The organism is Streptomyces sp. NPDC002265 (assembly GCF_040296125.1).
Lineage (GTDB): Bacteria > Actinomycetota > Actinomycetes > Streptomycetales > Streptomycetaceae > Streptomyces.
The window spans coordinates 1-41,346 of sequence record NZ_JBEOWS010000044.1 but is presented as its reverse complement, the minus strand read 5'-3'; the positions used below and the strand labels follow the sequence as shown (position 1 = coordinate 41,346).

General features: G+C 68.3%; 24 protein-coding genes and 2 pseudogenes. 16 read left to right on the top strand and 10 right to left on the bottom strand.

Going from position 1 to position 41,346, the window contains the following annotated elements; translation table 11 throughout:
* Positions 1–3: 3 nt before the first annotated feature.
* Positions 4–1,110 (bottom strand): N-6 DNA methylase, encoded by a 1,107-nt coding sequence (locus ABT085_RS11025; protein ID WP_502982708.1) that lies wholly within the window; start codon positions 1,108–1,110, stop codon positions 4–6.
* 201 nt (positions 1,111–1,311) lie between these two features.
* Between ABT085_RS11025 and ABT085_RS11020 the strand changes: the two genes are divergently transcribed.
* The 5 genes from ABT085_RS11020 (at position 1,312) to ABT085_RS11000 (ending at position 13,987) form a co-directional block, all read left to right on the top strand.
* Positions 1,312–2,253, top strand: a complete 942-nt coding sequence (locus tag ABT085_RS11020) for a serine/threonine-protein kinase (protein ID WP_351604577.1) — start codon at positions 1,312–1,314, stop codon at positions 2,251–2,253.
* 86 nt (positions 2,254–2,339) lie between these two features.
* On the top strand, positions 2,340–3,794 hold the full coding sequence (locus ABT085_RS11015) for a serine/threonine-protein kinase (RefSeq protein WP_351604575.1): 1,455 nt from the start codon (positions 2,340–2,342) through the stop codon (positions 3,792–3,794).
* A 144-nt stretch (positions 3,795–3,938) separates the two neighbouring features.
* Complete coding sequence (gene drmD / locus ABT085_RS11010; protein WP_351604573.1) at positions 3,939–7,169, top strand: DISARM system SNF2-like helicase DrmD; 3,231 nt, start codon at positions 3,939–3,941, stop codon at positions 7,167–7,169.
* Positions 7,166–11,491 (top strand): Eco57I restriction-modification methylase domain-containing protein, encoded by a 4,326-nt coding sequence (locus ABT085_RS11005; protein WP_351604571.1) that lies wholly within the window; start codon positions 7,166–7,168, stop codon positions 11,489–11,491. The genes drmD and ABT085_RS11005 overlap by 4 nt, the downstream gene beginning before the upstream one ends.
* Positions 11,492–11,620: 129 nt before the next feature.
* On the top strand, positions 11,621–13,987 hold the full coding sequence (locus ABT085_RS11000; RefSeq protein WP_351604569.1) for a hypothetical protein: 2,367 nt from the start codon (positions 11,621–11,623) through the stop codon (positions 13,985–13,987).
* A 3-nt stretch (positions 13,988–13,990) separates the two neighbouring features.
* Here ABT085_RS11000 and ABT085_RS10995 read toward each other — a convergent pair.
* Positions 13,991–14,155, bottom strand: a pseudogene (locus tag ABT085_RS10995) (DUF397 domain-containing protein); the annotation flags it as partial.
* Between the two features lie 313 nt (positions 14,156–14,468).
* Here ABT085_RS10995 and ABT085_RS10990 point away from each other — a divergent pair.
* Complete coding sequence (locus ABT085_RS10990; RefSeq protein WP_351604567.1) at positions 14,469–14,882, top strand: restriction endonuclease fold toxin-2 domain-containing protein; 414 nt, start codon at positions 14,469–14,471, stop codon at positions 14,880–14,882.
* Between the two features lie 234 nt (positions 14,883–15,116).
* Here the strand turns inward: ABT085_RS10990 and ABT085_RS10985 are convergent, their stop codons facing one another.
* On the bottom strand, positions 15,117–15,995 hold the full coding sequence (locus tag ABT085_RS10985) for a hypothetical protein (RefSeq protein ID WP_351604566.1): 879 nt from the start codon (positions 15,993–15,995) through the stop codon (positions 15,117–15,119).
* A gap of 68 nt (positions 15,996–16,063) precedes the next feature.
* On the opposite strand from ABT085_RS10985, the gene ABT085_RS10980 reads away from it, so the two are divergent.
* From ABT085_RS10980 to drmC, 4 genes are all read left to right on the top strand, one after another.
* Positions 16,064–17,683, top strand: coding sequence for a hypothetical protein (locus tag ABT085_RS10980; RefSeq protein ID WP_351604564.1), 1,620 nt, complete (start codon positions 16,064–16,066; stop codon positions 17,681–17,683).
* Between the two features lie 118 nt (positions 17,684–17,801).
* Positions 17,802–21,632 (top strand): DISARM system helicase DrmA, encoded by a 3,831-nt coding sequence (drmA, locus tag ABT085_RS10975; protein WP_351604562.1) that lies wholly within the window; start codon positions 17,802–17,804, stop codon positions 21,630–21,632.
* Entirely contained in the window at positions 21,629–23,527 is a 1,899-nt protein-coding gene (gene drmB / locus ABT085_RS10970) for a DrmB family protein (RefSeq protein WP_351604560.1), read from the top strand. The genes drmA and drmB overlap by 4 nt, the downstream gene beginning before the upstream one ends.
* A complete protein-coding gene (gene drmC / locus ABT085_RS10965; protein WP_351604558.1) occupies positions 23,524–24,288 on the top strand; it encodes a DISARM system phospholipase D-like protein DrmC in 765 nt (254 codons plus the stop codon). Before drmB ends, drmC begins: the two co-directional genes overlap by 4 nt.
* 20 nt (positions 24,289–24,308) lie before the next feature.
* Here drmC and ABT085_RS10960 read toward each other — a convergent pair whose 3' ends face one another.
* On the bottom strand, positions 24,309–26,897 hold the full coding sequence (locus ABT085_RS10960; protein WP_351604556.1) for a GmrSD restriction endonuclease domain-containing protein: 2,589 nt from the start codon (positions 26,895–26,897) through the stop codon (positions 24,309–24,311).
* Between the two features lie 104 nt (positions 26,898–27,001).
* Here ABT085_RS10960 and ABT085_RS10955 point away from each other — a divergent pair, with 104 nt between their 5' ends.
* Positions 27,002–29,179: a UvrD-helicase domain-containing protein gene (locus ABT085_RS10955; RefSeq protein WP_351604554.1), complete on the top strand. Its 2,178-nt coding sequence runs from the start codon at positions 27,002–27,004 to the stop codon at positions 29,177–29,179.
* 254 nt (positions 29,180–29,433) lie between these two features.
* Here ABT085_RS10955 and ABT085_RS10950 read toward each other — a convergent pair whose 3' ends face one another.
* Positions 29,434–32,259, bottom strand: a complete 2,826-nt coding sequence (locus tag ABT085_RS10950) for a helix-turn-helix domain-containing protein (protein WP_351604552.1) — start codon at positions 32,257–32,259, stop codon at positions 29,434–29,436.
* Between the two features lie 122 nt (positions 32,260–32,381).
* Here ABT085_RS10950 and ABT085_RS10945 point away from each other — a divergent pair, with 122 nt between their 5' ends.
* Both ABT085_RS10945 and ABT085_RS10940 read left to right on the top strand, forming a co-directional pair.
* On the top strand, positions 32,382–32,579 hold the full coding sequence (locus tag ABT085_RS10945) for a hypothetical protein (RefSeq protein WP_351604550.1): 198 nt from the start codon (positions 32,382–32,384) through the stop codon (positions 32,577–32,579).
* 251 nt (positions 32,580–32,830) lie between these two features.
* Complete coding sequence (locus ABT085_RS10940) at positions 32,831–33,973, top strand: EcsC family protein (RefSeq protein WP_351604546.1); 1,143 nt, start codon at positions 32,831–32,833, stop codon at positions 33,971–33,973.
* 435 nt (positions 33,974–34,408) lie between these two features.
* Here ABT085_RS10940 and ABT085_RS10935 read toward each other — a convergent pair whose 3' ends face one another.
* Positions 34,409–35,185, bottom strand: a complete 777-nt coding sequence (locus ABT085_RS10935) for a hypothetical protein (protein WP_351604544.1) — start codon at positions 35,183–35,185, stop codon at positions 34,409–34,411.
* Positions 35,186–35,493: 308 nt separating this feature from the next.
* Here ABT085_RS10935 and ABT085_RS10930 point away from each other — a divergent pair, with 308 nt between their 5' ends.
* The 3 genes and pseudogenes from ABT085_RS10930 to ABT085_RS10920 all read left to right on the top strand — a co-directional run.
* Positions 35,494–36,117 (top strand): hypothetical protein, encoded by a 624-nt coding sequence (locus ABT085_RS10930; protein WP_351604542.1) that lies wholly within the window; start codon positions 35,494–35,496, stop codon positions 36,115–36,117.
* Positions 36,114–37,112, top strand: coding sequence for a nucleotidyl transferase AbiEii/AbiGii toxin family protein (locus ABT085_RS10925; protein ID WP_351604540.1), 999 nt, complete (start codon positions 36,114–36,116; stop codon positions 37,110–37,112). Before ABT085_RS10930 ends, ABT085_RS10925 begins: the two co-directional genes overlap by 4 nt.
* Positions 37,113–37,148: 36 nt before the next feature.
* Positions 37,149–37,300 (top strand): annotated as a pseudogene (locus tag ABT085_RS10920) (IS701 family transposase); the annotation flags it as partial.
* On the opposite strand, the gene ABT085_RS10915 reads toward ABT085_RS10920, so the two are convergent.
* The 4 genes from ABT085_RS10915 to ABT085_RS10900 all read right to left on the bottom strand — a co-directional run.
* The gene (locus ABT085_RS10915) at positions 37,291–37,461 is read right to left on the bottom strand and encodes a hypothetical protein (protein ID WP_351604579.1); all 171 of its coding nucleotides are present in this window, start codon (positions 37,459–37,461) and stop codon (positions 37,291–37,293) included. The pseudogene ABT085_RS10920 and the gene ABT085_RS10915 overlap by 10 nt on opposite strands.
* Positions 37,462–37,481: 20 nt before the next feature.
* Positions 37,482–37,760: a hypothetical protein gene (locus ABT085_RS10910; RefSeq protein WP_351604538.1), complete on the bottom strand. Its 279-nt coding sequence runs from the start codon at positions 37,758–37,760 to the stop codon at positions 37,482–37,484.
* 321 nt (positions 37,761–38,081) lie between these two features.
* Complete coding sequence (locus ABT085_RS10905; RefSeq protein ID WP_351604536.1) at positions 38,082–40,919, bottom strand: tetratricopeptide repeat protein; 2,838 nt, start codon at positions 40,917–40,919, stop codon at positions 38,082–38,084.
* 63 nt (positions 40,920–40,982) lie between these two features.
* Positions 40,983–41,346: transposase (locus tag ABT085_RS10900; protein WP_351604534.1), on the bottom strand; the 364-nt coding region annotated here is incomplete at its 5' end.

Genomic DNA, 41,346 nt, shown 5'->3' with positions numbered 1-41,346 from the left:
GCCCTAGGCGTTTTCGCACAATTGTGTGGCGGGCCGCCCCACCACCCCGCCCTGCCGCCCCCCCCGGGGGGGCGGCGCGCGCCCGGCCCCCCCCCCCACGACGGCCCTCAACAACCCTGTGCGCAGCAACGAACCCCGGATACGGCGCCCCGCCCTGCGCGTCGCCACTGCCGGTGGGAGCAGGACCACAGCGGTGCCGCCGGGGCGCAGCCGGGCGAGACAATGCTGGACCCAGGCCAGTTCCGGCTCGGTACGCGGCGGCATGCCATGCGCCCACCGGGCGTCCGTGGCGAGCTCTTCGTAGCCCCAATCACGTTCGTTGAAGGGCGGATTGCACAGCACGAGATCCGCCCGTATGGCGGCGAAGGGGTCGGCACGCAGTGAGTCTCCGACCTCTGCGTCCGCGGTCATGTCGGTTCCCGCCGCTCGCGGCAGCAGCGCCAGACGGGCGTCGGCGAGGGCGGCGAGTACTGGATCGCTGTCGCAACCCGTGAGCACGACCGGTGAGGCGATCGCGCCGGCTGCGGCCAGGAGATGACCTGTCCCGCAGGCAGGATCGAGGACGGCAAGGACGCGGCCGTCCTCGCTCTCGGGCCTGGCCCTGAAGCGGAGGGCGAGGTCGGCCATGAGCGCCGCCAGCGGTTCGGGAGTCGTGCTGATCTGGCGCACGTTGACGTCGAGCCAACGCCCCAGCAGGAACTCGAAGGTCTCCGCCGCGCCTTCACGCTGCCCGAGGTCCAACGCTTTCGCGACCAGTTCCCGCGCCCGCGCCGAGAGTCCGGAGAGGTCATCCGGCACCCCACCCTCTGCTCGCGGGCCGCTCATCAACCGCCCGGCGGCCGCGATCGCCAGGCCCGTCTCGTCCCGGCTGCCGAGCGCCTCGAACTGGGGCCACAGCCAGTCACGGCCCGCGGCGTTCCTGAGCTTCTTGTTGTCACGCAGCCACGCCTCGATCTCCGTCAAGGAGAACTGTGGGCTCACATCCGTGCCGCCGATCCGCTGCGGGAAGGACTCGTGCCGTCGGCGCCAGTTGCTCACGGCAGCTCGCCCCACCCCGGCGAGTCGCGCGATCTCGGCCAAGGTCACCGGCACGGCGCGTGACGACGTCATCAGATCTCCCAGGCGATACGGATCGAGAGTGGAATCCCAGCTCTACAGCTACACATGAACAAGCCACACCATCCCGCCCTGGAGGCCAGCCTACTACGGCCGTTGACTTTGTTCACAGACCCCATTTAAGGGAACCTGCCGTCGTTTGGGCCTACGATCACTTCCGCACGCTCCGGCTGACCGCGCTCGGGAGGAAAGGTCATGCACGCCGTCCGCGAAGGAACCGTTCTCGGAGACCGTTACGAGCTGGAGCAACCGCTGGGCCGGGGAAGTATGGGGCGCGTCTGGAAGGGCCGCGACCGGCGGCTGGGCCGACCGATCGCCGTCAAGACGGTGATCACTGACGCAGCCGTACTCGCGGACTCACGAGAGTACGACCGTCTCCAGCAGCGTTTCGCACGCGAGGCACGAGCCGCAGCCACCCTCGACAGCTCCAACGTGGCGATCGTCTACGACGCCGACATCACCGGTGACCTGCGCTGGCTCGTGATGCAACTGGTCGAGGGGGAGACCCTCGGCACCGTCCTGGGCGAGCGGGAACGGCTCGACGTGACCTCCGCGTGCGCCGTGGCGGCGCAGATCTGCTCGGGCCTTGCCGCCGCGCACACCGCGGGCCTCATTCACCGGGATCTCAAGCCGGAGAACGTGATGATCCGCCGCGACGGTGTGGTCAAGATCCTCGACTTCGGTCTCGTGAAGCTGGCAGCGGACGACGGTCCTGCCCTGACCACAACGGGCCAGCGTCTCGGCAACCTCGTCTACGCTTCCCCCGAGCTGCTCTCCGGGACTCCCGCCCCGGACGCCCGCAGTGACCTCTACAGCGTCGGTTGCCTGCTGCATCACCTCCTGGCGGGCACCCCGCCGTTCCCTTCGGAGAATCCCATGGCCTTGTTGAACGGCCATCTGAACGGACGGCCACCGACCCTCACCGAGCAGGGAGTGGATGTACCGGAAGGGCTTCAGGCACTGGTGTCCTCGTTGATGGCCAAGAGTCGCGAGGGCCGGCCGGACTCCGCGGCAGATGTCTACGGCGCGCTCGGTCCGTGGCTTCCTACCCCGTCCGCCGCTGCCGACCTGCGCGGATTCGCCTCCGAGGACCCCCGACGCCCCTTCATACTGCCTCAGGGGCCGTACCAGGTGTGATCAACCCGTCACGGCACGGGTGAGAATGGGTGAACAGAAAACTGGCCGGGCGCGTCGGGACGTCCGTGGGGACCCGGGGGTTGGGTGTGAGAGGCACGTTCGAGGAGCGTTACGAGCTGCTGCACCGTCTCGGCAGGGGCGGGATGGGTGAGGTCTGGGCCGCGAGGGATCTCCAGCTCAACAGGGTGGTGGCGGTCAAGTTCCTCAGCTCCCGCAGCCAGGGCGCGGACCTGCGTCACCTGGAGCGGCGTTTCGAACGGGAAGCCCGGCTCACGGCCCGGATCGACCACCCCAGTGTGCCGGCGGTCCATGAGACCGGGCGCCACGAGGGCGACAGCCTGTACATCGTCATGGAGCTGGTGAAAGGAAAAACGCTCTCCATGCTGCTCAGGGAACGCGGGCCGTTCCCCGTCCAGCTCGCGACGACGGTCGCCGCCCAGACCGCGGATGTCCTGGCGCACGCCCACCGCATCCATGTGATCCACCGTGACCTCAAGCCTTCGAACCTCATGCTCACCGACAACGGCACGGTGAAGGTGCTGGACTTCGGAGTCGCCGCAGCCCTGAAGACCGACGGGGACCCGTCCCGCCTCACCAAGGCGGACGAGATGCCGGGCACACCGGGATTCATCTCTCCGGAGCAGGGCGAGGGCGGCGACGTCACGGCACAGAGCGACCTCTACGCACTCGGCTGTGTGCTGTACGAGATCACGGCAGGCAGACCGCCGTTCGAGATCGCGCCAACCGCTTCGCCCATCTTCCTCATCTACCAGCACGTCCACGAGAAGCCGCCGCCGGTGACCGGTCACCGCGACGACCTGCCACCAGCGTTCGCCGAACTCGTCATGCGGCTGCTCGCAAAGGAGCCCACGGAACGCCCCTCGACCCAGGAGGTCCAGCACGTCGCCCAGACCTGCCTCCAGCAGCAGTCCCCCATCCCGGGACCGCGTTCGCCCCGGCCCGAGCCGAGGGCCAAGGCTGAGCAGCCTCCGCCTTCACTCACCCAGGAGGTCCGAGGGCTGGCCGATCGAGGCGAGCACGCGACTGCCGCAGCGCTCCTCGACAATCACCTGCGCGGTACACCTCGCCCCCTCAACGACCCCGACCTGATCCCGTTGCGCCTCACGCTCTGCGAGCTGTGGGTCGCCTCGGAGGACTTCACACGCGCCTACGACGGCTACTTCGCCCTCGGCGGTGCGCTGCGCAAGCATCGCCCGAAGACGGACCGCGACGTCCTCACGTGCCGCGCCGGGGTCGCCCACTGTCTGGCCGAGCTCGGCCCGACGCCGGAAGCGCTGCACGAGTTCGAGGCGCTGCTTCCCGTTCAGCAGCACGTGTTCGGGGCCGTGGACCGTACGGTCTTCGACACCAGGTACGAGATCGCCGCGCTGACCGCACGCGGGGGCCGCATCGAAGCAGCCCGTGATCAGCTCAGCGGCCTGGCGGCCGACCAAGGGCGCATCCTGCCTGCCGGAGACGAGCGGCACGCGCGAGCCGAGGCTCTCCTGGAGCGGCTCGACCGCTTGCTTGAATCCACCTAAGAAGCGACACCATGTGAACTATGTTCACAGTAGAACTTCTTTGTTAGTCTCCATGCACGGCACTCGGTCCCACCGCATGTCCTGAATTGCGTAGGGTCAATGCCGTATGCCACGCGCATACGAGCCACGAAGGAAGGCCACAGCATGACGACGCAGGCGGCTCGGCAGGACCACGGACGGGGCGCGGACGCATCCGACCGGATCCCCGAGGAGGGAGAGCTGGTCGAGGTACGCGGCCAAAGCTGGGTAGTTGCCCGCGTAGAGCCCGCTCCGGCCGCCAGTGCGCGTTCCGCGACGCTCGTCCACCTGCAGTCGGTCGCCGACGGCCGTTTCGGGGACACCCTTTCCGTCATATGGGAGGTCGAACCGGGGCGCAGGATCCTGGACCGTGGCTCCCTGCCGAACGCCGCCACCGGCCGCTTCGACCCGCCCTCGCGCCTCGCGGCCTTCCTCGACGCCGTCCGCTGGTCGGCTGTGGCCTCCGCCGACGTCAGGACCCTCCAGGCACCCTTCCGCTCCGGTGTCGCCGTCGAGCCGTACCAGCTCGAACCGGTCTCCCGCGCCGTCGGCGCCCCGCGCGTCAACCTTCTCCTCGCCGACGACGTCGGCCTCGGCAAGACCATCGAGGCCGGCCTGGTCGTCCAGGAGCTGCTGCTGCGCGCCCGCGCCCACCGGGTCATGATCGTCTGCCCGGCGGGCCTGACCCTCAAGTGGCGCGACGAGATGCACGAGAAGTTCGGCCTGGACTTCACCATCGTCGACTCCGAGCACTGCGCCCGGCTGCGCCGCACCCACGGCACGGCGGCCAATCCGTTCCGCGTGCACCCCCTCACCATCGTCTCGCTCCCCTGGCTGCGCGGCACCAAGGCCCAACGCCTCCTGGACGAGGTGATCCCGGCTCGGGAGGAGACCGGAGAGGACGGCGCCCGTCAGCGCCGCTTCTTCGACCTCCTCGTCCTCGACGAGGCCCACCACGTCGCACCCGCCGCTCCCAAGCAGGTGTACGCCGTCGACTCGCAACAGACCAAGCTGATCCGGCGCCTGGTACCGCACTTCGAGCACCGTCTCTTCCTCTCGGCCACTCCACACAACGGCTATCCCGAGTCGTACACGGCCCTGCTCGAGCTGATCGACAACCAGAAGTTCGCGCGTGGTCTCGACGTGGACAAGCAGTCCCGCGACGAGACGGTCGTACGGCGCCTGAAGGCCAACGTCACCAACCCGGACGGCACGCCCCGCTTCACCACCCGCAGGACCCGCGAACTCTCCGTCGAGTACACGGAGTTGGAACGCGAGGTGCACGGCCTGCTGGGCTGCTTCGCCGACCTGCGCAAGCAGCGCATGGCGCCGAAGGCACGCGGTGGCCGCCGAGCCGCCGACCTCGTCACCCTGCTGCTGAAGAAGCGACTCTTCTCCTCCCCCGCCGCCTTCCTGCACACCGTCAAGATCTATCTCTCCCACCTGGACGACACCCAGGGCCGCCCGCGCTCGGCCGCCGCCGAAGTCCCTGACTGGCTCGACGACTTCGCCGACCTCGCCGCCGAACTCGACGACCTGGGCCTAGCCGACGCAGAAGACGACGCGCTCACCCGCTCCACCAGCCTCACCCCTCAGGAGGACGGCGAGGAGCTGCAGCTGCTGCGGCAGATGGAACGCTGGGCTCTCACCCACGAGGCCGCGGCCGACTCCAAGGCGGACGCGCTGATCAACGCGGTCAAGGCGATCTGCCGCCCCGACAAGCACTGGACGAACGAACGCGTCGTGGTCTTCACCGAGTACCGCGACACCCAGAAGTGGCTGTTCAGCCTGCTCCAGCAGCACGAACTCACGGACGGCGGGCGCGTGGCCGTCCTGCACGGCGGGCTGAACGCCGAGCAGCGCGAGCAGATCCGCCTCGGCTTCCAGGCACACCCCTCCGCTGAGGAAGGCACGGTCCGTATCCTCCTGGCGACCGACGCGGCCAGCGAAGGCATCGACCTCCAGAACCACTGCCACCGCCTGTTCAACTACGACATCCCGTTCAACCCGAACAAGCTGGAGCAGCGCATCGGCCGTGTCGACCGCTGGGGCCAGAAGCACGACCCGGAGATCAGCCACTTCATCGGCGCTGGCTGGGAGAAGGCCAAGGCCGGCTCCTACGAGGCCGACCTGGAGTTCCTCTCCCGTGTCGCCCGCAAGGTCGCGCGGATGGAGGAAGACCTCGGCTCGGTCAATGCCGTCATCGCCGACGCCGTACAGCGGCGTATGACGGGTGACCACACGCCGGTCGACATCGAGAACGCCAAGGCCAAGCAGATCGCGGGGCGGAAGAACACCGGTGGCACGATCGCCGCTGAACAGAACGTCACGGCTCAGGCGAAGCGACTGGCCGACCAGTACCAGGAGACGGTCGACACGCTCGGCCTGAACCCGACCACGATCAAGCGCGTGGTGGACACGGCTCTCGAGCTGGACCACCAGCAGCCCCTCGCTCGCCACTACAGCGAGTTCTTCGAGGGCGGCCTGTACGACGTCCCGCCCTTGTCCGGCACCTGGGAGCGCGCCACGCGCGGCCTGGCTCACAAGCTCCGCCCGGCAGAGCAGCGCCCCGTCACCTTCGACCCGCAGATCGCCGCGCAAGGCAGGGACGACATCGTCCTCGCCCACCTGAAGCACCCGCTGGTCGCCCTCTCCACCCGGCTGCTCACCGCCGCCGTGTGGAACGCGGACAGCGTCGGCCTGCACCGGGTCGCGGCGGTCGTCAGCGACGACCCGAACATCCAGACCACCCTGGTCTCGGCATACGCCCGCTATGTCCTCGTGGGCGTGGACGGCACCCGCCTGCACGAGGAGATCCTCCACGCGGGTGGCTGGTTCGGCGACACGGGCCGCTTCCGCCGCTGGGAGTCCGTACGCACGCAAGGTGAGGCCCTCGCCAACGCCCTCACCGACGGCACCGCGGCGGCTCCCGCCCTCCGCCAGGAGCTGACCGACGCCTGGTCCAAGCTCAACGGGCCGTTGTACGACTCGCTGGCCGCCCGAGCCCGTGAGCGTCGCGCAAGTCTGGAAACCGCGCTCGCCACCCGGCAGACGCAGGAAGAGGACCGCATCAAGGCCACCCTCGACCGCTTCGAGGCAGGTCTGCGCGCCAAGCTCAAGGAGGAGGGCGACGAGGCCAACGAGCAGATCGCTCTCTTCGGCACCCGCGAGGTGACGACCGCAGAGCAGCGCCAGTACCGCGAGGACCGCGAGCGCTGGCAGGAGCGCATCAAGAGCCTCGGTGCCGAGCGTGAACGCGAACTCGCAACGATCGCCGCCCGCTACCGCGAGCCCCGCTCCCACCTCTTCCCCGTCGCCGTCGTCTTCGTGATCCCCGCAAAGGAAGCCCGCCGATGAGCCCCCGCCCCGCCGCCTCCCGAGGACTCGCCGCCGCCAAGGCCAAGGCGCTCGACGGACGCGCCCAGCACCAGGAGTGGCTCGACCTCACCGAGGTCTCCGGCCCCTTCCTCACGATGCCGGTCCTGCTCCAGGCATGGCCGCAGCTCGACGCCGTCGACAAGGACCAGCGGGCCCGCCTGCGCGCCCACCACGCCGACTGGCAGATCGACACCAAGGCCGGCCGCGGCGAGTGGGTGGCGCACGTCCTGCGCTCGCTCCTCGAGTGGGGCGACGCGCTGACCTTGCGGGCAGGAGCGGCCGAGGACGTCCCGGACCTGGCCCTGGACCGCTTCAGTCTTGAGGTGCCCGAGCACGGTGTCCACCTGCGTGCCGACTTCGCGTTGTCTGAGCCTGGTACGGACTTGGCGTCCGAGCCGGACGTGGAGTCGGCCGCGAAGCGGGTCCGCGTCCTGGGCATGACCGTGCCCAGCGGCACCTCCCCCACGGCCCGCCCGAACTGGGGCGACGACTGGTCGGCCCCTCCGGCCGACCGCCTGGCCCGCCTGCTGCGCCACCACGGCGTACCGCTGGGCCTCCTGACGGACGGCCGCTGGTGGTGCCTGGTGTGGGCGCCGGTCGGCGGTGTCACGACTACCGCCGTCTTCGATGCCATCGGCTGGAGCGAGGCGGCAGAGCGGAATGTCGTCCGCGCCTTCATCTCGCTGCTGCGCCGCCGTCGCTTCTTCGAGTACGAGGAGCCCGAGACTCTAGTCGGCCTGCTGAAGAAGAGCCTGGACGCTGGTGATGAGGTCACCGACGCGCTCGGCGTCCAGGTCCGCCAAGCGGTGGAACTGCTGGTGGACGCGATCGGCCGGGCGGACGCGCGGTCCATGGAGCAGGGCGCACCGGGTCTGCGCGCGTCGGGGGTCGAGGCGAGCGAGGTCTACCGGGGCGCGGTCGCGGTGATGATGCGCGTCGTCTTCCTCCTCTTCGCCGAGGAGCGAGGCCTGCTTCCCTCGGACAACGAGGTATACGCCACGTCGTACTCGGCCCGTTTCCTGCGCGCGGAACTCAAGTCCCGTGCTGACGCGGAGGGCGAGGCGTCCCTGGAACACACGACGGCCGCATGGCACCGCCTGATCGCCCTGTTCCACGCCGTGCACGGCGGCGTCCAGCACCCGGACCTGGAACTCCCGGCCTACGACGGCTCGATCTTCGACCCGGACAAGTACCCGTGGCTGGAGACGACGTCACCGCTGCTGCCGATCGACGACCGCACGGTCCTCCACATGCTCCAAGCTGTTCAGGAGGTCCACGTCGGCACCGGCAGGCAGCGCGAGACCCGCACACTGAGCTTCCGCGCCCTCGACGTCGAGCAGATCGGCTACGTGTACGAGGGTCTCCTCTCCTACGACGGTGAGCGCGCCGTCGAGACGATGGTCGGCCTCATCGGCCCGGCCGGCATGGAGCACGAGGTGCCGCTGGCCGAGCTGGAGTCGCTCGCGGCTTCGACGCGGGACGTCAAGACGCTGGCGAAGAAGATCCACGACACGTGGAAGGAACCGAAGCCGCCGGCGAGCGCGGCCCGACTGGAGAAGCTGCTCGCTCCGGCGAAGGGCGAGGTCGAGGCGGAGGCGCGGCGGCTGTTGCAGGCGGCCTGCCGGGATGCGGCGCTGACGGAGCGGCTCCTGCCGTTCTTCGGACTGCTGCGACCTGACCTGCGGGGCCTGCCTGTGGTGATTCCGGCGGGCTCGCTGTTCGTGACGGAGTCGTCCCTTCGGAAGAACACCGGTACCCATTACACGCCGCGAACTCTGGCGGAGGAGGTCGTACGGCACGCGCTGGAGCCGCTGGTGTACGAGCCGGGGCCGCTCCAGACAGCGGACGAGAAGGCGTGGGTTCCGAAGACCGCCGACCAGATCCTTGAGCTGAAGGTCGCGGACATTGCGATGGGGTCGGCGGCGTTCCTGGTGGCCGCCTGTCGTTACCTCGGTGACCGGCTGATCGAGGCCTGGGCCCGGGAGGAGCGGGCGGAGGCGGTCGCCTATCGGGCTGGGCGTGCCGTCGATGCAGTGACTGCAGTGGACGCGGAGTCCGACCCGGTGGTGATCGAGGCTCGGCGGCAGATCATCGAGCACTGCCTGTACGGGGTGGACATCAACCCGATAGCCGTGGAGATGGCCAAGCTGTCGCTGTGGCTGGTGTCGATGGATCCTGGGCGGCCGTTCACGTTCTTGGACGACCGGTTGGTGGCGGGGGATTCGCTGCTGGGGGTCACGTCGTTGGAGCAGTTGAAGGCGGTACACCTGGATGTGGAGAAGGGCGACCTGATCGGTGCGGCGGCGGATGCTGAGCGTCTGGTGGGCGAGGTTGTCGCTACGCGGCATGCCATCACCGAGATAGGGGGGGACGGGACGGAGGCTCTGGCTGAGAAGCGGGAGCTGCTGCGGGAGGTGCGGGAGAAGACGGCGAAACTGCGGCTGGTGGGGGCTCTGGTCGCGGGAGCTGCGCTGGCTACCTGCGCTTCGGGGCGGGTGCCCTGGTACGAGGAGGACGGCGGCGAGCGGGTTCGGGATCTGTTTCCGGTGGCGGCTCGGGTGGCTCGGGACGTTGTCGCCGTACCGGAGGCTGAGGTTGAGGGGTCGGTGGTGGTGGCTGCGGCTCTGGAACAGGCGCGGGAGTGGCTGGCGAGTGAGCTTCCGGAGGGGGGAATGCGACGGGTTCCTTTGCATTGGCCGTTGGAATTTCCGGAGGTTTTTGCAGAGCGGGGTGGGTTTGATGCGGTGGTGGGGAATCCGCCTTTTTTGGGCGGGCAGAAGCTGACGGGCGTAATGGGAGAGGCCTATCGCGAGTACATGGTGGATTACCTTGCAGGGAGCAAGCGGGGCAGCGCGGACTTGGTTGCTTACTTCGAACTGCGGGCGCACGGACTGCTGAACAATGATGGCCAAACCGGATTGGTTGCCACCAATACTTTGGCACAGGGCGACACCAGAGAAGTCGGACTGGATCAGTTGGACGCAGCAGGTGTGACTATTCGGCGGGCTATTAAAAGCGCCCCGTGGCCTTCTCGTTCCGCAGTATTGGAGTACTGCACAGTGTGGACAAGCAAGGCGACCGTCACGGAAGATGCTGATCGCATTCTGGGAGATACTGTTGCACCCAACGGGATCTCAACGTCTCTAAATCCAGCCACGCGGGAGACTTCGTGGGCGATGCCACTAGAAAGCAATAAGGGCGTCTCCTTCCAAGGCGTAATCGTTCTTGGCCTGGGATTTACCTTGCCCGGAAGAGATGCGCAGGCTTGGATCGCCGAGGACGCAGAATACGCGAAAGTATTGTTCCCTTATCTCAATGGACAGGACGTCAACAATAACCCCCAACATGGCACTGATCGCTGGGTAATCAATTTCCAAGACTGGCCCGAAGAGCAGGCCAGAAAGTACTTGAAAGCACACGAAAAGGTTCGCAACGAAGTGCGACCGGAACGCCTGAAGCAGACGTTCAGCAAGACAGCGCGGGAACAGTGGTGGTTGTATGAACGAAGCCGCCCGGAGCTGTATGCAGCAATTTCCCCACTGAAGCAGTGCATCGCCATGGCCCAGGTGAGTAAGGTAGTGATGCCAGTCACTGTACCAACTGGCCAGGTATTCGATCAGAAACTCGTTATCTTCGCCTCTGATGACCCTGCGCTGTTTGGCCTTTTGAGCAGCGCGCTTCACTATTGGTGGGCTCTCGATCGCAGCTCAACGATGAAGGCTGACCTTAGCTACAGCCCAACCGACGTATTCATGCCACTCGTCCGCCCCGCGCCCACCCCTCGCCTGCACAACGCTGGTACGCGTCTCAATGAGTTCCGCCGCGAACTCATGATCCGCCGCAGCATGGGCCTGACCGCCACCTACAATCTCGTCCACGACGAGACCTGCCAAGACCCCGACATCGTCGAACTTCGCCGTATCCACGAGGAGGTAGACAAGGCCACCATCGAGGCATACGGCTGGCACGACCTCTTGGACGAGACCGGAGCGACGCCGACCGCCGGCCTCGCCCACGAGACCTTCCCACTCAACCACGGCTTCCACGAGACCAATCAGGGCACCCGCTACACCATCGGTCTCCTCGCCCGCACCGAGATCATCGACCGTCTCCGTCAGCTCAATCACCAAGCGTACGCCGACGAGGTGTTCCTCGGACTGCACAAGAAGCCGCAACAGCACCCGGACATGCCCTCGCCCTCGGCCGAGGCATACCGGAAGAAGGCTGAACAAGGCAGGAAGTCCGCCATAGTCGACTTCGAGGACGACGGGCTCTTCCGGCCCGAGGGAACCATCTTCTGAGCGAAGATACCGCTCACACCGACCGACGCCAGCTGTCGCGATCCGTGGCTGTATCGCCCTCAGCCACGGATCGCGGCACCACCTGCAGCCCAGACACACCACGCCACCGCTCACCCACCGCGAGGCTCAATGTCTCCTTCCGGCATCGCCTTCGACCACCGCCTTGTCCAAACCGCCGTCATCGGCCACGCGAACTCCGACCACCCGGTCATCCTCCCCATGGAGGCGTTCGAGCTGGACCTCTGGCGCAAGGCCCATCCCACCTACACCTACTGGTGCGGCACCCAACTCGGCGGCTGTGGCGGCGAGCTGAGCGACAAGCGCTACACGGACAAGGTCTGTCACTTCGCGCATCACCCAAACGCGCCCATCTGCCATCGCACGGCGAACGGCGAATCCAGCGCCGACCATCTCTTCATCAAGCGCGGGATGCAACGCCTGTTCCAGAAAAAGAAGTTGGCTGGCAAGGTCCAGACGCAGAATCTCGGCACCGGTCCCGGTGACGCCGTCGACGTCTATCTGCCAGACGCCCGCCGCCGTCTCCGCTTCCAGCTCAGCGGCCTCGACTACCCCGCCTGGCGCCGTGCTGTCGGTGATCTGACCGAAGGCTCCGAAGACCTCGACTGGATCTTCGGCCCTGACACCCCCGTCACTCGCGAACTCGCAGGCCGGCACGGCTTCTGCCTCCGTGTCCGCTGCGAGACCGTCGGCGGTGAACGACGCGTTCACATCGGCACCGAAACCCCAGACCGTACAGGCACGATCAAGTGGACTCCCCTCGAAGACTGTGAACTGACGCCAACTGGCCTGACCACCCCAGACGTCGAGACCATCCGCATATCCCACCCCCGTCCGAAGCCGCGCTCCGTCCCGATTCAAGGCAGTCTCGTCTTCGCACCGGTCGCAGGAGCCGATTCCCCCTCGCACTCTCCTTTCGCCGCCGAAGACCGCCGCCTCGTCCTGGCCGACGTCAAACCGGTCGACAGTCCAATCGTCCGCGCGTTGCTTTCGCTACCCGCCGATACGGACGCACCGCCGGCCGAACATGTCTACCGCGTCCCCGACTCCGCCCGGATGCTCGTCCTGGAAGACGGCCACGGCTGGGCAATCGAAGCCAACCGCTACATGCGCCTCAACGCCCACGAGGCCCAACAAACGGGCCTCTGGAGTCCGCCACCAGCCGGAATGCCGCTCGCGCCTGAGCCGCCTCCCGCCCGTGCCTCACTGAACACCAAGCAGGCCGAGCCCGAAGCTCCCGCCACCCCGCAGTCTCCTTCTACAATCACGGCCGCCCAGGCCGAACCAGCTGCCAAGCCCCAGCCTCGGACACACGACGACCTCGTCACTCAACTCCGTGACACATTGGCCGACTTGGCCCGACTGCGCACGACGACCACTTGGGAGGCCCTCGCCCGCACGATCGGCTGGGAACTCTCAAAACTCTCTGACATCGAGCGCCGCGATCTCCTCGTGGAGGTGGACTCGCCGCTGTCCAAGTACGTTCCGGTCCGCTCGGTGCTGATCCATCAGGACGGCGGCCCACTACCCTATCTCGGGGACATCCTCGACCGCCTCGGCCTTCCCTTCGCCAAGCGCTCCCCTCAGCTCAAGCGGTGGGCCGCTGTCGAGACGGAGCGCGCATTCGCCGCGTACGGCCAACCGGCAAGGGCGATGGGTCCCCGGTTGGACCTCACACCTCACTCCTTGCCTCAAGGCCAGGTCACCAAGGCCCTACGAGCATGGAAAACGCCGCCCGTAACCGCGCCTCCTCGCAAGACTTCACTACTCTCGACCAAGCGTCAGGACACCCGCCTGAGCGAACTCATCGCCGAGCTGAACGAACTGCGCCCGCAGCTCAGCAAGCTTGTGCGCAAACGATCCAACAAAGTGATCTTGGGTGCACAAGTGTGGCTGGGTGAAGTGCCGGTTGGGCGAGTATCCAAGAGGGTCAGAGCGGCGGGCCAGAGCCGCCAGCATCACCTCAAGTCCCTGGAAGACGCGCTCGAAAGTGCTCGTGCGGACATCGCCGCCACGGCATTCCTCGCGCGCCAGCACAACGAGGAGCACACACCAACGGTCCCGACTCCCGAGGCGTCCCTTCCAAAACAGCAGGTCCCGGCGTCCCTGCCCAACCAACTCGGCAGAGCAGAGGTTCGGATCAGACGCGGACTCATCGACGCGGCAAGTCGTCGTGAAACCATCGACCTACACGACCTGCCAGGTGCCCGCACCCTCAGGGACGCAGCTCTGCGCCGCATACTGACGGACATGGACTGCTCCCCCGCGCCAGACGTCCCTCTGCTCTCCGCTCTCGCCACGGGACCAAACGGCGGACCGGTCCCGTTCTTCCGTCAGATCCTCAAGGACATCGGCCTCGCTGTCCCTCAGACCGATGAAGCACTCACGGCCATCTGGCGAAGAGAGCAAGAACGCGCATACGCAAAGTACGCCTACCATACGAGCCCTCTGCCGCCGCGCCTCGTACCGCCGGCTTGATCCTCAGCGCCGAACGCCGCTCGCTTTCACTGCCGTAACGAAGGATGACCATCCAGTCACCGCGAAGACCAGCGCGGGACGATGAGGGGCCTTGGAGCAGCGGACCGGGATGCCTGACGGGTAGCCAGCAAGCACCTCGACACAACCGTCCGCTTCGGAGCCGTTGTACGACCACTTACGTCAGCCCACGGACCGAGGTGTCCCTGTAGCGAACCGGACCCACCGCGAAAGACGGCTGTTCGATAGAACAGATAGTCAATTGATCGAACTAATGGGCCGGTTCACCAGCTGGAGATGAGCGTGGGACTGCCACTGGACCTGAAGGCCATAGCCAAGGCGTGTTCAAGGCGTCCCTGGGCACACGGGAAGTTTCGCGGGAGACGGTGGCCGCACCAACCCCAACGACGCCTATTAGCTCCGCGTGGCCGGCCACCCGGAGCGCGGGCTACCGTTGGCTAGCCCGTAAGCAGGAGAGCTCCTGGTGGACGGCATACGCCCAGTCGGCGGATACCTGATCGAGGCAAAGCACGCACGCGACCCGAACTGTGCGAAGCACAGCTTCCGCAGCATCGAGCGGGTCGAGACGCTCGCCAAGCCCGTGAAGGTGGACGCCAACAGCACCTCGAAGTGGGACCCGCTGATCGACGGCATGTACCGGAGTGACGAGTCGGAGCTGCGTCACTGCAAGAGCGCGATGGCCAACCCGGCAAACTCCGAAATCCGCAGCCTTGAGACGAACACCTCCGACCTCCGGGATGCCCCTGTCCTGGACTTCGAGAGCGAGGTGGCGTCGTGCGTGTTCGTCACCGGGGCGGCCGCCATGCTCGCCCCGGACTACGCTCACATCAGCCTTATCGATGTGACCGCGCACACCGCGGCCTTGTTCGCCCAGTAGCTCCGCTACTCGTACGTTCCCTCACCGGCCAGCGAGCGGTTCCACACCAGCTTTGTCATGGAGAATGGCGACGAGAACCCCCTGCGCCCTCCCCGCGACAGGCGCTGCCACGGAGATCGAGGCCGTCATGCGCAACCACTTGGCCGCGGCTGGAGCTGAGCAGCCTGCGGAACTACTACGTCAGGACCGTCTAGGCCGAGTTCACCCGAACTCCCCCAGCCAGTAGCCCCTGACTCACTCAACGTCCCAGCCCCAGTCGAACCGCCAGTCGGCAAAGAAGGCCGTCTGGTACCGGAACGTGTCGAGGGCATCCCATAGAGCCCGCTCCGGCCCTGCGCCAGCCCGGAAATCCTCCGGCTCCACGACCTCTTCCAGAACCAGTTCGCCAGTCGCGTACTGCCGGACAACAGACCGATCCCGCTGCGAGGAGTGAAGCCAGTTCAGCGGGGTGCCCAGCTGCTCGGCAGCTCGGCGGGACAGGGTTCGCACGCGGTCCGCGGCCTCGCCGGTTTCCTCGGCGTACGGACGGCCGAAGGAAAGCACCACATGGTCGGGTGCGGCAAATGTGACGTCGCTGTACGTCAGAGCGTCGTCTCCCTGTTCCGCGCCGGCGCAGTCGTAGCAGAGGTACAGAATCTCGAACAGGTCGTGGATGGCGTTCTCGTACACCTCGGCCTGGACGGGAAACTCGAACGGTCGGCTCCTCAGGTACAGATGCGCCTCGTCTCTGCGCTCAAGGGTGAGGGCGTTGAGCAGGTCCTCTGGCGTCATCCGATTCTGGGAGCACAGCGCACGCATGACAGCCTCTGCACCCTGTTCGCCCCTTGAGGGGTGAACGAGCGCCGCCACCGGATCCTCGTGCTGGGGGCAGTACAGCTCCCAGGGGTCGATACCGACGTCGAATCCCCCGCGCGCGCCGTCGCATACGGTGCACAGGCTCTCCCGTCCGCCGTCCTCGATCACCCACACGCTCTCGCTGCGTTCGTTGGGCAGCAACCGCCATCCGCTCCGTTTCAGGAAGGCGGTCACGCGCTGTTTGGGTACCTTCCTGAACATCTTGATCTGATCACCGGTCACGCTGTGCACAAGGGCCTCCGCCTGTACCGTTCGCATCAGTTCACTGCACCGAGAAAACCCTACATCTTGTGTGAACTAAGTCAACACACATATGCTCTCGCCTCATGGCCGCCCCAACGAACTCCGGCAGATTCCGCTCGCTCCGTCGCAAGTGGTTCGAGGACCTGACAGAGGACCTGGCGATCCACCTCGAACAGCTGTCACCCGCCATCGCCGGAAACCTCCCCGAAGACCTCGGCCCGTACGACCTCGTGGCCGCCACCGTCCTCGCCCGGCTCGCGCAGTCCGACATGGAGCGGCAGGAGATCGCCTACGTCACCGGTGACCTCGTCAGACTGGCTGGCGCGCGTGGTGCTCGCGACCCACAACGGCTCTCCGAAGTCGAGGAGTTGTGGCTCACCCTACGGAATCCGACGACTCGGCTGCTCCAGTCGTGGTGGCGCGAGCCGCTCGGCGAGGGGCTCCTCGCCCGGTGGGCCGAGACGAGGGCCGAGAAAATGGGCTGGCCGCGCGTGCACCAGGAGTTGCGCGAGCGCTGGGGCGTGGACAGCGACGGCATCTGGCGGCGCGGGCTGGTGCCCGGCGAGGGGCCGGGCGACGACGACTGGTGCGGGTACTTCGAGTACCTGGAGGCACACACTCACGGCAAGGAAGCCGAGTTCGCGCGGATCGTCCTCACGCGGTTCGACGGGCTGGCCGAGGAGGTCGAGGCGTACGCCACCGAAGGCGCCGCCGAGCTCACCGCCGTACGCCATCTCATGCTCGTCCACCGGGAGCGGGCCCTCGCCGAGGCGCTCACCACCGTGATCGAGGGGAACCTGGAGGCCGGCGGTGACATGCTGCCGACCGACCTGCGGGAGAACTCCGAGTCGATCCGGGACGCGGGCCATGCCTACCTTCGCTGGCTGAAGGAGGAGTTCATTCCGCGGCTCACTCCGCTCGAGCGCGCCCACCTCGCCCTGGACTCGCCGGAAGCCGCCCGCTGCGAGGCCTATCTGCAGCGGTACGCGGAAATCTGGTGCGCCGACGGCGACCCGGCGCTGCCCACCCCGGTCTTCACCGAGGAGGACTACGCGCCGCTGAAGCAGGCCGAGCGCCAGCGTGCGATCGTTCCCGAGTGGATGGGGATGGTGGCCCAGGTGTTCTCGCGGACGGGACAGCTCGGCTGGACGGGCACCGTCGGTTCGCAGCCGTGGTGGCTGTATGTCGTCGAGGGCGGCCTGGAGTCGGCGGCGGCGCTCCGCTTCAAGCACGACGGCCAGGTGCGGATCGGCCACCGGACGCTCAACGAGCCGCACGACATGCTCGTCGGCTTCCCCGCCACGGACCCGGACGCGCAGAACCTGGTCATGCGGTTTCGGTACGACGAGGACGACGCCCACGAGATGTGCGAGCTGCTGGTGCTCTCGCGCGCAGGTCGGGCCCAACTCGGCTTCCTGGTAGCGGACTCGACCGGCGCGTACCGCATGCTCCGGATGGTCAGCGTGGCACTGCCTCCCGCGTTGCGCGAGGCCATGCGGGGCAAGGCGCTGCGGGCACTGGACGCCATGACGAGTGGTGACGCACGTAAGCTCGCGGGCCTCATCGCGCCCCCGCCCGACACCGCCGAGCCTTCGTCGGCCGACACCGTCCGGGAGGAGGGCCGCGAGCACGAGCAGGCCGGTCTCTTCGGCGACAGCCCCTTCGACGACGGCCTGTTCCCGCGAGGGGACACTCTCTTCTGAATCCGAAAGAGTGTTGTGAACTCAGTCAACACATGAGATTCTCTTCGTGGGTGCCGCGCGCTGCCGTGCCCCGGTAGCCTCACCCCATTGGCTCCCCGCAGGAAAGGGCCCTATCACCATGCCGCCCCAGCCCGCCGCCGCTCCTGGCGTGCCGCACCCCATCGACGACGTACCGCAGACGTTCCTGCCCGGTGACTCGTACGACGTGCGTGACGGCCTGGTGAAGTACATCAGCCGGGATCTCCTCGGGCCCTGGGACGGCGACACCGAGGAGCTTCCGCCCCGGTCCGCCGGCCCGCGTGACCGGTACCTCGTGGGCATGCTCGGGCCCCGCCCGGAAAGCAGCGAGACCGCCACACAGATCGCGCGCAATGCCGCCCAGCTTGCCGACGTCGAACCCGGCAGTGACGACGGGAAGGAAGAGGGCGGGCCGGAGGAGCGCCTCACGCCGCAGGCCTCCGGGCGGATCTGGGCCTCCTCGATGGGGCTGTCGTTCGTCGTCCCCGCGTCGATCGGCACGCTCAGCGTGACGGCGAGCTGGGGGCGCTACTCCCTGACCAGCGGTCTCACGAACGACGGGCGTACGACCCAGGTCTGGGGACGCGAGGACGTGCGGCACCCGTGCGACATCGACGTGACGCGGACCGGCGACCAGAGCCGGATACTGGAGGGCAACGAGTCCGCGGGCGTCTTCCTGGACGTACAGGTGCGCGAGCGGGCCACCCGTGAGGGCGGGGAGGACCTCCGGGTCGTGGAGGTCGCGCTCGTCAACCGGCTGCGGGAGGGCGAGTCGGACCGGCGGGACACCCAATGGCTGTTCCAGGCCGAGTTGACCGTCACGGCCTTCCCCGACGACAAGGCCGCCGTATTCCTGCCGATCGACGACCCGCTGGACCCCGGTTCCGCGGGGAGTTCCGAGGACGTGGAGGAGCGGCGGCTGCGGCTGCTGTATCGGGACAGCCTGCGGCACGCCGTCGGCCGCAATGTCGCGGTGAAGGTCGACGTACGCAAGGGCGAACGGCGAGCCCACCGGCTCACCACCACCTGGCTCCCGGAGTACGACGTACCGTCCACGTCGGCGCCCACCGCCGTCGAGCAGCCCCTTCTCGACGGGCTCGAACTGGGCATGGACGAGTTGGCGAAGCTGGCCGTGCCCGCACGCCGCAAGGAGCTGGCTGCCGCGCTGGCCCCGCTCGCGGACGGCTACAGCGCCTGGCTGGAAGAACAGCGCAGGCAGGCACAGGGGCTACCGGAGGATCTACGGATCGCCGCCGAGACCGCCATCGACCAGGCCGTGGAGGTCTGCCACCGCATCGCGTTCGGCATCGACGCGCTCGGCGCGGACCCGGACACGCTCGAAGCGTTCCGGTTCGCCAACCGGGCGATGGCACTCCAGCGGCGCAACACCGCCATCGCCGGGCTGCGAGCCGGCCAGGACGGTGTCTCGTACCAGGACGCCTTCGACAGCGTGCGCGCCGAGGGCAAGAAGGCGGCGAGCTGGCGCCCCTTCCAGCTGGCCTTCGTCCTGCTGAACGTGGCCTCGCTGTCGCGGCCCGGCCACCCGCACCGCGGGACCGGGCGTGAGGCCCTCGTCGATCTGCTGTTCTTCCCGACCGGTGGCGGCAAGACCGAGGCGTATCTGGGTCTGGCCGCGTTCACCTTCGCGTTGCGGCGGTTGCAGGGCACGGTGGGCCGCGGGCTGGAGGCGCGGGACGGCGGTGATGGTGTCGGTGTGCTCATGCGGTACACGCTGCGGCTGCTGACGGCCCAGCAGTTCCAGCGGGCGGCCGCTCTGGTCAGCGCGTGCGAGGTGCTCCGGCGCGAGGCGTTCAAGCAGGACGCGCGGTGGGGCGAGACGCCGTTCCGGATCGGTCTGTGGGTGGGGAACTCGGTGTCGCCGAACTGGTTCTCCGAGGCGCAGGAGCAGATCGCGGGGGCCAAGGAGAGCGCGAGCGACAAGCACGCGCGGGTCATCCAGGTGCTGAGCTGTCCGTGGTGCGGGGAGACGCTGACCGCCCACTCGAACATGGACTACGACGCGGACCGGCGCCGGGTCCTGCTGTACTGCCCGCGGGGTGAGGGGGAACAACCCTGCCCCTTCTCGCGGCTCGCGGCACGCGGCGAGGGCATTCCGGTGATCACCGTGGACGAGGAGATCTACCGGCTCGCCCCGGCGATGGTGATCGCCACCGTGGACAAGCTGGCCCAGCTGCCGTGGAACGGCTTCGCGGGGCTGCTGTTCGGGCGCGTCACCGAGTGGTGCCCCCGGCACGGCTACCGCCACGACGACCTCGACGAGCGCACCGGCTGCGGCAGCCGGCACAACAAGAAGGGTGAGCACCTGCCCGCGGTGACCGCGCGGCCCGTGACCCGGCTGCGGCCGCCGGACCTGATCATCCAGGACGAGCTGCATCTGATCTCGGGTGCGCTCGGCACCACGGTGGGGCTCTTCGAGGCCGCCGTCGACCAGTTGTGCAGCTGGACATACACGGACGCGGAAGGCCGCCGTCAGGAGGTGGGGCCAAAGATCGTCGCGTCGACGGCGACCACCAAGCGGGCGGCGGAGCAGGTGCGCGGGGTCTTCGGCCGGCAGGTCGCGGTGTTCCCGCCGCAGGTGCTGGACATCTCCGACACGTTCTTCTCCCGCCAGACCGAACTGAGCCGGACCTCCCCCGGCCGCCGCTACCTCGGCGTGTGCGCCCACGGCACACGGCTGAAGGCCGCCGAGATCCGGGTCGCCGAGATCCTGCTGCTCGGCGCGCAGCAGCAGTTCGACGACTACGGCCTGCCCGCCGACCCGTACATGACGCTCGTCGGCTACTTCAACGCCACCCGTGAACTCGCCGGTATGCGCCGCTACATGGACGACGACATCGCCACCCGCGTCCGGGTCAACGGCAGCCGCAAGGGGCACGAGACGATCGCGGACCGTATCGTCACCAAAGCGGGGATGCTGACCATCCAGGAGCTGACCTCGCGAATCTCCTCCGCCGACATCGGCGCCACCCTCAAGCGCCTGGAGAGCTCCTTCGACCCGGAGCGGGACACGTCCAAGCGGCGCAAGGCACTGTTCGCGGAGTACGGGGCGGCCAAGCGCGACAAGCGCGCCCCACGGGTACTGCCGACGCCGTCGCAGAAGCAGGCCGTGGACGTCGTCCTCGCCACCTCCATGCTCCAGGTCGGCGTGGACGTCTCCCGGTTCGGTCTGATGCTGGTCGTCGGACAGCCCAAGAACACCGCCGAGTACATCCAGGCATCCTCCCGCGTGGGCCGTGACGCCCGCCGCCCGGGACTCGTCGTCACCCTCTACAACTGGTCCCGCCCCCGAGACCTGGCGCACTTCGAGGACTTCGCCCACTACCACGCCACCTTCTATCGCCAGGTCGAGGCGCTGTCCGTGACACCGTTCACCCGCCGTGCGCTCGACCGGGGCACCGCCCCCGCCTACATCGCCGCGCTGCGGCAGGCCGTGTACGAGCACTCGCGCAACACCGACGCCCATGACGTCGACCTCGACGGGCCGATCGCCGCACACGTGGAGCAACGGTTCCTGGAGCGGGCGGACCGGATCGGGGGCGAGCGCGCGCAGCGGTACCTGCGCGAGCGCATCACCGCGCTGAAGGACTCCTGGGCCGAGCAGCGCGAGAGCGGCGGCGTCCTCGGCTACCGCAAGGAGAAGAGGAAGGACATCCTGGTCACACCTCTCCTGCACAAGGCCGACGGCTCACGCTGGGACGAACTCACCGTGCCCATGTCGATGCGGGAGACCGAGAACGAGCTCAACCTGCTGCTGCCCGGCGGCGGGAACTTCGTGGACCAGGCCACCCACAGCGGGCCCGACTGGAACTTCGCGCCAGCCGAGGACGACACGGACATGGCGGCCGCACCGGTCGACGCCGACGAGTACGGGGACGCCGCGGACCGCGCGGCCGGAAAGGGACGACGATGAGCACGGGCCACTACCGGCGGGTCGGCGCGGCACGCCCCAGCCACCTGATGTACACGGCGGGCGTCGGCTCCCTGATCGACCTGCCGAACTTCTCGGTCCTGGTCAAGGGTCTGGAAGCCTGGAGCCATGCCGGCCTGACCGACTACGTCATCGACGAGCCCCGGCTGCGTACGGCCGTCAACCGCTCCCTCCAGCTCTACGGCGAGGCCCAGATCACCGAACTGCGGTCCGCCCCCTGGGCGGAGGGCGCGGACAACGCGCCCAAGGACTGGGCCGCGCAGGCCGTGGGCGTTCCGGTCACGCCGTTCCCGCAGTGGCTGCGGTGCACGGCCTGTAACCTCCTTGCGCCGATCGACGCCCAGGCGTTCACCTTCGTCAACAACAACCCCCGCACCCCGCACGAGGCCAAGTTCGTCCACGACTGCAAGCCCAGCAAGCCCCTCGCCGTCGCGGCCCGCTTCACGCTCGTGTGCACGGCGGGTCACCTCGACGAGTTCCCGTACGCGCCCTTCGTCCACCACGGCAGCCCGTGCTCGAAGATGCCCAGGCCACTGCTGCGCATGAAGGACCACGGCGGGAACCAGGCCGCCAACGTCACCCTGGAGTGCGTCGCCTGCGGTGAGCAGCGCAACATCCGCGACGCGATGGGCGAGCGGGGCCGACGCAACCTCCCCGCCTGCCGGGGACGCCACCCGCACCTCGGCACCTACCAGCCCGACTGCGGCCAGGACGCCACACTCATGGTCGCCGGCGCGTCCAACCAGTGGTTCCCCATGACCCTCAGCGCCCTCGCACTGCCGCCGAGCAAGAACGCCAACCTGGCCGACCTCGTCGAAGAACGCTGGGCCGAACTGCAGAACGTCACCTCGCGCATGGCGTACGACCTGCTGGCGAAGATGCCGCCGTACGCCTACCTCAAGGACTACGACGCGGAGGCGCTCATCGCCGCCGTCGAAGCCCACCAGGAGCAGCTGGACGGGAAGACGAGCCCGACGGCCAGCGTGGTGGTCCCGGCCGATCTCCTGAGCCCCGAGTGGGAGGTTCTCTCCTCCTCTCCTCTGCCCGATGCCACGGACGACTTCGCCATGGAGTCCGTGACCGTACCCGATGCCCTCACCGGGCTCTTCGGGGATGTACGTCAGGTGCAACGGCTGCGCGAGGCCCGCGCGCTGATCGGCTTCACCCGGCTCGACGCGCCGGACCCCGAGGCACCGGAGATCGCCACACCCGTGCGCCTCTCGCGCACTTCGCAGTCGTGGGTGCCGGCGAGCGAGGTCCGAGGTGAGGGCATCTTCCTGCGAGTACCGGAGGACCTCATGGCCGAGTGGGAGGAGCGGATGCAGAAGTCTCCCGCCATGCAGGCCCACCGCGAGGCCTTCGCGCGCTTCCGCACCAACCGGAAGTCGGACCGGCTGCGAGGCGAGTTCGACCCCATGCGGGGCTGGCCCGGCGAGCGCTACATCGCCCTCCACTCGCTCTCCCACCTGCTGATCCGCACCATCTCCCTGGAATGCGGTTACAGCTCAGCCAGCCTGGGGGAACGCATCTACGCGGGAGATGCCGTACATCCGCGTACAGGCATCCTCATCTACACCGCCGTGCCCGATTCCGAGGGCACCCTGGGGGGTCTCGTCTCCCTCGCCGAGGATCCCCACTTCGAGCGCATCGTGCGCCGGGCCCTGCGGGACGCTGCGCGCTGTTCCTCCGACCCACTGTGCGCCGAGCGGCTGCCTCGGGACCCCGCCGACTACCTGCACGGTGCCGCCTGCCACGTCTGTCTCTTCGTCTCCGAGACGACTTGCGAGCGCGGCAACCGCTTCCTCGACCGCCGCTTCCTCGTGCCGCTCGGTGACGAGAGCGACCAGGTCCTGACGCCGGTGGGACTGCGGCCATGAGCCGCGCGGAGTTCGAGGCCGCGGCAGAGGCAGTGGTCTCGGTCCTCGGCTCCGCCCGCTCCAAGGACCTGGCGGGCCTGCTGGCGCGTGGGCAAGGCATGGAGCATGCGCTCGTGACGATCCAGGATCCGCGTGCGAGCGACGCTATTCGGGCGCTGTACGCGTCGCTCCAGCATCACCGCGTCCCCTCCGCCGAAGCCGCAGCCTACCTGCGCGGGTTCGTCGCCGGCCGAGCCCAGCAACGGGTCGACGCCGAAGTGAGCACCGTCTGGAGCGGGCCTGCCACACCAGGAGTGCCGGTTCGCCCCACCGGGCGGGTCCTCACCGAGGTCGTAGGTGGGGCGCAACGGGAACTGCTGGCTATGACGTATGCGGCCCGCTCCTACGAGCCGCTGACCGCGGCTCTGCGTGCGGCCGTCGCGCGCGGTGTCGACGTGCACCTCGTGGTCGAGACCAAGGCCGGGGCCGCCGGACTGCTGTCGGGGCCCGAACCGGCCGACGCGTTCGCCGCCGTGCCCGGCGTACGGCTGTGGCACTGGGCACCCGACCGCCGGCAGAACCCCCGTGCCCGTCAGCACGCCAAACTGGCCGTCGCCGACCGCCGGATACTGCTGCTGGGCAGCGCGAACCTCACGGAGTCGGCAGTCCGCAGGAACCTGGAGGCCGGGGTGCTGGTCACCGGCGGCGCCGCCCCGCAGCGGGCCGCCGAGCACATACGGGAGTTGCAACGACGCGGTGTGCTGAGGCCTCTGCCGAGCTGACGGCTTCGGCCCACCTGGTCTCAGGGCGCGACGGGAATGTCCTCCAAGGGGCGGCGTGCTTCGGCGAGAGCCACCGCGTGCACGAACCACTCGAGTACCGCGCAGAGTTCTTCGCTGTGAGCCGCGAAGACCTCAAGGGGGAAGGAGGGACGGAGGTCCAGTTTCGCCTCGGCGAGTTCGATGCCGTCGATGCTGTTCAACCGGGTCAGCAGTTCCCACCGCATCGGCTCGTCGTCGAACGGCGTGCGGCGCTTCAGGTGCTGGAAGACGACTTCGACCGTTCCCGTCACCGGGTAGAGTGCGATCGGCCACAGGGTGCGTGAGGCACGGGCGGTACCTGCCTCCACCATCGGGAAGCAACTGGTCTCGCTCGCCCTGCCGTAGGCACGGTGGCCGCCCTGCTGCTCCCAGAAAAGAAGCGCGCTCAGCACCCCGTCGACGGTCTGCTGTGTCTGGTTCTCCCTCAACTGGGCCTCGAACCGCGCGGCGGCTGCACGCTGTTCGTCGTCCGGTTCCTGTGTCGGGACCGACTCGCCTTCTTCCGAGGCGTCCTTGCCCAGGAGAATTCCCAGGTCTGCGGTGGTCAGCCGGTGGGAGCGGCCGGCGCGGCCCCCGCCGTCGAAGGGGACGCCTTCGGCCTCCAGCAGGTCCCGCGGATCACCTGAGTGCTGGTCGTCGGTCCAGCGAAATCCCGCAGAGACACGGCCGTCCGCCGTCAGGACGCGGTACGCGCCATGGACGCCGGACTTGGATGCCACGTAGTTGCCGACCGCGATGGCATGCGTGCCGATGAGCGCGCCGATGTCACCGTACGTCGTCCAGGTCCCTGACGGCATCGCGAGGAGCGCTTCCCGCAGCTCCTTCCACCCCGCCCACTCGTCATCCGCGTGGACCATGCCCTCCTCGGGTCCGGGCCACAACCGCACGGCCCGCTCGGCCAGGTCATCGGCGCGCGCCAGGATCTGGGCTCTGCCCCAGCGCTCCTCGGCCGCGATGTTCTGGTTCATCCGCAGGGCGCTGGAATCCAGGATCTCCTGCTTACGACGGAAGGGATGGTTCGACAGACGTGCGTTGTCCCCGGAGAGCGTCAGATTGCCCAGGGTGTGGACGAGGACGGCGTGGAGTTCCTCCGGGCTCTCGCCGTCCTCGGCCTCCTCGGCGAGCAGGTCGAACCACTGCTGCGCCGGGCTCTGCGGCAGCACGTGTTCCACCGTCAGTTTCGCCTTCGAGTAGTCGACCGGCTCGCTCGCGTTGTAGCTCTCCTCCAGTCGGCGCAGTACCTGGAACCGCTGGGTGCCACGGCCCGCCTTGTAGAAGGGGCGGGTTCGCACGGCCTCACGGAGCGAGGCGTCACCGGGCCACATGCGTGCGCCTGTCTTGTTCCTCGACAGGAAACGGCGCACGGCCTCGGCCACCGACTCTTCCTTGTCCAACTCCTTCGGAAGTTCCATGAAGACGCGGTTGTTGCCGGTGGTCGAGAGGCCGGCGAGCAGACGTCGCACCATGTAGCTCTCGGCGTACGCCAGCGCCACGGCCGCCTCCTGGGCTGTGGCACGGCCGCTGTCCACCAGGTCGAGCAGGTGAAGAGCCAGCGGGTAATGAGTCTGGCCACCCCATCGGGACAACCGCTCCAACACCTCGCGCAGGGCCGGATCGGGCTCCCGTGCGGGCTCCAGGATTCGCTTGAGCCGCCCGGCTCTTTCGGCCAGCGAGGCGATCTCGGCCTGGAGAGCCGCCTCGTCGTCGGCCAGCGGTTCCAGCCGCTTCTTCTGGTCCCTGTAGATGTCGCTCTGCTTGGCGCGGCTGTTGCCGGCCACGACAAGGTCGAGCCACACCAGCAGTTCCAGGTTGACGGGCCCGAGCAGTTCCTGCATGGGCAGCCACACATTGCGGTAGACGGACTCCCCGCGGGTCTTCAGGCACATGAAGAGGTAGTTGCGCAGCAGATCGCTCTGGCTCAGACCGACGCCCGTGTTGTTGATGGATTCGAAGATCCGGTAGACGTTGTCACCCTCGGCGGCAGTGATCGCAACGATCGACAGCAGGTTGCCGAGGACCCTTTCGACCGCGTCGACCCACTCCTCGCCCCCGTTCTCCTCTCCTTCGGTGAGGGCCGCGAGGAAGAACCGGTAGGAGGCGCCGATGTTTCCCGGACCGCCCGCCTTCGGCAGGGACTCCACGCACGCGACGAACGCCTCGCGATCAGCCTGGGTCGGCAGGAGCCGGTAGTGGTCCTCACCGTCCTGGTACCCGTTGACCAGCAGCAGATCGTGAATGCGGTCAGCCTTCTTGGCCGCCCCACGCTCGCGGTGGCGGTCCCTGAGCGCGGTGAAGGCGAGCATCAGAGTGGTGAGTCGCTGCTGTCCGTCGACGACCAGCCAGCGTTGCATTCCTCCTGCCGCGACCCGTTCAGGGGCCAGGACGACGGAACCCAGGAAGTGGGCAGCGGGCGGCCTGCCTTCCAACTGGTCCTCGGCCAACTCCTGCACGTCGTCCCACAACTGCTGGAGCTGCTCGCGCTGCCAGCTGTAGGTGCGTTGGTAGAGGGGGACCTGGAACTGCATCTCGCCCTGGACCAGCTTGCTGAACGTGATCTCCCGAGCGTGCACGCGCGTCCCTCTCCGCCAAGGTGTCCGGGGGCTAGTTCTTCATTGTTTCACCATCCGGGTACGGTGATCCAAAGAATCGACGGAGCGCGTGACCGGGGGCTGGGATGGCGACGCTGGGCATCCACAAGGACTTCCTGATGGAGTTCGCCAAGTTGGAGAAGCCCGTCCAAAAGCGCGTGCACGAAGTCTTCGACAAGTTCCGGGAGCACCGGCACGCGGGACTCCATCTCGAAAAGCTCGAGAAGGCCCGCGATCCCCGTATCCGGACCATCCGCATCAACCAGTTCATGCGCGGGGTCGTCCTGGCCCCCGAGTCCGGGGACAGCTTTCTGCTCCTGAAGGTGATGCCCCACGACGACGCCATCGCCTGGGCCGTCAAGCATCGGGCGACCGTCAACTCCGCCACGCAGGGCATCGAGCTGCGCGACGACGTCGCTCTCGAGCAGGCGACCGCCGGAGTGCGCGGGCTGCCCTCGCCGGCCGGTGAACCGCTCTTCGCTCACGTCTCGGACAAGGACCTGACCAGGTTGGGCATCGACGCCGACCTGCTCCCCCTGGTGCGGCACCTCAGCGAAGAGGCTCACCTCGACGCCCTGCACAAGATCCTCCCGGAGCAGCAGTACGACGTGCTGGCCGGTCTCGCCGCCCGGATGGAACCGGAGGACGTCTGGCGGGAGGTCGTGCTCGTCCAGCTGGAGCAGGCGTCTCTTCGTGCATCCCGGCAGGCCGCAGCGGGCAGCGAGCAGTCGGCGTCAGCCGTCGGCCAGGACGACCTCTCGGCCGCCATGGCTCGTTCGCAGGGCAGGATCGCTCTGGTGTCGGGACCCGACGAGCTGATGGAGATCCTGTCGCGGCCCTTCGACACGTGGCGGGTGTTCCTGCATCCGAGTCAGCGCAAGGTCGCCTACCGGCCGTCGTACAACGGCCCGGCACGGGTCCTCGGCGGCCCCGGTACCGGAAAGACCGTGGTCGCCCTGCACCGTGCCCTGCATCTGGCTCGACAGCTTCCGGCCGATGCGCCCGACGAGTCGATTCTGCTGACCACGTTCACCAGGGACCTCGCCGGCGACCTGCGCGGGAGTCTTGAGCTGCTCATTCCTGACGAGCGTCTGAGGGCGAAGATCCGCGTCACCAACGTGGACGCGCTCGCCAATCAGATCGTCCGGGAGAGCCGCAATGGCACCCCTCTGGCCATCGTCACCAGCCAGAAGGAGATCACGGCTCGCTGGGAGCGCATCGCCCGGAACTTGGGGATCGACTTCACCGACGTCTTCCTCGACCAGGAGTGGCGGCACGTCATACTCGCCCAGGACCTGCGCGCGCCCGAGACCTACCTCAAGGCGTCCCGCAGCGGACGTGGCACCCCGCTCGGCCCGTTGAAGCGCGCGCAGGTGTGGCGCGCTGTCGAAGCCTTCGTCAGCGAACTACGAAAGACGGACGAGTGGACCTTCCTGCAGGTGTGTGCTGAAGCGGCTCGGCTTCTGCAGGCACGTGGGGACGAACGGCCTTACCGTCATGTGGTGATCGACGAGGCGCAGGACCTGCATCCAGCCCAGTGGCGGATGCTGAGGGCTCTGGTCCCGTCCGGCCCCGACGACCTGTTCATCGCCGGTGACACGCATCAGCGCATCTACGGCAACAAGGTGTCGCTGCGCAGCCTCGGCATCTCGGTCACGGGCCGCTCCACCCGTCTGCGCATCAACTACCGGACCACACAGGAAATCCTCGCCTGGTCCACCGAGCTGCTCGCGGGCCGGCACGTCGACGACATGGACGGAGGCGACGAGTCGCTGATCGGTTATCGATCTGCCTTCCACGGCGCTGCTCCGCACATGAGCGGCGCGGAGACCAAGTCCGACGAACTCTTCGATCTGGTGGCTCAGGTCAAGGAGTGGAACAGCGCCGGCGTCTCTCCTCGCGAGATAGGGGTTGCGGTGCGGTACATCCAGCTGGGCAAGGAGGTCGCCCGATCCCTGGAGGAAGCCGGTGTGCCGGCCACAGTCCTGAGCGGGGCATCGGCAAGCGGTGACGGAGTCCGGATCGGCACGATGCATCGTATGAAGGGACTGGAGTTCCGCTGCATGGCCGTCGTCGGCGTCAACGACGGCATCGTCCCTATGAACAGCGCTGTCACTGCGGAGGACATCGACCCTCAGCAGCACCAAGAGGACGTCATGGGCGAGTTGAGTCTGCTCTTCGTGGCATGCACGCGGGCTCGAGAGGCACTGCGGGTGTCCTGGCACGGGCAGCGCAGCGCGTTCCTCGACAAGTCCGCTTCATGAGAAGGGGTGGGACGCGTCGGGATCACGCCTGTGTTCCTTCGGACCTGCCCGGGCAAGCATGGCCGCTGGAGGTTGATCTGCGTCCTGGACGACGGCCATGAGACCTCGTTGAAGGAACGCCACTGGTCACGAGACCGTGGGCAGCCGATCTGATGGCCGGGCAGCGCCGCCCTCGACGACCGTGAGGGCCATGTCCCGACCGCGCCGGTTCGTCTCGGTGCGGCGGCTGTCCGTGCCTGTGCCACAGCTGGCGATCACTGCCACGGCGGTGTGGGCCGTCCGTCCGGGTCCAGACCATCGGGCCACCATGCACCGAAAGCTGCCCCTCCAGGAGGCATGTCGCGCGCTCTGCCGCGGTCGGCGACCTGACGGTAGAGGTTCTCGGCACCCTCCCGGTCCCCTGCCTTCTCCCGCAATCGGCCCAGGCGGTAGAGAGGGTCGGGGTTGCCGCGGTCGGCGGCCAGCCGGGCGAGGTTCTCTGCGTCTTTCGGGTCCCCCGCCTGCTCCCGCAGGGCGGCCAGGAAGTGCAGGGCGAAGCTGCTGCCGTGTTCGGCGGCCTGCTGGTAGAGGTTTTCAGCACTCTCCCGGTCCCCGGTCCTTTCCCGCAAGCGGCCCAGGCGGCTCATCCCCTCGGGATTGCCGTCGTCTGCGAGCTGACGGGCAAGGGTCTCAGCGCCTTCCCGGTCCCCGGCCCTCTCCCGCAAGGTGACCAGGCGGGGCAGACCGGCGGACTTGCCGCGGTCGGCGGCCTGCCGGTAGAGGTTCTCCGCGCCCTCCCCATCCCCTGCCTGCTCCCGCAAACCAGCCAAGGGGAAAAGTGCTTCGGTGCTGCCGTGGTCGACGGCCTGCCGGTAGAGCCTCTCGGCACCCTTGCCGTCCCCGGCTTTCTCTCGCAACCGGCCCAGGCGGTAGAGGGCTTCGGTACTGCCATGGTCGGCGGCCTGCTGATAGAACCTCTCGGCACCCTTGCCGTCCCCGGCCTCCTCTCGCATCAGCGCCAGGCTGTACAGGACTTCAGGCCTGCCGCAGTCGGCGGCGCGCCGGGCGAGGATTTCAGCGCCCTTCCAGTCCCCCACCATCTCCCGCATCGTAACCACGTCGCGTAGGGCGTCGGGGTCGCCGTAGTCGGCGGCCCGCTGGTAGAGCCTCTCGGCGCCGTCATGGTCTCCCCTCTGCTGTCGGATCACGGCCAGGCAGTACAGGGCACCGTCGCTGGCATGGTCAGCGGCCAGCTCGTAGAGGCTCTCGGCACTGGCCTGGTCCCCGGACTGCTCCCGCAACATGGCCACGCGGCACAGAACGGTGGTGCTGCCGTGGTCGGCGGCCAGCCGGGCCAGGACTTCAGCGCCCTCGTAGTCCCCGACCTCCTCCCGCAACTCGGCCAAGTCCTGCAGAACGCCGATGTTTGCATGGCCGGCGGCCTGGCGGGCAAGGTCGTCGGCGCCCTCCCTGTCACTCGCTCCCTCCCGCAATACGGCCAAGTGGAAAAGGACATCGGTATCGCCGAGGTCGGCCGCCCGTCGGTAGAGGTTCTCAGCCTCCTCCCGGTCCCCCACGTCCTCCCGCATCGCGGCCAGTGCACACAGGGCGCTGACGCTGCCGTGGTCGGCGGCACGGCAGCGAAGGTGGTGGGCCCACTGCAGGCGGTGTCGGTCCTCGGCGGCCTCGACGAGCTCGTCCAAGTCGTCCGGGTGGGTGAGGCGGGTGTAGGCGGCGTGCCAGAAGGAGGCCGGCGGGCACAGGGGGCTGCGGGTGGTGCGGCCGTGCTGTTCGAGGTAGTCGGCGAGCCGGAGCATCGACCCTGCGGGTGCCGGCCGCGGGGGGTCGGCGGGCGGGGAGGGCGACGGTGGTCGTCGCCGCGGCCGGGGTGTGGTGCTGTGCAGGGGGGCCTGTCTGCCGTGCACCGGTTCGGCGAGTTCGGCGAAAGCCTGCTCCGCCCAGTCGTCGGTGAGCCGGTCGTACTCGTGGTCGGTGAAGTAGTCGGATGCGGCGTCGACGAGGAAAGCCTTCGGCAGGTGGAGGCCGACGCCGAGGCGGCGGGCATCCATTGCCGCTTCCAGCACTGCCCTGGCGGCGGGGGTCGCACGTTCGTAGCGGTGAAGGAGTTCGGGTGCGCCAGCCAGGTCCTGGGCCAGGCGCCCGTCGGCCCCGACACGGGTGAGGGCATCCGTCAGCAGCCGGTCGCCGTCATCGGCAAGGGCTTTGGCCGTCGCCAGGGCCTGAGCGTCGAACGTCTCGGGGATGCTCAGGGTGTGGCCGGACAGCAGTTCCCGGGTCCGGCTGTACGGGTCGTGCCGCTCCGATGACGGCAAGGCGGTGTATCGGGTGTCGTACTCGGGCCAGAGGGTGCCCAGTACAAGCACGGGGCCACGTTCTGCAGTGGTGAGCAGAGTCTGGAGTGCGGCGGCAATTCGTTCGCCGGTTTCCCGATGACCAAGGTAGTGCTGGGCTTCGTTCAGCCACACCACGGTGCGCGACCGGACACGGTGCAAGTCCTCCAGGGCGGCCTCGGCGCGGGTCGGGTCGAAGGGATGCCACAGCCGCCAGCCCTTCTCCGCAAGCGGCTGCACGGCCTCCCAACAGGCTCGGGTCTTCCCGGTCGACGAGGTACCCACCAGGACGACGATCCGACTGCGGCCGGCCACCACATCCTTGACGACCTCCGCCAGCACACGGTCGTGGTCACGCCGCACGTACCCGGGCAGCGGCCGGGAACCGGGCCCTTCGGAGCCGTCGACTGCCTTGCTGTGCCAGGCCGGATGAATCTCCAGATCATGCGGGTCCCACTCCGTGATCAGCCTTCCGAGCCCCGGCCGGTCATGGACCCCGCTACGGGCCGCCTCCCGCTGCAGCAACAGCAGCTTCTCGCCGGGCAGCTTCAAGGCTTGGGCCAGTGCGGCCACGGTCTCTGCGGAGGGGAGCGGCCCATCGGTCTGGAATGCCTGCGACACCGTCGTGCGTCCCAGCCCCGCACGTCCGGCCAGAGCCGTCTTGCTCAGCCGCATGCGGGCCAGACCGCCGCTCAGCATCCCGCGCAGTTCGGTGAGTGCCGGATTGTGGCCGTTGTGCTCGTCGCGCACGTGCTTGCCCCCGGACCGTGATGTGTTCGCCGGTGTTCATCTTCGTCCCGGCGAACCCCGGCGAACACCATTTCCGCGACCTTTATCCACGTCAACGCCCCTTCGTGTACCGGGAGTCTGCCGTGACCGTCGCCGTCGTCCTCCTCGCCACCGCTCTCGTGATCGTCGTCGCACTGCTGGCCGCCGCCGGCGCAGGCAAACTCGCCCGCATGGACGGCGCGACCTACCCCACCGCACTCACTCGCGCCGCCGTCGCCTTCGCTGCGGTCATCACCCTCGCCGCCACCACAACCGGCGTCTTCGCCACCCTCCTGACCTGACCACCATGAATCTGGGGCAGGCTCGCGTGATGGAGACCCTGACTGCGGCCTGTGCGACTGTCCCGCCGACATGGCGTGTTTCGGCAGACGCGTGACGCGACAGCAGCACTCACGCCGACCACAAGACGGGTGAGCACATTTCCCTCACGAAAACGTGCAACCTTTTTCACATCCGGGGTGTCCGCTCTGTGTGTACGCACACCGGCGCCTGCTGCAGGCAGCCCCGACCCCGCACAGGAGCGCCACCGGCCATGAGTGACCCGCAGCAGCCCGAGCGGCTGCCCTCCGACTACGAGCTCCAAGCATGGCGTGCCGTCCAGGAGTTCAGGCACCGCCCGCTGTCACGGGCGATGAGAAACGCCGGCGAGCACATGGCCCAGGGCGTCGCGGAGGTCGGCAAGCGTGCCACGAAGCATCTGGAGAACCACCCCCGGGCCAAGGCGGCAGTCTCCCGTGGACAGCAGTTCGTCGCCAAGGGCGCGCAGAAGGTCGGCGCCGGCGCTCGCGGAGCCGCCGACGCCCTGCCCGACTGGAGCGGCACAGCCGCCCAGTCCATACGGCGGACGCTGGCACGCATCTCGCGGGCAGGCCTGTCCTCCAAGCGTGTGGTGGCCCTGCACGAGAAGCGCGGGCACGACGTGGCCTCGCTGTCCGATGTGCGCCGCCTCGATCTCGAACAGGTCGATGCGGTCCGCGGGCGGGCGGCGATTTGGTATTTCCCGGCCGCCGCGGCGCTCTCGGGAGCCGGTGCGGGGCTGGTGATCTCCGGAGGGCAGCTCGTCATCGCCGCCTCCGCGGGTGCCGCGGCAGCCCCAGGCGGAGGTGCGATCACCGGTGCGTTCGTCGCCGACACCGCGTTCGTCCTCGGGCTCGCCTCCCGCGCCGTCGGCCAGGTCTCGCTGTTCTACGGCTACGACCCCGAGGAGCCTGCCGAGAAGCTGTTCGTGATGTCGGTCGTCAACCTCGGCACGGCCAGTTCGGCCACCGCCAAGAACGCCGCGATGGCCGACCTCTCGCGGCTCACCCAGGCACTCTTCCGCGGCAAGACGTGGGAGGTCCTGAACGAGACGGTGGTCGCCAAGGTCTCCTCGCAGTTCGCGAAGGCGTTCAACTTCCGCCTCACCAAGAAAGGACTCGGTAAGGCCGTGCCCGCGGTCGGGATCGTCGTGGCAAGCACCCTCAACTGGGCCACCCTGGAAGGCATAGTCGACGCCGCCGACATGGCCTACCGACGACGCTTCCTGCTGGAGAAGTACCCCCACCTCGCCGGCGAGGAGACAGCCGGGGCGTTTCCCGAGGCCGGCCCGGGCATCCCGGACGACACCGATGACGCCGACGAGGAAATCAGCCTGCTCGACGAGATAGCCGCAGCAGGCGGACCCGACCTCCACTGACCTCGTGTCCCGGCGGTGGACGATCCCACACCACCGCCGGGGACGCGGCAGCCCCGGCTCGCGCAACGGACACGCAGAACAACCCCGGACCTTCCCCGGCCGACTCCGCGCAGCCAAGCACTTCGCTTTCGACCGCACCACTTTCCGCCTTCGCCGGAACCGGCTCCAGCCCGACAGCCGCAGCGAGTTGTCGACCATCCATCGCCTCCCTGCACGCCCCGCTCCCGCTCGCCACTACGTCCATGAACATCGCCGCCTGCACCCCTGCACCGTCATCAACCTCAACGGCCTCCCCAACCCCATGGATCCACCAACAGCAGCCCCAGCACCCCGGCCGCCGTCGAAGGGCTGGAGGCAAAGCTCCCGGTGCCGGCCGCCCTGCGATGAGCGACAGTGCGGCGGGCCGGCCTGTGCGTTCTCCGGCCGCCGGCCCATCTACGCCCGAAGCCTGCGGACCAGGTTGTCGTCCGTCACCTCGTACACGTCAACGCGCAGCATCCTGCGGATGTGGCCGGGAACCCGTTCGGCTGCCTTGACGGACGAGGACGGCACAACCAGTGCGTAGCGGATCTTGAGTTCCTGGCTCGTCATGCGGCGCAGCAGCTGGCCGTAGGCGATGTCGGCGTCGATGCCCCTGTCGCTGGTGCGGCCTTTGGCCTCGCAGATCAGCCGCTCGTCGCCACGCACGGCTTCGAGGTCGGTCCAGCGGTCGGTGGGATCGATCGGCGTCCAGCCTTCGCTGAGCAGCCACGTGCGAAAGGCATCGGTCACGCGGTCCTCGTCGCTGGCGCGTGCAAGGATCTTTTGCAGCGCCGTCAGGTCGGCCTCCCTGTTGCGGCGCAGCCGTCCTCGTCCGTCCGCGTCGAGGTCGGCCGGGCGGATCACGACCAGCCGCAGTCCGTGAGCGGGAATCTCGGCCTCACGGCGGGCGTCGTACAGGGCTCGCTGCTCGCCCCGATGGACACCGCTGACGGTGAGCTTGTCCGGCTTGTCGAAGTGAGGTATCGGCTGGTCGTGTTGGAGTTCGCGGTATTCGACCACGAGTTGGTGGCCGGGCCAGAAGGCGTCGACGGGCAGTTTCGCGCGTCGGCCGTTTTGCCCGGGATCCCCGAGCAGCCAGTCGAACGTGTGCTGAGGTGAGGCTGTCTCACGAAGGAGTTCATTGCACAGGCCGACTACGTATGCCTCGTCGCTGTCGTCTCGTCTTCCCATGAGCGCGCATCATGTCAGGCGCAGCCTTCATGATGCTCAGCCTCGGCAACCTGCGCGCTGCAGGGCACCCCGGCGGTGTCGAGGCTGTGAGCGTGGGTGGTGTCCTCGAAGACGGAGGTCGCGGCAGCGTCGCGCGTGGGCATGTACAGGTGGGCAGCGAGGCCCCTCTCTCACGACGGGTCCTGCCTTGCCTGGCGGTAGTCTCACTGGTCGCCGCGCGCCCGGACGGCGGTCGCGATCCTCCCAGCCGACGCCAGCGTGTCTCAATTGATTGGGCGTCAGCGGTCGTGGTCTGGCAAGATCCGCGAGTGTCCGCTTCCCTGTACGAATCGCATGTGACGGTCCACTGCGCCGACCCCGACGAGTGGGTGCGGCTGCAGCGGTGGGCGGCCTCGGGTGGTCTGAAGGTGACGCATATCGTCCTGGCGCGCGGCCGGATGCGCGATCAGCCCATGCTCACACTGTCCGGTTCCTCGTCCTACGTTAAGCAGGCCGAGCAAGTGCGAGACATCGTGGCCGGGCTTCGTGCAGACAATTTCGAGCCGGTACGGGTCAAGGCCGAGTGCACGCCATGGGCCGCGGAGGTGCCGGCTCGGCTCGGCGATGACGACGAAAGGTATTTCGAGCATCACGTGAAGCTGCTGCTCGAAGCAGACACGGACCTGGCCGCGCTCGCAGCCCGGGTGGTGCCGCACGGCGCCCATCTGTCGTGGAACGCCCTACGGGTGCGGGCTGGCGCCCGGCACGAGCGGTTCGTGACACAGCGGTGCCGCACAGTGGACGCTGACGGGGCGGGGCGAGCGCTGGAGCACTTGCTGACAGACCTGGGAGACTTCGTGGTCCTGGGCGTGGAGCGGGAGTTCGTGCTCTTTGACAGTGATCTGTCCGTGGACGACGGTTGGATCGAGGAACCTGTGGGGGTACGGACATGAGCGGGACGGCGTGGGACCAGTTCGGCTGGCGGAGCACCGAGCTGCCCCGGGAACCGCTGGACGAGGCCACCCGCAGGGCGGAGGACCTGCCGAAAACGCTGCAGTGGGTGCCAGGGGACGACGTGGTGCAGCAGGCCGTCTTCGACCCGTCGCTGAAGCACCATCAGAACGCCTACCGCGCGACCGACCCGCGGTTTGGGGATCCGGCGCGGGGCGAGGCGTGGCGGGCGGCCCGGCGGCGGGCCCTGTACCTGGTGCTGGACGCGGTCGCCGCGTCGCAGTGGGTGGATGCACTGGTGCTCAGGGGCAGCGTGCTGATGTCGGTGTGGTTCTCGGACGCCGCCCGCGAACCTGGTGACCTGGACTTCGTCGTCGTCCCTCACACCTGGCGGATCGACGACGATCGCACGGACCGGATGCTGCGCGAGATCGCTGAAGCGGCACAGACGCTGGCCGACGCGCGTGGAGGCGAGGTCGCAATCTCGGCGCAGGGCGCGGTAGTCGAGGACATCTGGACCTACGACCGGGTGCCTGGCTGCCGAATGGTGCTGCCGTGGGTCGCACCCGGGCTGCCGGGCGGCCATGTCCAGCTCGACTTCGTATTCAACGAGCACCTGCCCGAAGCACCCGAGCCGACCGAACTGCCGGGCGGCACGGTCGTGCAGGCGGTCACGCCGGAACTGTCCCTGGCCTGGAAGCTGATGTGGCTGGTCAGTGACGCGTACGCGCAGGGCAAGGATCTGTACGACGCCGTGATGCTGGCCGAGCGGCATCCGCTCCACTACGAACTGCTGCACGAGGTCTTCCGGCTGTCCGGCGAGTGGCCGTATCCGCACCGCGAGCGGATCCTCCTCGAGGATGTGGCGGAGGCTGTCGGGCAGGTGGAATGGAACCACTTCGTCACCGAGTACCCGCAATACAGGGATGCCGAGCGGGAGTACGCGGACCGGCTCGTGCGGGCTGTGACAAAGACGTTCCAGGGATCCGTCGGCTGATCCGGACTCACAGCGCGGACCAGCCGACGGCCCGCGCAGGAATGTGGCCTGACGACTACCAAGTTCGCCGCCATCCAGGCCGGCACCGCCACATGACCCTCGCCATGGCCGCCCACGCCTGCCTGACCGTCCTGCGCGCCCGCCAGCTGGATACGGAGAAGGCACAAACGGATCCTCCCTACCGCTCCGCGGAGATGGCGACCGGCGTCTGCTTCACGGCGCGCAGGAACAGCCTGAAACCGAGGTCGGCGTCGGCCTCGGCGGCCACGCGTTCCAGCGCGGGCCCGACGTCCGCGCCGGCCAGCCGGTCCGACACGGCTCTGACCTCGGCGCACACGGTCTGACTCATCGCCGGTTCGTCCACCGTGATCAGCGGGATGTGCCGTCGGGGAATGCGTCGCCGGGAGAGGAACCGGCGCTCTCCCGGGCGATCCGGTCTTCGGCCGACGCCACGATCAGGCGGAGCAGGCCGAGGACGTCCGCCCCGGGATCCCGGCCTCCTGCTGCGGCGCGCCACACCGTGCGCAGGGTCTCGGCCGCAAGGCGCGAGTCCAGCAGCAGGCGGGCGTCGTCCTGGAGGGCACCGGCGTCGTAGGCGTCCCCGTCCGGCGCCACCGGTGCCGGATCCGCTCCGAGCCTCGCGGTCAACAGGCTGATCCCTAAGTCCTCCTCGAATCTCCAATAGCGTGCTTCCCGTGCTTCCCGTGCTTCCCGTGCTTCTTGCATGAGTTCCTCGTGGGGCGTCGGAACGGGCGGGGCGGAAGAGTGGATCCGGACGTGAGCGGTGCCGGCGTCCAGGGTGTCGGCTGCGCAGTCAATGCCGGAGCGCGTGACCGCGGTACACGGCGCGCAGCGCGCGGACTCCTCCAGGAGGAACTCTTTGTCGAGATCTTGTCCGGTCCCCGGCCGCGCCGAAGAGGAGCGTGCCCGTCTTCCCGCGCAGGCGGATGTCGCGGTTCGTGTTCCTCTTCAGTTCCTGGCCCTCTCGAGCTCCTCTCGAAGCCGGCCGAGCACGGCAGCCAGTTGCTGGGTTTCGACAGGCACTGCGCGCCTGAGATCTTCCAGATCGTCTAGAGCTTCTATGACCTGGTGGGGTGAGGGCGCGTGAGACAGGAAGGCCTCCAGCTGGCTCTCGGCGCGGTCCCAGTCAGGAAGCCCGCACAGTGCTACCAGGAGGTTGCTGCGTGCCAGGTCGCTCGCTTCCTCTTCCGCGGCCTGCTCTTCGAAGATCTCCAGGGCCCTGCGCCACCGCTGGGGCTCTTGTGCCGCTCCGGTCAGGCGCATGACAAGGGCGCTCTGGTAGTGAAACCATCCGCGTTCCGGGCGCAGCGCGATGGCGTGTTCAAGGTCGGCGAGGGCCTTCGCGTGGTGCCCCAGAGCGCGGTGCGCCTCTCCGCGCCAGCAGTGCGGCCACGCGGTGTCCGGTTGCAGCGCGAGTGAGTGGTCGAGGTCGGTGATGGCGGCTTGGGCGTGTCCGAGGGTGAGGTGGACGTCCCCGCGGACGGCATAGGCCCAGGCGTAGTCGGGATCCAGGGTGAGGGCGTGGGAGAGGTCGTCCAGGGCCGTCTGGTGCTGACGCATGCGGTGGTGGACCTGGCCCCGGAATGCCAGGGCGCGGGCGCTGCGGGGGTCGATGTCGAGGGCCTGGTCGAAGTCCGCGAGGGCGGCCTCGTAGTGCCGCAGATCTTGTCGTGCGGCGCCGCGGTTGATCCGGTGCAGGGGCTGGTCGGGAGCAAGTCTGATGGCGTGGTCGAAGTCTGCGAGGGCGGCTTGGTGGTGGCGCAGGCTGCGGTGTGCGTGGCCTCGTCCTGCGTGGGCGCGGGCCAGGGTCGAGTCCAGGCTCAGGGCGGTGGTGTAGTCCTCGATTGCCTGGTGGTGGCGGCCGCTCAGCCGGTGGTCCTGGCCGCGGAGTGTGTAGGCGAGGGCCTGTGCCGGCTTCTCCAGGCCGGGCAGTGTCAGCAGGGTTGTGAGTGTTTCTCTCTCCCGGGACGGCTGGGATGCGAGTTCCAGGAGACGTTGTCCGGTCAGGGTGAGGTGGTGGGTGTCGGAGTCCTGGCCTGCTCGGACAAGGAGTTGGGCCCAGCGGCGCACTGATTCCGCGCTGTGCGCGCAAGCACGGATGATGTCGTGAAGTGCTTCCGGGAGGGCGGAGGGGGTGTGGGCGCAGAGGCGGTGGTAGGTCTCGTTCAGCCGGTGGTCGCGCCACACGGGGTCGTCCCAGAGGCGGTGGAGGGTGAGCCGTTGCTCCTGCTCGCGGCGCCATGTGGTGAAGGCCGCGGCCAGCTGGGTGTGCCGACGGCGCCAGTCGACAGGAGAGCGCAGGCGTTGCAGGCGCAGCATCGATGAGCGAATCACGTCGTGATAGCCGTAGGTGCCTGACCGGTGCGTGAGGAAGGGGAGTTCTCTCAGGCGATTCAGTCCGTCGCCGCCAGCTGGCGCGAGGATGCGGGAAATGTCGTCGTTGAGCCGCAGGGGCAAGGCGCAGGCGAGGATCATGTCGCGGTGGACGGGGTCCCTCTCCCACTTCAGGAAGCGCTCGACCGCGGTGTCCGATGGATCATCGACGGCGTCCATGTCCTGCGGGCGGTTTCGTGCGAGCGCGTCCAGCAGCACCGGCAGCCGTCCCGACAGGCTCAGTACGAGCTGGGTCACCCGCTCGTCGGACACTCCGTGGGCGGCAAGCAGGGTCCGCGCCTCGTCCTCGGTGAACGGCTCGAGGGGAATCTCGGTGACGAGGTCGAGGCTGTCCGCCCAGCATGCCGGGTCGAGGCGGCCCTGACCACAGAGCACAGCCTGGACGTTGACGGGCACGGTCCCGTACGCCTCGTTGACCAGGGCATCGCGCAGCCACGTGTCCAGGAGCGGCGCGGTGCGCTCGTAGGTGTCGAAGAAGAGCACCACCCACGGCCTTCGTTCAGCCACGCTGCCAAGGTCCGCGAGAAAGGGCGGGGTGAGCATCTCCAACGGCGAGAGCACCAGCCGGGTGTCCTCGTGGCTGCGCAGTCTGTTGCCGACCGCCGCGCGCGCCCGGTCCAGGCCGGCAGCAACCTGTTCCGGACGAATCACGCCGCTGAACGCGCCGACGCCGGGAACGAGCGACAGGCCCGCCATCCCGATTTGAGCGGTAAGGGCGCTGACCGGGGACGGCTCCAGGGCGGCACCAGGGCCGTCACCGTCCGGCAGCAGCCCCGCCATGGCCGCCTCGGCCTCATGACACTTCTGCCGGTAGTGGCTCAGCTGCTTGTCGAACGCTTTCAGCGGGCAGCCCTGCCGCGCCAGCCGAGAACTGATCGCCTCCATCGCCTCGAGCGCACTGACCGCCTCCTCCCCCACAACAGCGGTGACCGCGCCCTCCTCCCGTGCCACTGCCTCCCACCGCCGGATCAGGGTCGACTTGCCCACACCGGCAAGACCGTGGACGTGAAAGAGGAACTGATACGCCTCACTGTTCGGGTCCCGGGCGAGGTTCTCTCGGAACACCGCCAGTTCGTGCCGCCGCCCGACAAACCCCCTGCTGCGCCGCCGGCGGATGAGTTCCTGCCGCGACACCGCCTCCTGCCCCATGCCAGCCTCCCCCAAGAACTGGCTTACAGAGTGTCGTAGTGAGAGCAGACCCCACAACGGCAGGCGCACGCGCAGGACCCCGCCGGTGCATCCCGGAGCATGCAACGCCGGCAGACACGGCACCCCGACACGTCCTGCCGCCCCGGCAGACGAGCGCTGCACAACGCCGGCAGCAGCGACCAAAGCCTCCCCGACCGCCCCCTCACACACAACGAAGTCCCCCAACCGCGCTGTCGTCGCCATCTCCGTCATCGAAGCCGAAGGCCATCCGGGGCGTGCAAGCGTCCTTGCGCAAGTCCCCGGTTCTCACCGGATGCCGACCCGGTCTTCGAAGAACAGCGCGAACGCGTCGAGGGCGCCCTTCCAATGTGCTGCCACACGGCTGATGCCGCACGCCTTGGGCCCGACCAGTTCCCGGACTGCGAGGTAGAGCACCTTCAACACGGCCCGACCGCAGGGCAAGCGGCCCCGGCTGCGGGTGGACTTCCGCCAGCGGGCGTCGACCGACTCGACCGCGCTGGTGCTGCAGACGACCGTCCCCATCCCGGCCGGGAATGCCAGGCAGGGCGTGAACTCCCTCCAGGCCGCCTGCCCGCGCGGGCCTTGCACGCCCGGCTCGGCGGGGAGGACACCGTATTGAGCTCTGCATCCGGCCACCGTCGACGCAACA

Excerpts from the sequence above, each read along its gene's own strand:
- ABT085_RS11025 (WP_502982708.1), bottom strand. The coding sequence starts at position 1,110 with ATGACGTCGTCACGCGCCGTGCCGGTGACCTTGGCCGAGATCGCGCGA.
- ABT085_RS11020 (WP_351604577.1), top strand. The coding sequence starts at position 1,312 with ATGCACGCCGTCCGCGAAGGAACCGTTCTCGGAGACCGTTACGAGCTG.
- drmD (WP_351604573.1), top strand. The coding sequence starts at position 3,939 with ATGACGACGCAGGCGGCTCGGCAGGACCACGGACGGGGCGCGGACGCA.
- ABT085_RS11005 (WP_351604571.1), top strand. The coding sequence starts at position 7,166 with ATGAGCCCCCGCCCCGCCGCCTCCCGAGGACTCGCCGCCGCCAAGGCC.
- ABT085_RS11000 (WP_351604569.1), top strand. The coding sequence starts at position 11,621 with ATGTCTCCTTCCGGCATCGCCTTCGACCACCGCCTTGTCCAAACCGCC.
- ABT085_RS10985 (WP_351604566.1), bottom strand. The coding sequence starts at position 15,995 with ATGCGAACGGTACAGGCGGAGGCCCTTGTGCACAGCGTGACCGGTGAT.
- ABT085_RS10980 (WP_351604564.1), top strand. The coding sequence starts at position 16,064 with ATGGCCGCCCCAACGAACTCCGGCAGATTCCGCTCGCTCCGTCGCAAG.
- drmA (WP_351604562.1), top strand. The coding sequence starts at position 17,802 with ATGCCGCCCCAGCCCGCCGCCGCTCCTGGCGTGCCGCACCCCATCGAC.
- drmB (WP_351604560.1), top strand. The coding sequence starts at position 21,629 with ATGAGCACGGGCCACTACCGGCGGGTCGGCGCGGCACGCCCCAGCCAC.
- drmC (WP_351604558.1), top strand. The coding sequence starts at position 23,524 with ATGAGCCGCGCGGAGTTCGAGGCCGCGGCAGAGGCAGTGGTCTCGGTC.
- ABT085_RS10955 (WP_351604554.1), top strand. The coding sequence starts at position 27,002 with ATGGCGACGCTGGGCATCCACAAGGACTTCCTGATGGAGTTCGCCAAG.
- ABT085_RS10940 (WP_351604546.1), top strand. The coding sequence starts at position 32,831 with ATGAGTGACCCGCAGCAGCCCGAGCGGCTGCCCTCCGACTACGAGCTC.
- ABT085_RS10935 (WP_351604544.1), bottom strand. The coding sequence starts at position 35,185 with ATGGGAAGACGAGACGACAGCGACGAGGCATACGTAGTCGGCCTGTGC.
- ABT085_RS10925 (WP_351604540.1), top strand. The coding sequence starts at position 36,114 with ATGAGCGGGACGGCGTGGGACCAGTTCGGCTGGCGGAGCACCGAGCTG.
- ABT085_RS10915 (WP_351604579.1), bottom strand. The coding sequence starts at position 37,461 with ATGAGTCAGACCGTGTGCGCCGAGGTCAGAGCCGTGTCGGACCGGCTG.
- ABT085_RS10905 (WP_351604536.1), bottom strand. The coding sequence starts at position 40,919 with ATGGCGACGACAGCGCGGTTGGGGGACTTCGTTGTGTGTGAGGGGGCG.